The 56,416-nt window shown below is 72.4% G+C and carries 50 protein-coding genes (1 of these 50 cut by a window edge); 26 read left to right on the top strand and 24 right to left on the bottom strand.

The features are described 5' to 3' along the window. Positions 1-304, bottom strand: partial view of a nucleotide sugar dehydrogenase gene (locus ABTY62_RS38060; RefSeq protein WP_311726727.1) — the 5' end (the start) only. The gene continues 968 nt to the left of window position 1, outside the view; only the first 304 of its 1,272 coding nucleotides appear in the window; it begins with the start codon at positions 302-304; its stop codon lies beyond the left edge, outside the window. Between the two features lie 253 nt (positions 305-557). On the opposite strand from ABTY62_RS38060, the gene ABTY62_RS38055 reads away from it, so the two are divergent. Continuing rightward, complete coding sequence (locus ABTY62_RS38055; protein ID WP_352133961.1) at positions 558-2,264, top strand: glycerol-3-phosphate dehydrogenase/oxidase; 1,707 nt, start codon at positions 558-560, stop codon at positions 2,262-2,264. 81 nt (positions 2,265-2,345) lie between these two features. Here ABTY62_RS38055 and ABTY62_RS38050 read toward each other — a convergent pair whose 3' ends face one another. Continuing rightward, positions 2,346-3,569: a serine hydrolase domain-containing protein gene (locus ABTY62_RS38050; protein ID WP_352133960.1), complete on the bottom strand. Its 1,224-nt coding sequence runs from the start codon at positions 3,567-3,569 to the stop codon at positions 2,346-2,348. Between the two features lie 174 nt (positions 3,570-3,743). Between ABTY62_RS38050 and ABTY62_RS38045 the strand changes: the two genes are divergently transcribed. Further along, positions 3,744-5,732, top strand: coding sequence for a serine/threonine-protein kinase (locus ABTY62_RS38045; RefSeq protein ID WP_352133959.1), 1,989 nt, complete (start codon positions 3,744-3,746; stop codon positions 5,730-5,732). 145 nt (positions 5,733-5,877) lie between these two features. Continuing rightward, positions 5,878-8,709, top strand: a complete 2,832-nt coding sequence (locus ABTY62_RS38040) for a serine/threonine kinase C-terminal domain-containing protein (RefSeq protein ID WP_352133958.1) — start codon at positions 5,878-5,880, stop codon at positions 8,707-8,709. Positions 8,710-8,744: 35 nt separating this feature from the next. Here ABTY62_RS38040 and ABTY62_RS38035 read toward each other — a convergent pair whose 3' ends face one another. Continuing rightward, complete coding sequence (locus tag ABTY62_RS38035; RefSeq protein ID WP_352133957.1) at positions 8,745-10,313, bottom strand: AMP-binding protein; 1,569 nt, start codon at positions 10,311-10,313, stop codon at positions 8,745-8,747. A 134-nt stretch (positions 10,314-10,447) separates the two neighbouring features. Here ABTY62_RS38035 and ABTY62_RS38030 point away from each other — a divergent pair, with 134 nt between their 5' ends. The 3 genes from ABTY62_RS38030 to ABTY62_RS38020 all read left to right on the top strand — a co-directional run bounded on the left by ABTY62_RS38030 (position 10,448) and on the right by ABTY62_RS38020 (position 13,674). Beyond that, a complete protein-coding gene (locus ABTY62_RS38030; RefSeq protein ID WP_352133956.1) occupies positions 10,448-11,611 on the top strand; it encodes an acyl-CoA dehydrogenase family protein in 1,164 nt (387 codons plus the stop codon). Positions 11,612-11,619: 8 nt separating this feature from the next. After that, positions 11,620-12,630, top strand: a complete 1,011-nt coding sequence (locus tag ABTY62_RS38025) for an acyl-CoA dehydrogenase family protein (protein ID WP_352134024.1) — start codon at positions 11,620-11,622, stop codon at positions 12,628-12,630. Positions 12,631-13,110: 480 nt separating this feature from the next. Beyond that, positions 13,111-13,674: an ATP-binding protein gene (locus tag ABTY62_RS38020; protein WP_352133955.1), complete on the top strand. Its 564-nt coding sequence runs from the start codon at positions 13,111-13,113 to the stop codon at positions 13,672-13,674. A 243-nt stretch (positions 13,675-13,917) separates the two neighbouring features. Here ABTY62_RS38020 and ABTY62_RS38015 read toward each other — a convergent pair whose 3' ends face one another. Beyond that, positions 13,918-14,844 (bottom strand): cyclase family protein, encoded by a 927-nt coding sequence (locus ABTY62_RS38015; protein ID WP_352133954.1) that lies wholly within the window; start codon positions 14,842-14,844, stop codon positions 13,918-13,920. 122 nt (positions 14,845-14,966) lie between these two features. On the opposite strand from ABTY62_RS38015, the gene ABTY62_RS38010 reads away from it, so the two are divergent. The 4 genes from ABTY62_RS38010 to ABTY62_RS37995 all read left to right on the top strand — a co-directional run bounded on the left by ABTY62_RS38010 (position 14,967) and on the right by ABTY62_RS37995 (position 19,771). Then, positions 14,967-15,878, top strand: a complete 912-nt coding sequence (locus ABTY62_RS38010; RefSeq protein WP_352133953.1) for an SDR family oxidoreductase — start codon at positions 14,967-14,969, stop codon at positions 15,876-15,878. Positions 15,879-15,919: 41 nt separating this feature from the next. Beyond that, complete coding sequence (locus ABTY62_RS38005) at positions 15,920-17,125, top strand: acyl-CoA dehydrogenase family protein (protein WP_352133952.1); 1,206 nt, start codon at positions 15,920-15,922, stop codon at positions 17,123-17,125. Further along, positions 17,122-18,639 carry an aldehyde dehydrogenase family protein gene (locus tag ABTY62_RS38000; RefSeq protein ID WP_352133951.1) on the top strand — a complete coding sequence of 506 codons (1,518 nt, stop codon included), beginning with the start codon at positions 17,122-17,124 and terminating at the stop codon, positions 18,637-18,639. The genes ABTY62_RS38005 and ABTY62_RS38000 overlap by 4 nt, the downstream gene beginning before the upstream one ends. An 82-nt stretch (positions 18,640-18,721) precedes the next feature. Next, a complete protein-coding gene (locus ABTY62_RS37995) occupies positions 18,722-19,771 on the top strand; it encodes a Zn-dependent alcohol dehydrogenase (protein ID WP_352133950.1) in 1,050 nt (349 codons plus the stop codon). Here ABTY62_RS37995 and ABTY62_RS37990 read toward each other — a convergent pair. After that, on the bottom strand, positions 19,693-20,826 hold the full coding sequence (locus tag ABTY62_RS37990) for a GlxA family transcriptional regulator (protein WP_352133949.1): 1,134 nt from the start codon (positions 20,824-20,826) through the stop codon (positions 19,693-19,695). The genes ABTY62_RS37995 and ABTY62_RS37990 overlap by 79 nt on opposite strands. Before the next feature lie 95 nt (positions 20,827-20,921). On the opposite strand from ABTY62_RS37990, the gene ABTY62_RS37985 reads away from it, so the two are divergent. Beyond that, positions 20,922-22,241, top strand: coding sequence for an MFS transporter (locus ABTY62_RS37985; RefSeq protein ID WP_502997599.1), 1,320 nt, complete (start codon positions 20,922-20,924; stop codon positions 22,239-22,241). 119 nt (positions 22,242-22,360) lie between these two features. Here ABTY62_RS37985 and ABTY62_RS37980 read toward each other — a convergent pair whose 3' ends face one another. The 4 genes from ABTY62_RS37980 to ABTY62_RS37965 all read right to left on the bottom strand — a co-directional run bounded on the left by ABTY62_RS37980 (position 22,361) and on the right by ABTY62_RS37965 (position 27,669). Further along, positions 22,361-23,017 (bottom strand): flavin reductase family protein, encoded by a 657-nt coding sequence (locus ABTY62_RS37980; RefSeq protein ID WP_352134023.1) that lies wholly within the window; start codon positions 23,015-23,017, stop codon positions 22,361-22,363. Positions 23,018-23,106: 89 nt separating this feature from the next. Next, a complete protein-coding gene (locus ABTY62_RS37975) occupies positions 23,107-24,003 on the bottom strand; it encodes an enoyl-CoA hydratase/isomerase family protein (RefSeq protein ID WP_352133947.1) in 897 nt (298 codons plus the stop codon). 64 nt (positions 24,004-24,067) lie between these two features. Continuing rightward, positions 24,068-26,299 carry an acetate--CoA ligase family protein gene (locus tag ABTY62_RS37970; protein WP_352133946.1) on the bottom strand — a complete coding sequence of 744 codons (2,232 nt, stop codon included), beginning with the start codon at positions 26,297-26,299 and terminating at the stop codon, positions 24,068-24,070. A gap of 215 nt (positions 26,300-26,514) precedes the next feature. Further along, a complete protein-coding gene (locus tag ABTY62_RS37965) occupies positions 26,515-27,669 on the bottom strand; it encodes a flavin-containing monooxygenase (protein WP_352133945.1) in 1,155 nt (384 codons plus the stop codon). 169 nt (positions 27,670-27,838) lie between these two features. Here ABTY62_RS37965 and ABTY62_RS37960 point away from each other — a divergent pair, with 169 nt between their 5' ends. Beyond that, positions 27,839-28,291 carry a DoxX family protein gene (locus ABTY62_RS37960; RefSeq protein WP_311726747.1) on the top strand — a complete coding sequence of 151 codons (453 nt, stop codon included), beginning with the start codon at positions 27,839-27,841 and terminating at the stop codon, positions 28,289-28,291. Continuing rightward, positions 28,288-28,851, top strand: a complete 564-nt coding sequence (locus ABTY62_RS37955; protein WP_502997598.1) for a Zn-ribbon domain-containing OB-fold protein — start codon at positions 28,288-28,290, stop codon at positions 28,849-28,851. Before ABTY62_RS37960 ends, ABTY62_RS37955 begins: the two co-directional genes overlap by 4 nt. On the opposite strand, the gene ABTY62_RS37950 is transcribed toward ABTY62_RS37955, so the two are convergent. Together ABTY62_RS37950 and ABTY62_RS37945 are read right to left on the bottom strand one after the other, a co-directional pair. Next, positions 28,758-29,489 carry a pyridoxine/pyridoxamine 5'-phosphate oxidase gene (locus tag ABTY62_RS37950; RefSeq protein WP_352133943.1) on the bottom strand — a complete coding sequence of 244 codons (732 nt, stop codon included), beginning with the start codon at positions 29,487-29,489 and terminating at the stop codon, positions 28,758-28,760. The two genes, ABTY62_RS37955 and ABTY62_RS37950, sit on opposite strands and share 94 nt — an antisense overlap. An 85-nt stretch (positions 29,490-29,574) precedes the next feature. After that, positions 29,575-30,756, bottom strand: a complete 1,182-nt coding sequence (locus tag ABTY62_RS37945) for a thiolase C-terminal domain-containing protein (protein WP_352133942.1) — start codon at positions 30,754-30,756, stop codon at positions 29,575-29,577. Between the two features lie 106 nt (positions 30,757-30,862). On the opposite strand from ABTY62_RS37945, the gene ABTY62_RS37940 reads away from it, so the two are divergent. Both ABTY62_RS37940 and ABTY62_RS37935 read left to right on the top strand, forming a co-directional pair. Then, complete coding sequence (locus ABTY62_RS37940; RefSeq protein WP_352133941.1) at positions 30,863-32,227, top strand: acyl-CoA dehydrogenase family protein; 1,365 nt, start codon at positions 30,863-30,865, stop codon at positions 32,225-32,227. Next, a complete protein-coding gene (locus ABTY62_RS37935) occupies positions 32,227-32,745 on the top strand; it encodes a nitroreductase/quinone reductase family protein (protein WP_311726752.1) in 519 nt (172 codons plus the stop codon). Before ABTY62_RS37940 ends, ABTY62_RS37935 begins: the two co-directional genes overlap by 1 nt. A gap of 274 nt (positions 32,746-33,019) precedes the next feature. On the opposite strand, the gene ABTY62_RS37930 is transcribed toward ABTY62_RS37935, so the two are convergent. Continuing rightward, positions 33,020-33,667: a TetR family transcriptional regulator gene (locus ABTY62_RS37930; RefSeq protein WP_311726753.1), complete on the bottom strand. Its 648-nt coding sequence runs from the start codon at positions 33,665-33,667 to the stop codon at positions 33,020-33,022. Between the two features lie 381 nt (positions 33,668-34,048). On the opposite strand from ABTY62_RS37930, the gene ABTY62_RS37925 reads away from it, so the two are divergent. The 4 genes from ABTY62_RS37925 to ABTY62_RS37910 all read left to right on the top strand — a co-directional run bounded on the left by ABTY62_RS37925 (position 34,049) and on the right by ABTY62_RS37910 (position 39,242). Beyond that, positions 34,049-34,975 carry a VOC family protein gene (locus ABTY62_RS37925; protein ID WP_352133940.1) on the top strand — a complete coding sequence of 309 codons (927 nt, stop codon included), beginning with the start codon at positions 34,049-34,051 and terminating at the stop codon, positions 34,973-34,975. A 194-nt stretch (positions 34,976-35,169) separates the two neighbouring features. Further along, positions 35,170-37,848 (top strand): protein serine/threonine kinase AfsK, encoded by a 2,679-nt coding sequence (afsK, locus tag ABTY62_RS37920; RefSeq protein WP_352133939.1) that lies wholly within the window; start codon positions 35,170-35,172, stop codon positions 37,846-37,848. A 137-nt stretch (positions 37,849-37,985) separates the two neighbouring features. After that, positions 37,986-38,558, top strand: a complete 573-nt coding sequence (locus tag ABTY62_RS37915) for a hypothetical protein (RefSeq protein WP_352133938.1) — start codon at positions 37,986-37,988, stop codon at positions 38,556-38,558. 138 nt (positions 38,559-38,696) lie between these two features. Continuing rightward, complete coding sequence (locus ABTY62_RS37910; protein ID WP_352133937.1) at positions 38,697-39,242, top strand: hypothetical protein; 546 nt, start codon at positions 38,697-38,699, stop codon at positions 39,240-39,242. A 247-nt stretch (positions 39,243-39,489) separates the two neighbouring features. Here the strand turns inward: ABTY62_RS37910 and ABTY62_RS37905 are convergent, their stop codons facing one another. From ABTY62_RS37905 to ABTY62_RS37895, 3 genes are read right to left on the bottom strand one after another with little or no spacing between them, the layout of a single operon-like run. Next, complete coding sequence (locus ABTY62_RS37905; RefSeq protein WP_352133936.1) at positions 39,490-40,260, bottom strand: enoyl-CoA hydratase/isomerase family protein; 771 nt, start codon at positions 40,258-40,260, stop codon at positions 39,490-39,492. After that, entirely contained in the window at positions 40,257-40,718 is a 462-nt protein-coding gene (locus tag ABTY62_RS37900; protein ID WP_352133935.1) for a Zn-ribbon domain-containing OB-fold protein, read from the bottom strand. The genes ABTY62_RS37905 and ABTY62_RS37900 overlap by 4 nt, the downstream gene beginning before the upstream one ends. Positions 40,719-40,726: 8 nt before the next feature. Then, on the bottom strand, positions 40,727-41,878 hold the full coding sequence (locus ABTY62_RS37895) for a lipid-transfer protein (RefSeq protein ID WP_352134022.1): 1,152 nt from the start codon (positions 41,876-41,878) through the stop codon (positions 40,727-40,729). 123 nt (positions 41,879-42,001) lie between these two features. Between ABTY62_RS37895 and ABTY62_RS37890 the strand changes: the two genes are divergently transcribed. Further along, the gene (locus ABTY62_RS37890; protein WP_352133934.1) at positions 42,002-43,600 is read left to right on the top strand and encodes a FadD3 family acyl-CoA ligase; all 1,599 of its coding nucleotides are present in this window, start codon (positions 42,002-42,004) and stop codon (positions 43,598-43,600) included. Positions 43,601-43,613: 13 nt separating this feature from the next. Here ABTY62_RS37890 and ABTY62_RS37885 read toward each other — a convergent pair whose 3' ends face one another. Both ABTY62_RS37885 and ABTY62_RS37880 read right to left on the bottom strand, forming a co-directional pair. After that, entirely contained in the window at positions 43,614-43,844 is a 231-nt protein-coding gene (locus ABTY62_RS37885) for a DUF397 domain-containing protein (RefSeq protein WP_352133933.1), read from the bottom strand. A gap of 2 nt (positions 43,845-43,846) precedes the next feature. Further along, positions 43,847-44,815, bottom strand: coding sequence for a helix-turn-helix domain-containing protein (locus ABTY62_RS37880; RefSeq protein ID WP_352133932.1), 969 nt, complete (start codon positions 44,813-44,815; stop codon positions 43,847-43,849). 122 nt (positions 44,816-44,937) lie between these two features. On the opposite strand from ABTY62_RS37880, the gene ABTY62_RS37875 reads away from it, so the two are divergent. From ABTY62_RS37875 to ABTY62_RS37850, 6 genes are all read left to right on the top strand, one after another. Continuing rightward, positions 44,938-45,327 (top strand): hypothetical protein, encoded by a 390-nt coding sequence (locus tag ABTY62_RS37875; RefSeq protein ID WP_352133931.1) that lies wholly within the window; start codon positions 44,938-44,940, stop codon positions 45,325-45,327. 333 nt (positions 45,328-45,660) lie between these two features. Next, complete coding sequence (locus ABTY62_RS37870; RefSeq protein WP_352133930.1) at positions 45,661-45,906, top strand: hypothetical protein; 246 nt, start codon at positions 45,661-45,663, stop codon at positions 45,904-45,906. A 185-nt stretch (positions 45,907-46,091) separates the two neighbouring features. Then, a complete protein-coding gene (locus ABTY62_RS37865; protein WP_352133929.1) occupies positions 46,092-46,373 on the top strand; it encodes a hypothetical protein in 282 nt (93 codons plus the stop codon). A 14-nt stretch (positions 46,374-46,387) separates the two neighbouring features. Then, the gene (locus ABTY62_RS37860) at positions 46,388-47,332 is read left to right on the top strand and encodes an MvdC/MvdD family ATP grasp protein (protein WP_352133928.1); all 945 of its coding nucleotides are present in this window, start codon (positions 46,388-46,390) and stop codon (positions 47,330-47,332) included. Next, entirely contained in the window at positions 47,317-48,468 is a 1,152-nt protein-coding gene (locus ABTY62_RS37855) for a methyltransferase domain-containing protein (protein ID WP_352133927.1), read from the top strand. Before ABTY62_RS37860 ends, ABTY62_RS37855 begins: the two co-directional genes overlap by 16 nt. A gap of 183 nt (positions 48,469-48,651) precedes the next feature. Then, positions 48,652-49,131 carry a hypothetical protein gene (locus tag ABTY62_RS37850; protein WP_502997597.1) on the top strand — a complete coding sequence of 160 codons (480 nt, stop codon included), beginning with the start codon at positions 48,652-48,654 and terminating at the stop codon, positions 49,129-49,131. Positions 49,132-49,158: 27 nt separating this feature from the next. Here the strand turns inward: ABTY62_RS37850 and ABTY62_RS37845 are convergent, their stop codons facing one another. The 7 genes from ABTY62_RS37845 to afsR all read right to left on the bottom strand — a co-directional run bounded on the left by ABTY62_RS37845 (position 49,159) and on the right by afsR (position 56,294). Further along, complete coding sequence (locus ABTY62_RS37845) at positions 49,159-50,001, bottom strand: alpha/beta fold hydrolase (protein WP_352133925.1); 843 nt, start codon at positions 49,999-50,001, stop codon at positions 49,159-49,161. Between the two features lie 54 nt (positions 50,002-50,055). Beyond that, on the bottom strand, positions 50,056-51,357 hold the full coding sequence (locus ABTY62_RS37840; protein ID WP_352133924.1) for an MFS transporter: 1,302 nt from the start codon (positions 51,355-51,357) through the stop codon (positions 50,056-50,058). A gap of 19 nt (positions 51,358-51,376) precedes the next feature. Continuing rightward, on the bottom strand, positions 51,377-51,787 hold the full coding sequence (locus ABTY62_RS37835; RefSeq protein ID WP_352133923.1) for a VOC family protein: 411 nt from the start codon (positions 51,785-51,787) through the stop codon (positions 51,377-51,379). Between the two features lie 5 nt (positions 51,788-51,792). Beyond that, positions 51,793-52,242, bottom strand: a complete 450-nt coding sequence (locus ABTY62_RS37830) for a helix-turn-helix transcriptional regulator (protein WP_352133922.1) — start codon at positions 52,240-52,242, stop codon at positions 51,793-51,795. 146 nt (positions 52,243-52,388) lie between these two features. Continuing rightward, a complete protein-coding gene (locus tag ABTY62_RS37825; RefSeq protein WP_352133921.1) occupies positions 52,389-52,577 on the bottom strand; it encodes a hypothetical protein in 189 nt (62 codons plus the stop codon). 250 nt (positions 52,578-52,827) lie between these two features. After that, positions 52,828-53,145: a hypothetical protein gene (locus ABTY62_RS37820; RefSeq protein WP_352133920.1), complete on the bottom strand. Its 318-nt coding sequence runs from the start codon at positions 53,143-53,145 to the stop codon at positions 52,828-52,830. Between the two features lie 209 nt (positions 53,146-53,354). Then, positions 53,355-56,294 carry an SARP-family global regulator AfsR gene (gene afsR, locus ABTY62_RS37815; protein ID WP_352133919.1) on the bottom strand — a complete coding sequence of 980 codons (2,940 nt, stop codon included), beginning with the start codon at positions 56,292-56,294 and terminating at the stop codon, positions 53,355-53,357. Positions 56,295-56,416: the final 122 nt, after the last annotated feature.

The raw sequence follows: 56,416 nt of genomic DNA, 5'->3' as shown, positions 1-56,416 counted from the left end.
CGGCCGACAGGGTGGCCGTCCGGTCCGTGCCCAGCGGGGTCGGGGCGCAGATCACGGCGGTGTGCACCCGGCCGAGCTCGGCGGGGTCGCTGGTGGTCCGGAAGCCTCCGGCGGTCATCCGGCGCAGCTCGGCGGCCGACAGGGCGCCGTTCCAGGCTCCGGAGGGCAGCCGGCCCGCGCGCAGGTCGGCGGCGGCGCGGGGGTCGGGATCGTAGCCGAGGGTGCGGACGCCGGCGGCGGTGGCGGCCTGGACGAGGGGGATGCCGAGGTGACCGAGTCCGATGACGGCGAGATCTGCGGGCATGACTTCGTGCCGTCCTTCCCGAGGCGATTTTCGGATGGCGCGAAATTGCGTGAATACAGACTAAGCGGAAATATGACTCGTATTCAGTATTGATGCGGGGTGTTGCGGCCGACGGGGTGTCGCGGCCATGGAGACGGCCATGGAGACCCGGAGTGGGCCCCGCACCGGCATGGCGCCCCGGGGAGAAACCCAGGAAAATCGTTCACGAACGTTGTGATCTCGATCACCGTCTCGATCACCACGGGAGGCAGCGGTGAGGACACCGACACTGGGGCCGGCCGAGCGCGGCGAGGCGCTGGCCCGGATGGCGGACCAGGAACTGGACGTGCTGGTGGTGGGCGGCGGGGTGGTCGGGGCCGGCACCGCCCTGGACGCGGTCACCCGGGGCCTGGAGACCGGCCTGGTCGAGGCGCGGGACTGGGCGGCCGGCACCTCCAGCCGGTCCAGCAAGCTGATCCACGGGGGCCTGCGCTATCTGGAGATGCTGGACTTCGCCCTCGTACGGGAGGCGCTGAAGGAGCGCGGTCTGCTGCTTGAGCGGCTCGCCCCGCACCTGGTCAAGCCGGTGCCGTTTCTGTATCCGCTCAAGCACCACGCCTGGGAGCGGCTCTACGCGGGCACCGGCGTGGCGCTGTACGACGGCATGTCGCTCTCCTCCGGGCACGGCCGCGGGCTGCCGGCGCACCGCCATCTGACCCGGCGGCGGGCCCTGCGGGTCGCGCCCTGCCTGCGGAAGGATGCCCTGGTCGGGGCGTTGCAGTACTACGACGCCCAGATGGACGACGCCCGCTTCGTCACCACGCTGGTGCGCACCGCCGCCTCGTACGGCGCCCATGTCGCCAACCGGGCGCGGGTGGTGGGCATCCTGCGGGAGGGAGAGCGCGTTGTCGGTGCCAGGGTGCACGATATGGAGCAGGGGGGAGACTTCGAGGTCCGCGCCCGCCAGGTGGTGAACGCCACGGGGGTGTGGACGGACGAGACACAGGCGCTGATCGGGGAGCGGGGGCAGTTCCACGTACGCGCGTCCAAGGGCATCCACCTGGTCGTGCCCAAGGACCGGATCCACTCCACGACCGGGCTGATCCTGCGCACCGAGAAGAGCGTGCTGTTCGTGATCCCGTGGGGGAGGCACTGGATCATCGGCACCACTGACACCGACTGGGGCCTGGACAAGGCCCATCCGGCCGCCTCCAGCGCCGACATCGACTATCTGCTGGAGCATGTCAACGAGGTGCTGGCGGTGCCGCTCACCCGCGACGACGTCGAGGGCGTGTACGCCGGGCTGCGCCCGCTGCTGGCCGGCGAGTCGGACGCGACCAGCAAGCTCTCGCGCGAGCACACGGTCGCGCATGTGGCGCCGGGCCTGGTGGTGGTCGCGGGCGGCAAGTACACCACGTACCGGGTCATGGCCAAGGACGCGGTGGACGAGGCGGTGCACGGCCTCGACCAGCGGGTCGGCCCCTGCGTCACCGAGGATGTGCCGCTGGCGGGCGCCGTGGGCTACCAGGCGCTGTGGAACGGGCGGGCGCGCATCGCCCAGCGCGCCGGGCTGCATGTGGCCCGCGTCGAGCACCTGCTGAACCGCTACGGCTCGCTCACCGGGGAGGTCCTGGAGCTGATCGCCGAGGACCCCTCCCTGAGCGAACCGCTGGCCGGCGCCGACGACTATCTGCGCGCCGAGGTGGTCTACGCCGTGTCCCACGAGGGCGCCCGTCACCTGGACGACGTCCTGACCCGGCGCACCCGGATCTCGATCGAGACCTTCGACCGGGGCACGCGCTGCGCCCGGGAGGCCGCCGAGCTGATGGCGCCGGTGCTGGGCTGGGGGCAGGAGCAGATCGACAAGGAGGTCCGGCACTACGAGAAGCGGGTCGAGGCTGAGCGCGAGTCGCAGCGTCAGCCGGACGACCTGACGGCGGACGCGGCCCGGCTGGGGGCGCCGGACATCGTCCCGCTCTGAGCCCGGCCCTGAGCCTCGCCCTGAGCCCGGCTCTGAGCCCGGCCTCTGAGCCCCGCTCCGAGGCTCAGGCGGTGTGAGGCGTCACGTCCGGCAGAACTCGGCCTTGAGGAGGGCCCGCTCCGCCGCGGCGGCCGGGCGCGCCTCGGTGTTGAGTCGGTAGGCCAGCACACGGCGGCCGTCGGACGTGGCGACGACCTGGGCGTATGAACCGTTGATCTGGCCGTTGTGGCCCCACAGCGTCACGCCGCAGGACAGCCGTACGGGGAACAGGCCCATGCCGTAGCGCCCGTCGGAGGCGGTCGTGTCGCGCATCCGCCGCAGCGCCGCGGGCGGCAGCAGGCCGCCGCGCAGCAGCGCGCCGAAGAAGCGGGCCAGGTCGTCGAGGGTGGAGATCGCCTCGCCCGCGGCGCCCGCCGCGGACGGGTCGAGGGTGGTGACGTCGCGCAGGGTGTCGGCGTCGGGGGCGTAGCCGCGGCCGTGCGGGGTGGGGAGGGTGTCGCGGGCGCCAGGGAAGGACGTGCCGCGCAGGCCGAGGGGTCGGAGCACGCGGCGCTCGGTCTCGGCGGCGTAGGGGCGGCCGGTGACGCGCTGGACGACCAGGCCCAGCAGGACGTAGTTGGTGTTGGAGTAGTGCCACGCGGCGCCCGGGGCGAACCGCGGGCGGTGGGCGAGGGCGGTGCGTACGAGCTGCCGGGGCGTCAGCGGGGCGGCGGTCGGCGGGCGGGACAGCCGGCGGGCCACGCGCTGGTCGGCGGCGAAGTCGAACAGGCCGCTGGTGTGGGTGAGGAGCTGCCGGAGGGTGATCTTCCGGCCGTCGTTGCCCCGGCCCCGCACCAGCCCGGGAAGATGCTCCTCGACCGTGTCGTCCAGGCCGAGCCTCCGCTCGTCGGCCAGCTGGAGGACGACCGTGGCGATCAAGGTCTTGGTGATGCTGCCCGCACGGAAGCGGTCGTTCCGATGGATGCGCCGCCCGGTGCGCAGATCGGCGAGCCCGGCCGAGGCAAAGCGGGTCCCGTCGCCGTCCCGGGCCAGCGCGGCGGCGCCCGGGGCACTGCCCTCGGCCATCAGCCGCCGTACGGCCGCGCGGAGGGCGGCCTCCGTATGCCGCCCGTCGGCCTGCCGGGTCGCCGCGGCGCCGGTGCCGGGGCCGGTGTCGGGGCCGGCGCCGAGGGTGCGGGCCGCGCCGCGGTCCGCCGGGCCCGGGCCGCCGCAGCCGGGGACGGCGGCGGACAGGACCGCCGCCAGCGCGAGCGCCGCGGCCCGCGTGCGGCCCCGCCTCGCCCGCTCCGGGACACGGATCGGCATGTCGAGAACCCTTTCATCGGGTTTTCATCGGCTGCGAATCCCCAGATGTTCGCAGGTGTGGCCACGGCCACCACGCCGGGCCCCCGACCCCGGACTTCCGTCGGTCCGCGGATGAGAGACAATGGGGGCTCTTCCAGGGTGGGTTCAGGGCGGGTTGATTTGCAGAGGGGACGCATGTCGGAGGCGGAGCGGACGCAGGGCTCGACCGGACGCCTCCTCGCCGGGCGGTACCGGCTCGGGGAAGTACTCGGCCAGGGCGGGATGGGCACGGTCTGGCGGGCGAGTGACGAAACGTTGGGCCGTACCGTCGCGGTCAAGGAACTGCGCTTCCCGTCGAGCGTCGACGAGGACGAGAAGCGACGGCTCATCACCCGGACGCTGCGCGAGGCGAAGGCGATCGCCCGCATCCGCAGCAACGGCGCCGTCACGGTCTACGACGTGGTCGACGAGGACGACCGCCCCTGGATCGTCATGGAGCTGATCGAGGGCCGCTCGCTCGCGGACGTCGTCCGGGACGACGGCGCGCTCACCCCCCGCCGCGCCGCCGAGGTGGGGCTCGCCGTCCTCGACGTGCTGCGCGCCGCGCACCAGGCGGGCATCCTGCACCGCGATGTGAAGCCCTCCAACGTCCTCATCGCCGACGACGGCCGCGTCGTGCTCACCGACTTCGGCATCGCGCAGGTCGAGGGCGACCCCTCGGTCACCTCGACCGGCATGCTCGTGGGCGCGCCCTCCTACATCTCGCCCGAGCGCGCCCGCGGCCACAAGCCCGGGCCGCCGGCCGACCTGTGGTCGCTGGGCGGCCTGCTGTACGCATCGGTGGAGGGAGTGCCTCCGTACGACAAGGCCACCGCCATCGCGACGCTCACCGCCGTGATGACCGAGCCCGTCGACCCGCCGAAGAACGCGGGCGTGCTGGAGGAGGTCATCTACGGCCTGCTCAACAAGGACCCCGAGCGGCGGCTCGACGACGAGGGCGCGCGGGCGCTGCTGAACCAGGCGCTGGACGCCCCCGACGAGGGGCGGTCGAAGGCCGCGGCCGCCAACGCCACCCGCACCATGTCCCTGCCGCCCGCCCCGCCCGAGGACGCCCCGGCGTCCGACGCCGCCTCGGAGCGGGTGCGGGGCGCGCTGCGCTCCGTGCGGAAGGCCTCGGCGGCCTCGGCCGCCGCCGGATCGGGTGACGCGGGGGACTCCGCCGCGTCCACCGCGAAGAAGTCCACGTCCGCGGACGCCAAGCCCGCGAAGCCCGCCAAGGCCGCGAAGCCCGCCAAGGCCGCGAAGGCCAAGCCGGCGGCCGCCGGCGGTCCCGAGGTCCCGCCCGCCCCGCAGCCGCCCCGCGCCCCGCTGACGGACGTGGTGTCCAGGCGCACGCTGGTGATCATCGCGGTGGTCGTGGTGCTCGCGATCGTCGGCACGGTGCTCGCCATCGCGCTGAGCGGCGACGACAGCGACTCCCAGGGCAAGTCCGGTGACCGTACGACGGCTTCGGCCGGCGCGGACGGCGGCGCTACGAAGGACGGGCAGGACGGGAAGAGCGCCGGCAACCAGTCCGACAAGTCGTCCAGCCAGTCCCCGGACGCACAGTCGTCCACGGGCAAGCCCGCGGACGACGACACCAAGGGCGGGTCCGGCGGCTCGGACGACGACGAGGACGGCAACAAGGGCAAGGGCAAGGACGGCGACGGGGGCGGCGGCAAGGGCTCGGCGCCGGACGGATACGAGACGGTCAAGAGCTCCGACTTCCCGTTCACCATGGCGATGCCCAAGGGATGGCAGGTCCACTCGGGGAAGTACGCCGGCAGCCGTATCTACTACGGGGGATCCGACATCCCGCGGATCCAGGTCGACTTCACCGACTCCCCGAAGGCGGACGCTGCGGCGGAGTGGCGCAAGAGCGAACCCAACGTGAGCGGGACCACCCCCGGCTACAAGCTGATCGGCATCGAGTCGGTCAGCTGGCACGGCTACCCCACGGTCGCCGACTGGCAGTTCGAGCGCGACCAGAGCGGGAAGCGGGTCCGGGTGCTCAACCGCGGCTTCAGGGCGGACAGCAGCCATGGCTTCGCCATAATGATCACTTGCGAGAAGAGCAAGTGGGACGAGAAGGAGTGCAAGGCGCTCCGCGAGACCGCGTTCGACACCTTCGACATCACGGACTGAACACTCCGGTCGGCATGGGGCGCCCCCGGCACGTATCGTGAGAGGCCGTGGACCGTGCGCAGCGGCAACGACGGGCAAAACGCCCCTGATTGACGGTTTCGCGCGGTGCGGATGAGGGTGTGGATCGCGCGCTCGGGGAGGCTTCGTGGACGAATACGCGGGTCGGGTTCTCGCCGACCGCTATCGCCTGCCCCTGCCGCCCGCCGATGAGTACGAACTCGTCGAGACCCGCGCCTTCGACACCTACAGCGGACAGGAAGTCCACCTCAGGCAGATACCGCTGCCGGAGACCGTCGACGCGGAGGTCGTCGGCGCCGACGAGCACTACGCGTACGCGGGGGCCCCGGGGCGCTCACACGGCGCGACCGGCATGGGCCGCGGCGCCCGCGGCGGCGTCGCCGACCCGGCGGTGCGCCGCGCCATCGAGGCCGCGACGGCCGCCGCGCAGGTGCCCGACCACCCCCGGCTCGACCAGGTCTTCCATGTCTTCGCGGAGGCCGGGAGCCTGTGGATCGTCAGCGAACTGGTCGCGGGCCGCCCGCTGGCCGCGCTGCTCGCGGAGCGGACGCTGTCCCCGTACCGGGCCGCCGAGCTCGCCCATGACATCCTCACCGCGCTGCGCGCCCTGCACGCCGACGGCTGGATCCACCGCAACATCACCGCCCGGACCGTCCTGGTCTGCGACGACGGGCGCGCCATGCTCACCGGGCTGGCGGCTGGCGCCGCGGAGGAGGCCCTGTGCGGCTACGACCCGGTGCCCCGGCCGCCGGTCGAGGCGGCTTCGGTCGAGGCGGCTTCGGTCGAGGCGGCCTCGGTCGAGGCGGCCGACGCCGACGGCGGTGAGGCAGGGGGCCCGGCCGCCGACGAGCCCGCCGCCCGCCAGCCGCCGCCGCTGTACCGCGACCAGGGCGTGGCGGGAGGCTTCCCGGGGCCGCGTGATCCGGGTGAGCGGGGTGTACCGGGCGCGGCGGGTGCGCCGGGGGCTTCGGGTACGGAGTTTCCCGGGCCGCGCGGCGCGCTCGAACAGCCCCCCGCGGGCTCCGGGTTGCCGCTGCCCCCCGGCTCGGAGTGGCGGCCCGCCGAGCGCGTCGAAGACGGGCGAACGGACGGGCCGAACGGCTCGGACAGCCTGAACAGCACGCATGGTGCGGGGCCGGTTGTGCCAGGAGCGCGACCGGGCGAACCGGCCCCCGGCGGCGGTCCATCCGCCCCGGCGGGCGGCGACCCGCAGGGCGCCGCCGGGCGCGCCGCGCGGGCCGGCGCGATCGCCGCCTACACGGCGGGCGCCCGCGCCGCCGCCCGGGCTCACGTCGAGGGCCCCGCGCCCCGTGGCGCCCACCCCGGCGCGCCCGACAGCGCGAGCGGCCCCGCCGGGGAGCGCGCGGAAGGCGCCCCGCACCCCGCGACCGATGCCAACGGCTCGGCCCCGGGCAGCGCGACGGCCCAGGCCCCGTACGCCGAACGGAACTCGCACGGGGCCCTCGCGCCGCATGCCGGCCCGAGCGGGCAGGTCGAGCGGCGACCGCACCCGACCCGGGCGCTGTATATCGACCCGGGCCGACCCGCCGCCCCTACGGGCGACCAGGCCCCGAACAGGTCTGCCACCCCCGACCTCAACCCCCCTCACGCCAGGCCGGCGGGGCCCGCGGGGGGCGGCACGGGCTCATGGGACGACGAGGCCGCGGGTGCCCACGGGGCGCGGCGCGGACCCGCGAGCGCGCTGGCCGTCGAGCGGGCGCGGCAGGCGCGGATCGTCGTGGTCGGGGCCGTCACCGAGCGGTGGGCCCCCGAACAGGCGGTTCCGGTGCACGAGAACTGGCGGCTGGCGCCCCCCGTCGGCCCGGCCGCCGACCTGTGGGCGGTCGGTGTGCTGCTCTACCGCGCCGTACAGGGACACGCCCCGTACCCGGAGGAGAACGCCGCCGAACTGGTGCAACTGGTGTGCTCCGAGGCGCCCGCGTACGCGGAGGAGTGCGGCCCGCTGCGCCCGGTCGTGGAGTCGCTGCTGCGCCAGGACCCCACCGAGCGACCGGACTTCGAGGAGCTGCGCGGCTGGCTGCGGTCCCTGATCCGCTCGGCGCCGGAGCCGGACGTGGGCAGCAGCACGGTCACGGTGCCGTCGGCAGGGCCGGGCGGGGCGTCCGACCCCCGGCGGCTGCCGATCGTGCGCCGCCGCGGCTGGCTGGTGCGCAGGGGCCGGGCGGGCGCGCCGGTGGCCGCGCACGGGCGGCACAAGCGGGGCAAGCAGGCCGGTGAGCGCCGCCCGCGCAGGCTGGGGCGGGTGCTGCTCATGCTGGTACTGCTGGCTCTGGCGGCCGCGGTGCTCTACGCGATGATGTTTATGCCGAAGGCCGACGAGAAGAACGGCCAGGGCCGTACGGGTACGGCGGGCTCGCAGAGCGATGTGCCCAGCGCCTCGCGGGAGCCGTCCCCGGACCAGTCGGGCGGGGCGGGGGACGGGGCCGGTTCGGGCACCTCCTCGCCGGACGATCAGGCGCAGTCGACGCCGCCCGCGGGCCTTGCGAAGGGCTTCGCCGTCCGCAAGGACCCGAAGGGCTTCAAGGTCGCGGTGTACGAGACCTGGACCCGGCGCGGCGAGAACCCCCGCGGCCAGATCCGCTATGTCGGCGGCGACTTCGAGCTGGTGGTGGTGGCCGGGCGGGACAGGGAGTCCGAGTTCGGCGCCGACCCCATGGCGTACCAGCAGAACAGGGAGCCCGAGCTGGCCGCCTTCCGTTCCTCCTCCTGGTCCTCGTCCTCCGGGCTGCGCCGGATCGACGTGGGGCAGACGGCGATGGCCGAGGGGGAGTTCAGCTGGCGGGACAGCAGCGGCCGGGATGTGTACGCGCGCAACCTGGTGATGCTCATCGGCGGCCGGTACCACGTCGTCCTGGTCATCGGCCCGGCCGATGAACGCCGCGAGGTCGCCCGCTACTACGAGCAGGCGACGGCGACGTACAGCACCACGACCGGCTGACCCAGGCCTCAGCGTTCTGCCACCGGGCCGGCCTTCTAGCCGAACCGCTCCCGCAGCTTGTACTTGAGCACCTTGCGGAGCGTGTCGTTGCGCGGCAGCGCGTCGACCACTTCGAGGCGCTCGGGCAGCTTGTGCAGGGACAGCCCTTGGGCGCGCAGATACGAGACCGTGCCCTCAAGGGTGAGCGGTTCCGCGTCGGCGGGCTGTTCGACGACCGCGCACACCAGCTCGCCGCGGACCGCGTCCGGCAGCCCGATCACCGCCACGTCGCCGACCCCGGGGTGCTGGTAGAGCAGTTGCTCGACCTCTTTGGCGGAGATGTTCTCGCCCTTGCGGATGATGACGTCCTTGGCGCGGCCGGTGAGGACGAGATGTCCCTCCTCGGTGAGGTGCCCGAGGTCTCCGGTGATGAGGAAGCCGTCGGCGTCGAACGCCTCACGGGTCTGGGCCTCGTCCAGATATCCGGCGCAGACGGCCTCGCCGCGCAGCCGGACTTCGCCGTCCGCCCCTATGGGCAGCGTTTTTCCGTCCCCGTCCACGATGCGGATCTCCATGTCCGCGGGCGGCCGCCCTTCGGTGGTCGCGAGGTGGTGCGGGGTGTCGTCCGGCGCGCCCATGGTGATCATCGGGACTTCGGTCATGCCGTAGCCGTGGGTGAGCTGGCAGCCCAGCTCGCGGACCACCTCGTGGTACAGCTCGGGCGGCTTGGGGGCGCCGCCGCCGGCCAGCAACCGCAGGGTGGGGATGAGCTTGTGGGCGGGGTCCTTGCGCTGTTCGGCCAGGAACATCGAGTAGAAGGCGGTGCTGCCGCCCGCGACCGTGACCTTGTGCCGCCGGTAGGCGGCGAGCGAGCCGGGCAGCGCGAAGTGCTCGAACAGCACGGCCGGGAAGCCGTACAGCAGCAGCATCACGGTGTAGTCGGGCCCGGCCACATGGGCGTACGGAAAGGCCATGGAGCCGATGTCGTCCGGGCGCAGCCGCAGCGCGTGGGCCAGGCAGGCGCCGGCGGCGATGAGGCTGCGGTCGGTGTGCAGCACGCCCTTGGGCTCGGAGGTGGTGCCGGAGGTCCAGTAGATCCAGCGGACGGCGGTCCCGTCGGCGGGCGGCGGGGGCAGCGGCACGGCGTGCGGGTCGGCCTCGGGGAGGGTGTCGTACGTCTCGAAGACCCGGGGTGGTTCGGGCAGCCGCGCGGCGAGGCGGTGGGCCATCGCGGTGTGGTCGAAGCCGCGCCAGTGGCCGGGGACGGCGAGGAAGCGGGCGCCGGAGGCGCGCAGCGCGAAGCCGACCTCCCGGTCGCGGTAGAAGGGGATGAGCGGGGTCTGTACGGCGCCGAGCCGGGCCAGGGCGAGGGCCAGGACGACCGTTTCGATGCGGGTGGGCAGCTGCCAGGCGACGCGGTCGCCGGGGCGCACGCCCATGTCGTACAGCCCGGCCGCGGTGCGTTCCGCGCGGGTGCGCAGCGCGCGGAAGGTCATCCGCCGGTCGTCGCGGGCGGAGGCGGCGGCCTGGAGCAGCGCGGGGGCGTCGGGGGTGAGCGCGGCGCGCCGCTCGACCAGCTCCCACAGCGTCGCCGATGTGCCGAGTGCCTGTGCGGTGTCGGTCATAGGGACCTCCAACTGACGGCTAGTCAGATTGTGCGGGAAGCGTAGAGCCCGGCGCCTTGTCGGTCCAGAGTTCGCGGGGCTAGCCTTGTGATTTATCTGACGTAGCGTCAGATCTGCGGCGCGAGGGGACGGGGATGGACCTCGACTACACGGAGGCGGAGGAGGAGTTCCGGCGGCGGCTGCGCGCTTGGCTGGCGGACGTCCTGCCGAAGCTGCCGGACCCGCCGGACCCGGCCGACTGGCCCGGCCGCCGCGCCTACGACTGCGGCTGGCAGCGCATGCTGTACGACGCGGGCTACGCCGGGCTGCACTGGCCCGAGGACGCCGGCGGCCAGGGGGCGACCCCGACTCAGCATCTGATCTTCCTGGAGGAGACCGAACGGGCCGGAGCGCCCTATGTGGGCGCCAACTTCGTCGGGCTGCTGCACGCGGGCCCCACCATCGCCGCCGAGGGCAACGCGGGGCAGCGGGCGCGCTGGCTGCCGCCGATCCTGCGCGGGGACGAGGTCTGGTGCCAGGGCTTCTCGGAGCCGGAGGCCGGATCCGACCTGGCCTCGCTGCGCACCAGGGCGGTGCGGGACGGCGACTCCTATGTCGTCACCGGCAGCAAGATCTGGACCTCGCACGCCGAGGTCGCCGACTGGTGCGAGCTGCTGGTCCGCACCGCACCTGTCAGCGACGAGGCGCCCAAGCACCGCGGGATCTCCTGGCTGGCGATGCCGATGGACGCGCCGGGGGTCACCGTGCGGCCGCTGCGCACGCTCGCCGGGACGGCGGAGTTCGCCGAGGTGTTCCTGGACGAGGTGCGGGTGCCGGTCGCCCACCGGATCGGGGCGGAGAACGACGGCTGGCGCGTGACGATGGTGACCCTCTCCTTCGAGCGCGGCACGGCGTTCGTGGGGGAGGTGGTCGCCTGCCGCCGGGTGCTGGAGGCCCTGGCGCGCGAGGCGAGGGCCAACGGACGGTGGGACGACCCGGTGCTGCGGCGCAGGCTGGGGCGGCTGGCGGCCGAGTTCGCCGCACTGTGGCGGCTCACCCAGTGGAACGTGAGCGAGGCGCAGCGCACCGGCGGGGTGCCCGGGACCGGCGGCTCCGTCTTCAAACTGCGCTACTCGCAGGTGCGGCAGGAGCTTTACGAAGCGGCCGCCGAGGTGCTGGGTGCCGGGGCGCTGGACGCCGGGCACGCGTGGGTGGCGGACCGGCTGTCGTCGCTCTCATACACCATCGCGGCGGGAACCTCCCAGATCCAGCACAACATCGTCGCCGAGCGCATCCTCGGCCTGCCGAAGGGACGGTGAGTTCGCCCGTGGACTTCCGGCTCACGGACGACCAGCGGGCGCTGCGGGCGGGCGTCCGCGAGCTGTTGGAGGGGCGGTTTCCGCGGGAGCGGCTGCGGGCGGTGGTGGACGCCGGCGCGCCCGCGGTGGACCGGGCGCTGTGGCGGGAGCTGGGCGGGGCCGGGTTCTTCGCGCTGCGGTTGGCGGAGGCGGACGGCGGGGTGGGGCTCGGCCTGCCGGAGGCGGCGCTGGTCTTCGAGGAGGCGGGTCGGGCGCTGCTGCCGGGGCCGCTGGTCGCCACGCATCTGGCGGCCGGGGTGGCGGAGGGAGCGGCCGAGGGCCGGGCCGTGGTCACGGCGCTGGACGCGGCGCGGGGCGCTGAGCCTGGCGCGGCGGGGCCCCTGGTCGAGCACTTGGCGTCGGCGGATGCCGTGTTGGTGATCGGCGACGACGAGGGCGACCGGCGCGTCGGCGTTCTGCCCGCGGCCGGACTCGCGCGCTCCGCGCGGCCGATACGGTCCGTGGACCCGGCGACGCCGCTGCACCGCCTGGACCGCCTGGACCGCCTGGATCCGGGAGGCTGTTCCGGGGGCGGGCCGCCGGCCGCGGCCGCCCGGCTCAGGCGTGAGGCGGTGCTGCTGACCGCCGCCCTCCAGCTCGGCAGCGCGGCCCGTACGGTCGAGATGGCCGTACGCCACGCCGGGGAGCGCTTCCAGTTCGGCCGGGCGATCGGCACCTTCCAGGCCGTACAGCATCTGTGCGCCGGGATGCTGGTGCGCGCGGAAACAGCCAGAAGCGTGGTTTACGCCGCAGCTGTCACAGAAGACGCGGATGATGTGGCCGCCGCCAAGCTGCTGGCCGACGAGGCCGCCGTCCGTAACGCGCGGGACTGTCTCCAGGTCCACGGCGGGATGGGCTTCACCTGGGAGGCCGATGTGCATCTGCATCTCAAGCGGGCCTGGGTCAGGGCCGGGCAGTGGCAGACGGCGGCCGAGGCCGAGGAGGGGCTCGCGGCCGGGCTGTTGCGCCCCGGTGTATGAGGTTTGTGACCCGACTTCGTGGAAACGCCTGAATTGTTCAGGTGTCGTGATTGCTGGGGAAAGCCCCAGAGTCTTCGAGGTGACCGAGCGTTGATACCGGGTTGTTTCCTAGGTGTGACTCGTCACAGGGCGGAGTCGGGCCCGCGCTCGGGTACTCTCCGTTGCGTGCGAGCGGATTTGGGGTGCAGCGATCCCGGCGTGGCCCGTGGGGCGACTCCGGGCACGCCAATGTGTCCCGCTCGCGCGGGGTGCGCCCAATCGGCGCCCCGGTGTTCGACTCCCCGCGGCGCGCGTCGCACAGTATGCCGCACGCATACTCCTTGGCGCTGGAATATGACCGAAGCGCTTGTTGGGGTGACTGTACGTCAACCATGCTGTCTCGCAAGGGGGTACCTCCCGGCGGTAGCTGGGGGAGAGTCACGTTCCGTGACCTCTTGGAGGTACGAGGCGATGTGTCCGCCAGTTCGGATGGTGTGAGCGGTGCAGGTGCTTCAGATGCAGATGGAGGTCCGGCCCGACCCCGCGGAGGTGAGCCGGGCCCGTAGGTGGGCGCGCTCACGGCTCGCCGGGTCCGGGATAGGGGTGGACGAGCCGCTCGCCGAGACGCTGATCCTGCTGATTTCGGAACTCGTGACCAACGCCGTGGTGCACACGGGCTGTCCGGCGGTGCTGCGCATGCTCTTCCCCGTACAGGGCGACGGCGGCGGGCCCGGCGCGGGCGGCCTCGGCGGGCCGGGGCCGGGCTCCGGCACGGTCCGGGTCGAGGTCGCCGACTCCAGCGGCCGGGGGCCGCGGCGGCGGTGCGCGGACGAGGGCGCCACCAACGGGCGCGGTCTGGAGCTGGTCGACGGTCTGGCGGACCGGTGGGGCTGGCATCCGGAGGGCGCGGGCAAGCGCATCTGGTGCGAGGTGGACCGGGGCGTCCGCGGGGGCCATGGGGTGCCCGGAACTCATGAGGAGCCGGTCCTGATGGGGCGTGCGAGTCCTCATGCGCCATCACAAATCGGGCGTAGTCGGCAAAGTCCAGACCAGGTGTTGACGTGATGTGGCGGTGTGATCACTCTAGGATCGGCGATTCGTTGCGAGGGGACGTCGAGGGCTCTGAGTTCCCTGTGGGCCGTGTGCTCATGGGGTGGTTCCTTGGCGAGTGCGGGTCGCTGCCCGGCGCGTGACAGGGCATCTGCGCCGGAGCCGGGCGGCGGTGCGCGATGCCGTGCTCGGGGTGCGCATGAGCGCGCCGCCGCCCGACAGACCCGCCCTCGCCTCGCGGGGCCGCGCCTCGCGGGGCTATAGGACCGCCACGGGCGCGACGGGGCTGCCTGCCCCGCCGACGAACGGCTCGGGCATGGCCGACAGCAGAAATGTGTAGCGCCCCTCCTCGGCGCAGGCATCCGACAGCTCCTCCAGATTCCAGTTCTGGCCCTGCTGCATGCCCATTTCGACGAGATCGAGCGCGTGGACCGGCATCCACAGGTTCTCTATCTCCGGGGGGAAGATCTCGAAGGTGAGGGTGTCGTTGGCGACCGCGGCCACGTCCCGGGCGTGGAACCACTCGGGGGCGCGCAGGGACAGGCCGGGTGACGGAAAGGCGTACGCCTCCTTCTCGCCCGCGAGATAGCGCTGGATCTGGCCGGTGCGCACCAGGGCGATATCGCCGGGCCGGACCGTGGTCTTCGCCAACTCCTCCGCGGCCTCCAGGTCCTCGGGGGTGACGGCGTGCCCCTCGGGCAGCCGGTCGAGCCCTCGGGCGCGGGCGACATCGAGGAGCACCCCGCGCGAGACGATGTGGCGCGCCTTCTCGATGCCGCTGAAGGCGGCGCGGCCATGGGCGGTGACGGAGGCGGCGGGGCGGCCGTTGTAGATCCGGCCCGAGTGCGAGACATGGGTCAGTCCGTCCCAGTGGGTGCCCGCCTGTAGGCCCATCGTCACGGCGTCGTCGCTGGTGGCCACGGTGTCCGGGCCGAAGATCTCCAGGTTGACGGCGACCATGGTGTGCAGGGGGTTGACCCGGCCCGGGATCACTCCGGTCTGCACCCCGTCCTGCTGGAGCGGCAGGGCGAGCGGGACGCGGCGGCCGCTGCGTATGTCCGCCGCGGCGCCCCTGACCACCTCGTCGGTGATCAGGTTGAGCGTGCCGATCTCGTCCGCCTCGCCCCAGCGGCCCCAGTTGTTGACGCGCTTGGCGATGTCGTGGAATTCGGGCGGCAGGGCCATGGAACCTCCTCGGTTCGGCTTCCTGGCGGCTTCCCGGCGGGTTTCCGCTCGGGGGCTTGTACTCGCGCCGCGTCTGCTCAAAAATCTAACGGACCGTCAGATACTGCGGGAGGGGACGCGACGTGGGCAACTTCTTGGGCGGCAAGGTGGTCGCCGTCACCGGGGCCGGGCGGGGCATCGGCCGGGCCGTGGCACTGGCCTGCGCGGCCGAGGGAGCCCAGGTCGTCGTCAACGACTACGGGGTGTCGATCGAGGGCGGCGAACCCAGCAGCGAGGTCGCCGAGGCCGCGGTCAAGGAGATCGAGGCGGCGGGCGGAACGGCGGTAGCCGTCGCCGACGACGTCTCGACCATGGCGGGCGGGCAGCGGATCGTGGACACCGCGCTCGAACGCTACGGGCGCATCGACGGCGTGGTGTGCGTCGCCGGGATCCTGCGCGAGCGGATGCTCTTCAACATGACCGAGGAGGAGTGGGACCCGGTCGTCGCCACCCACCTCAAGGGCACCTTCACGCTCTTCCGCGCGGCCTCCGCGGTGATGCGCAAACAGGGCTCCGGGACCCTGATCGGCTTCACCAGCGGCAACCACCAGGGCAGCGTCGCCCAGGCCAACTACGCCTCCGCCAAGGGCGGGATCATCTCCCTGGTGCGCAGCGCCGCGCTCGGCCTCCACAAGTACGGGGTGACCGCCAACTGCGTGGCCCCGGTCGCCCGGACGCGCATGTCCGCCAATGTGCCCATGGAGCTCAAGGAGATCGGCGAGCCGGAGGACGTGGCGGCCCTGGTGGTCTATCTGCTGAGCGACCGGGCCAGGGAAGAGAAGATCACCGGGCAGGTCTACACGATCGCCGGACCCAAGATCGCGGTCTGGGCCCAGCCACGGGAGTTGCGCGCGGGATACGCCGAAGGCGCCTGGACCCCGGAGAAGATCGCCGACTTCCTCCCGGGCACGGTTGGCACCGACCCCATGCCGATGCTCGCGCGGCTCGACGCCATGGCCAAGGCGGCGGCCGCGGGACAACGCCCCAACGCGTGACCCGGCCCCGCGGCGACGCGGGACGGGAGACGGGAGGAGCCGTGGACTTCGCTTTCGGACCGGAGGACGAACGCTTTCGCACCCGGGCCCGCGACTGGCTGGACGAGCACTTCACCGGCGCGCACACCGGTCTCGGCGCACAGCCGCGGCCCGGCGTCGGCCACGGCGGGGAGGGAGCGCACCGCGCCTGGGAGCGGGAGCTCGGGGCCGGCGGCTGGATCGGGCTCGGCTGGGACCGGACCCACGGCACCTACGGCAACCGGCCCGCCACCCTCACCCAGCAGGTCGTCTGGGCCGAGGAGTACGCCCGCGCCGGGGCCCCCGCCCGGCTCGGCCACATCGGCGAGAACCTCCTCGCCCCCACCCTGCTCGCCTACGGCGACGACGCCCAGCGCGCCCGCTTTCTGCCGCCCGTCGCACGCGGCGAGGAGCTGTGGTGCCAGGGCTACAGCGAGCCCGACGCGGGATCGGACCTCGCCGGGGTGCGGACCCGCGCCGTCCGCGACCCGGGCGACGGAACCTATCGCGTCACCGGGCAGAAGATCTGGACCTCCCTCGCCCGCGAAGCCGACTGGTGCTTCGTCCTGGCGCGCACCGAGGAAGGCTCACGGCGCCACCACGGTCTCTCCTTTCTTCTGGTGCCGATGGACCAGCCCGGCCGGGTCGAGGTACGCCCGATCCGGCAGCTGACCGGCGACGCCGAGTTCAACGAGGTCTTCTTCGAGGGCGCGGTGGCGCGCGCCGAACACCTCGTCGGCGGCGCCGGCCAGGGCTGGCGCGTGGCCATGGGACTGCTCGCCCTGGAGCGCGGCGTCTCCACCCTCGCCCAGCAGATCGGCTTCGCCCAGGAGCTCGACCGGGTGGTGCGGATGGGCTTACGCACCTGCGCCGCCGCCGACCCCGTGCTGCGCGACCGTCTCATCGCGCAGTGGGCCGAGCTGAAGACCATGCGCTGGAACGCGCTGCGGACCCTGGGCTCGGCACAGGGCCCCGGCGCGCCCAGCGTCGCCAAGCTGCTGTGGGGCGGCTGGCACCAGCGGCTGGGCGAGCTGGCCGTCCGGGTGCGGGGCGCCGCGGCCGCGCTCGGCCCCGAGCCATGGAGCGCCGAGCGGCCGTATGAACTCGACGACGCACAGCACCTCTTTCTCTTCTCCCGGGCCGACACGATCTACGGCGGCTCGGACGAGATCCAGCGGAACATCATCGCCGAGCGCGTTCTCAACCTCCCTAAGGACTCACGCGGATGAAGACGGACGGGCCGAACACGGACGGGTTGACGACGGACGGGGCGGACGGGCGTGCGGTGTACGGGCACTGGATCGGCGGCGGCTCACGGCGGCCCGGGCAGGGGCACTACCCGGTCATCAACCCCGCCACCGAGCGGACCGTCGGCCATGCACCGGAGGCCGACGCGGCCGACGTCGACGCCGCCGTGAGCGCGGCACGGGACGCCTACGAGGGGTGGGCGCGCACCGCCCCCCGTGAGCGTGCCGCCGTGCTCGACCGCGCCGCCGACCTGATCGCCGAGCACGCCCGGGGCCTGGCCCCGCTCGCCCAGGCGGAGACGGGCGCGACGATGCGCGTCGCCAAGGCGATGCAGGTGCCCCCGGCGGCCGACCGCTTCCGCCGGTATGCGCGGGGCGCCCTCGAACCGGACACGGTCCCGCTCGCGCCCGTGCCCGTGGCCGCCACGCCCCTCGCCCCCGGCGGGCTCATCGGCGCGGCCGCGGTCCGCCGCCCCGTGGGTGTCGTGTGCTGTATCACCTCCTACAACTTCCCTCTCGCCAACCTCGCGGGCAAGGTCGCCCCCGCCCTGGCGATGGGGAATACGGTCGTGGCCAAACCGGCCCCGCAGGATCCTCTGTGCTGTCTGGAACTCGGCCCCTTGCTGAAGGAGGCCGGGCTCCCGGACGGTGTCTTCAATGTCGTCACCGGATCGGGCGCGGCCGCGGGCGAGGCACTCGTGGCTCACCCCGGCGTCGACATGGTCAGCTTCACCGGCTCCACCGCCGTGGGAAAGAAGATCGCCGAGTCCGCAGGCCACTCGATGAAGCGCACCCTGATGGAGCTGGGGGGCAAGGGCGCGGCCATCGTCCTTGGGGACGCCGACGAGTCCGTGATCAAGTCGGCGGTCGGGGCGGTCGGTTCGACCTGGTCTTTCCACAGCGGGCAGATCTGCACGGCGCCGACCCGCGTGCTCGTCCATCGATCGCTGTACGAGCAGGTCGTCGTCGCACTCACACGGTATGCGAGTTCGCTGATCGTCGGGGACCCTGTGGATAACTCCACGATCGTCGGCCCGCTGATCTCCGCGGCCCAGCGCGACCGCGTCGAGGCGTACCTCGCCGGCGCCCGTGACCAGGGCGCCCGGATCGCGGTGGGCGGCGAACGCCCCGCCGTCAAGCCCGGCTTCTACGTCGCCCCGACCCTGATCACCGACGCGACCCCCGACATGACCGTGGCGCAGGAGGAGATCTTCGGCCCGGTCGTCGTCGCCCTCCCCTTCGACGACGAGGACGAGGCGGTCCGCATCGCCAACTCCACCCCGTACGGCCTGTACGACTACGTCTTCAGCGCCGACGCGGGCCGCGCCTGGGCCCTCGCCGCCCGCCTGCGCAGCGGCAACGTCGGCGTCAACACCGCCCAGCGCCACCCCGAGACGCCGTTCGGCGGCTTCAAGCACAGCGGGGTCGGCCGCGACGGCGGCTCGTTCGGCCTGCACGCGTACAGCGAACTCCAGTCGGTGGTCTGGGCCTCGTGAGGAGAGGGACAGACGTGGCACGGAAAAGACGGAAAAGACGGGGAATGCAGGAAATACAGAAAAGGGGAGTGGCGAAGTGGTGATGAGAGGCGTCATCTTCGACGGCACCGAACCGCGGGTGGTCGACGACCTGGAGATCCGGGCGCCCGGCCCCGGCGAGGTGCTGGTCGCCATCGCCGCCGCCGGCCTGTGCCACAGCGATCTGTCGGTCGTCGACGGCACCATCCCCTTCCCCGTCCCGGTCGTGCTCGGCCACGAGGGCGCGGGCACGGTGGCGGCGATCGGTGCCGGGGTCACGCATGTCGCCCCCGGCGACCATGTGGCCCTGTCCACCGTCGCCAACTGTGGGACCTGCGCCGACTGCGGCCGTGGCCGCCCCACCATGTGCCGCAGGGCCATCGGCAGGCCCGACCGGCCGTTCAGCCGCGGCGGGGAGCCGCTGTTCAACTTCGCCTCGAACTCCGCCTTCGCGGAGCGCACCCTGGTCAAGGCGGTGCAGGCCGTCAAGATCCCCGAGGACATCCCGCTCACCTCGGCCGCCCTCATCGGCTGCGGCGTGCTCACCGGCGTCGGCGCCGTGCTCAACCGCGCCCGGGTCGACCGCGGCGAGTCGGTCGTGGTCATCGGCACCGGCGGGATCGGGCTCAATGTGCTTCAGGGCGCCCGGATCGCCGGGGCCGCGCCGATCGTCGCCGTCGACTCCAACCCCGCCAAGGAGCCGCTGGCCAGGCAGTTCGGTGCCACGCACTTCGTGGCCTCGGCGGCCGAGGCCCGGGAGGTCCTGCCGTCCGGCGCCGACCACGCCTTCGAGTGCGTCGGCAGCACCCGGCTCATCCGGGAGGCCGTCGACCTGCTCGACCGGCACGGCCAGGCGGTGCTGCTCGGCGTGCCGCCCTCCGACGCCGAGGCGTCCTTCCTCGTCTCCTCCATGTATCTGGACAAGGCCATCCTGGGCTGCCGCTACGGCTCAGCCCGGCCGCAGCGCGACATCGCCCTGTACGCGGACCTCTACCGCCAGGGCCGGCTGCTGCTGGACGAACTGGTCACGCACACCTACCCCGTCGAGGACTTCCCGAAGGCCGCCGACGACGCGCGGGCGGGCCGGGTGGCCCGGGGCGTGCTCACGTTCTGAGGGACGGCGTCTCGCCGACGCGGGGTGACGACCTCCCACCGCGGGGCGACGGCCTCCTGCCGGAGCCGGTCGCGGGCGCGGAAGGTGCGCCGGTAGGCCGTGGGGGAGACGCCGAGCGCCGCCTGAAGGTGCTGTCGCATCGACGCGGCCGTGCCGAAGCCCGCGTCCCGCGCCACCTGGTCCACCGACAGGTCGGTGTCCTCCAGCAGGTGCCTGGCCCGCTCCACGCGCTGCTGGACGAGCCACTGCCCGGGGCTGATCCCGACCTCCTCACGGAAGCGGCGGGTGAACGTCCGTACGCTCATCGCCTCCCGGTCGGCCAGCTCGCGCAGCGAGATCGGGCGTTCCAGGCGGCCCAGGGCCCAGGCGCGCGCCGCCGTCGTGGTCGCCTGCTGCGGCTCGGGGAGCGGGCGCTCGATGTACTGCGCCTGGCCGCCGTCGCGGTACGGCGGCACCAGGCTGCGCCGCGCGACCTCGTTGGCGACGGCCGCGCCGAAGTCGCGCCGTACGACGTGCAGGCACAGGTCGATGCCCGAGGCGACGCCCGCGGAGGTGAGCACGTCGCCGTCGTCGACGAACAGCACGTCCGGGTCGACCGCGATGGAGGGGAAGAGGGCCTGGAAGTGGGCGACGCTGCGCCAGTGGGTGGTGGCGGGGCGGCCGTCGAGCAGCCCGGCGGCCGCGAGCACATAGCCGCCGGTGCAGATGGACATCCAGCGGACGCCGGGCCGGGCGTGGACCAGCGCGGCGGCGAGCGCCGGCGGAAGCGTGCCCTCCGTATAGGCCTGTCCCAGCTCGTAGCTGCTGGGCACGACGATGGTGTCGGCTTCGGCCAGCGCCTCGGGGCCGCGCTCGACGACGACCCGGAAGTCGGCGTCCGTCGGCACCTCGCCGGGCTCCGGCGTACAGCTGAACACCTCGTAGAGGCGGCGGCCCTCGGCGGAGCGGGCCTTGCCGAAGATCCTGAACGGGATGCCCAGCTCGAAGGGGATCACCCCGGGCAGGACCAGCACGGCGACGCGGTGCGGCCTCGCGGCGTCCATGGTCTCGGGCATACGGGCCTCCAGCGCGCATCTCGATGGCCCGATCCTAACGAATGCTGTCCGTCGGGCCACTCGTAAGGACCGACCGAGGCATTGATGCTGATCCGGTGACACAGACAACCGAACTGCCAGGCACTCCGGGACAGGACGAGCGGCCCGCCGCACCCCGGCGGCGGCCGAGGATCCACCGGGCGTGGTGGGTCGCCGCCGTCACCTTTGTGACGATCATCGGCGCGGCCGGTTTCGCCTCGCTGCCCGGTCTGCTGATCGAGCCCCTGCACGAGGAGTTCGGCTGGTCGCGCGGGCTCATCGGGTTCGCGGTGTCCGTGAATCTCGCCCTCTATGGGCTCACCGCGCCCTTCGCCGCCGCCCTTATGGACCGCTTCGGCATCCGCAAGGTCGTCGCCTGTGCGCTGATGGTGATCGCCACGGGCGCCGTACTCACGGTCTTCATGACCGCCGCCTGGCAGCTCGTCCTGTGCTGGGGCGTCCTGGTGGGGCTCGGCAGCGGCTCCATGGCGCTGGCCTTCGCCGCGACGGTCACCAACCGCTGGTTCGTCCAGCGGCGCGGCCTGGTCACCGGCATTCTCACGGCCGGAGGCGCGTCCGGGCAGCTGGTGTTCCTGCCCGCCCTGTCGTGGATCGTGGAGCACCACCACTGGCGCCCGGCCGCGGTCACGGTGGCGGTCGCCGCGTTCGCCGTGGTGCCCTTGGTCTGGCTGCTGCTGCGCGACCATCCGGCGGATGTGGGCCTGGCCGCGTACGGGGCGGAGGGGCCGCCCGCCCCGAAGCCCGCCCCGCAGCGCGGCGCGGCCCGCCGGGCGGTCACCGCGCTGCTCTCGGCCGCGCGCACCGGCCCGTTCTGGCTGCTGGCCGGGACCTTCGCGATCTGCGGTGCCTCCACCAACGGCCTGGTCAAGACGCACTTCGTGCCCGCCGCGCACGACCACGGCATGCCCGTCACGGCCGCCGCGAGCCTGCTCGCGGTCATCGGGATCTTCGACATCGTGGGCACGGTGGCCTCCGGCTGGTTCACCGACCGGTTCGACGCGCGGCGGCTGCTCGCCGTCTACTACGCGCTGCGCGGGCTGTCGCTGATGTTCCTGCCGATGCTCCTGGCGGACTCCGTGCACCCGCCGATGATCTTCTTCATCGTCTTCTACGGGCTCGACTGGGTCGCGACCGTGCCGCCCACCATCGCGCTGTGCCGCGAGCACTACGGCGAGGACAGCGCGATCGTCTTCGGGTGGGTGCTGGCCTCGCACCAGGTGGGCGCGGGGGTGGTGGCCTTCCTCGGCGGAATGGCGCGGGACACCTTCGGGTCGTACGACGTGGTCTGGTACGGGGCGGGCGCGCTGTGCGCGATGGCCGCGCTGATGGCCCTCGTCATCCGGCGCGAGCGGGAGGAGCTCCCGCTCGCCGCCTAGGCGGCCCTGTCCGGCGGATCTTCCCGAAACGGGGGCTCCGCCCCAGACGCCGGGGTCCGGGGGCGAAGCCCCTGGTTACGGGAAGGGGCGGGGCGGGGAAAGGATCCGCTGGACGCCTCCTAGGCGTCCGGGTCGAGCGGGGCCAGTGAGGCGAACGCGCCGCGGTGGAAGAGGAGGGGGCCGGAACGGGCGGCGGCGTCGTCCGTGCCGAGGGCGCGGACGCGGCCCACGACCACCAGGTGATCGCCACCGGTGTGCACGGCGTGGACCGTGCAGTCGATCCAGGCAGGGACGTCCGCGAGCCGGGGCGAGCCGGTCACCGGGGCCGGCCGGTGCTCGACGCCCGCGAACTTGTCCGGCCGCCGGGAGCCGCTGACCGCGAAGCCGCGGCACAGCTCGCCCTGGCCCGCCCCCAGGATGTTGACGCAGAAGACCCCGGCGCGGGCGATGCGCGGCCAGGTCGTTGAGGTACGCGCGACCATGAAGGCGATCAGCGGCGGGTCGAGGGAGAGGGAAGAGAAGGACTGGCAGGCGAACCCGGCCGGGCCCTCCTCGTCGACCGCCGCGACGACCGTGACGCCGCTCGCGAAGTGGCCCAGGACCCGCCGGAACTCCGCCGGGTCCAGCGGAAGGCGTTCGTCCGCGCGGACGGCGCGCAGTGCGGGGCGTCCGGGGCGGGGCGGCGCCGGGGCGGCCCGCGACAGGGGGGCGTCGGGGCGCGCGGCGGTGGTCGGTGAGCCGACCGAGCGCAGATAGCGGACCGCGGTGGCTGCCATCCCGGCGTGTCCCATCATGATTCCATTGAATCTGATGCGGCGTCAGATGTGAAGCCCCGGGGGGAGCCTTCGGCGCGCTTCGGCGCCCCTCAGCGGCCCCGGTATTCGGGAGCGCGGCGCTCGGCGAAGGCGCGGACGCCTTCCCTCGCGTCCGCCGTTGTCATGTTGATCTCCTGGGCCGCCGCCTCGGCGGCGAACGCGGCCGTACGATCGGCCTCCAGCGAGCCGTTCACCAACTGCTTGGTGAGGGCGATGGCGCGGGTGGGGCCGCCGGCCAGCCGCTCGGCCCACTCGCGGGCGGTCTTGGTCAGATCGCCGTCCGGGACGACCCGGTTGACCAGGCCGATCCGCTCGGCCTCGGCGGCCGACAGCGCGTCACCGAAGAACAGCAGCTCCTTCGCCCGCTGCGGGCCGATGAGGCGGGGGAGGAGATAGGCGCCGCCGCCGTCGGGGACCAGACCGCGGCGCACGAAGACCTCGATGAACCGGGCCGACTCGGCGGCGAGCACCAGGTCGCAGGCGAAGGCGAGATGGGCGCCGAGGCCGGCCGCGGTCCCGTTCACGGCGGCGATGACCGGCTTCTCGCAGTCGAGTACGGCGGTGATCAGCCGCTGCGCCCCGCGCCGGATCAGCCGGGCCACATCGCCGGCGACCCGCTCGTCCCCGCCCGACCTCGACCCCGACCCCGACCCTGGCCCGGACTCCGGCCCGGACCCGGACCCGGCGCCGGTTCCGGTCCCGGCGGCCGGCCGTGGGCCGCCGCGCAGGTCGGCGCCCGCGCAGAAGCCCTTGCCGGTGGCGGTGAGCACGACCGCCCCGATCGCCGGGTCGGCGGAGGCGCCATCGAGCAGCGAGATCAGGCGTTCGCGCTGGTCAGGAGTGATGGCATTCAGTGCGGCCGGGCGGTTCAGAGTGATCCAGACCACGCCGTTGTCAGTGGCGTGCCGTACAACGGATTCAGGTGATTCTTCGGGGGAGGAAGTCATGGGGGAATTCCCTTGCGCTGAGGCAGAGGCAGAGGTCGAGGGCCGGGCGCGTGGGCCGGGGGCCTCAGCGGCACACGGCCAGGGCGTCGAGGGCCACCGCGCCCTGGCCGCGGGGCAGCACCATCAGCGGGTTGACGTCGAGTTCGGCCAGGTCGTCGCCGAGTTCCAGGGCCATGCGCTGGACGCGGAGGACGACCTCGACCAGGGCGTCCACATCGCAGGGGGGCAGGCCGCGCACGCCGTCGAGCAGGGCGTGGCCGCGCAGCTCGGTGAGCATCGCGCGCGCCTGGTCCTCGCCGAAGGGCGGCACACGCACGGCCGTGTCCCGCAGCACCTCGACGAGCACACCGCCGATGCCCACCGTGACGGTCGGCCCGAAGAGGCTGTCGTGGGTGACGCCGACGACCATCTCCACACCGCGCTCGACCATCTGGCAGACCAGCACACCGTCCAGCTCGACGCCTTCGTAGCGGGCGATGTCGGTGAGGTCGCGATAGGTGTCGCGGACCTGGCTCGCGGAGGTGAGCCCGAGCCTGACCAGGCCCAGTTCGGTCTTGTGGGCGAGCTGCGGCGCGGAGGCCTTCATGGCGACCGGATAGCCGACCAGACCGGCGGCGCGCACGGCCGCCGCCGCGCTGGTCACCAGCTGCTCGCGCGGCACCCGGATGCCGTACGCCCGCAGCAGCTGCTTCGCCGCGTGCTCGCTCAGCTGCTCTCCCGGGCGCAGCAGCGCCTGGGCCTTGCGGGCCGAGGGGGAGGGGGTGCGCGGGGCGTCGTCGAAGGGGGAGCGGTAGCCCGCCGTGAAGCGATGGTGCTCCAGATAGGCGCGGACAGCGGTGATGCAGTTGGCGAAGGTCCGGAAGGTGGCGACGCGGGAGGAGCCGAGCAGGGTGGTGCGGTAGGCGGGCTCGGTGCCGACCGGAGAGCCCCACACCACGCACACCAGCTTGTCCGTGTGTTCCGCCGCGTCCACCAGATCCTGCGCCAGCTTGTCGCTCATCGGCGGGAACGGCCCGGTGATCGGGCAGATCAGCACGCCGACGGACGGGTCGGCGAGGATGGCGTCGATGATCTTCCGGCCGCGCCAGTCGCCGACGGGGTGCCCGCCGTTGTCGACGGGGTTGGCGACGCTGAGCTCGCCGGGTATCCACTGGTGGAGTTCGGCCTGCTTCTCCGCGCCGAGTGTGGGCAGCGGGAGCCCGGCGGCCGTCGCGAGGTCGGCGAAGTGGGCGCCGGTGCCCCCGGAGATCGAATAGACCACGACGCCCTCGGCGAGCGGAGGCCGGGCGCGGGCGAGCAGCGCGGCCGTGTCCTGGAGCTCGTCGAGGCCGTCGACCCGGATCACGCCGAACTGCCGCATGGCCGCGTCCACGACCGCGTCCGAGCCGGTGAGCTTGCCGGTGTGGGAGGCGGCCGTGCGGGCCCCGGTCTCGGTCCGGCCGACCTTGACGGCCACGACGGGCACCCCGGCGCGGGCGGCGTGGTCGGCGGCCAGCAGAAAGCTGCGCCCGTCCTTGAGCCCTTCCACATACATCGCGATGGCGCCGACCTCGGGCCGTGAGGCGAAGTAGGAGATGAAGTCGGCGGTCTCCAGGTCGGCCTCGTTGCCGGTGGGCGCCCAGTGGCTGAGCCGGATGCCCAGTTCCTGGAGGGTGAAGACGGGGCGGCCCTGGTGGCCGGACTGGGTGATGAGGGCGATCGCGGGGCCTTCCAGGTCCTCGCGGAACTCCTCGAAGGCGTTGAGGTTGGTGTTGGGGCCCAGCAGGCGCAGCCCGCCGCGCCGCGCGGCGGCGGACAGCCGGGCCTGGGCGGCGGCGCCCTCGGCGCCGGTCTCGGCGAAGCCGGAGGCGAAGGCGACGGCGAACTTGACCTTGGCCGAGGCGAGTTCCTCCATGAGCGGGAGCGGATCGCGGACGAGGAGGACGGCGAGGTCGACCGGTTCGGGCAGGTCGGCCACGGACGGAACGCAGGGCAGGCCGAAGACGGCGGGACGGGAGGGGTGTACGGGGTGCAGCCGGGCGCCGACGCGCTCTGCCCAGGCGATCAGCTGGCGGGTGATGCCGGTGTTGGGGCGGCCCTCGGCGTCGGAGGCGCCGACGACGGCCACCGACTCGGGGCGGAAGAACCGGTCCAGGTCGGGGACGGCGGAGTGCAGCGGGCGGCCGCTGACGTCCACGTCCTCGTCGGCCGCTGTTCTGCCGTGGACATGGACGGTGGGGCCGGGAGGCCGGCCGCAGGCGGCGACGCGGGCGTGACGGGAGTTGGTGGTGAGGGTGCCGTGAGTCGAACCAAGCATCGGTATCCGCCACTCCTGCTCGTTGGCGACAAGCGACAAGCCAGATGAATAGCTGACGTCCAGTCAGATTACTCGGCGGTTCAGATTAACGGAACTGACGCCTAGTCAGGAATGGGGGTGCAGGGACAACACGCAGGGTGACGAGGGTCGCCCGAGGCGCGGTGAGGTGATGGTGCCCGGTGGGTCAGGAGGTCACGCCGGGGAAAGCGGCGATATCACGCCGATGTGCGGTCGATGGCCCTGGCGATTTTGCGCGCGTCGAGGGCGAGTTCGCGGAACATGCCGCTGATCGGGTTCGTATAGCCCGTGAAGTGCAGGCCCGGGGCCGAGGGGGCGGTGCGCGGGCCGTGGGTCAGCGGTCGGCCGCGCTCGTCGAGCACGCCCAGGTGTCCGACGAGGTCGTCCAGGCCGCGTCGGTAGCCGGTCGCCGCGACCACGGTGTCCGGGCCGATCCGGGAGCCGTCGGCCAGTATCACCTTGTCCTCCTCGAAGGACTCGACCGCCGCCACCACCTCCACCTTCCCCGCCTGGACCGCGTCGATGAGACCGACGTCCTGCACCGGGATCGCGCCCTGCCGGACCCGTGTGTAGAGGCCGGTCTCCGGCCATGGCAGCCCCTGCGCGCTCAGGTCGGGCATGGTGAGTCGGCTCATCGTCCGCGCCGCCCGGTCCACCAGCCTGGTCGGCACCCGCCGCACCAGGATGCCGGTGGCCTGCGCGGGCCAGCCCGCCGTGGAGCGGCGCAGGATGTGCGGCACGGTGCGCACCGCCAGCCGCACCCGGGCCGCGCCGCCCTCGACGAGGTCGACCGCGATCTCGGCGCCCGTGTTGCCGATGCCGACGACCAGGACGTCCCGGCCCTGGTACGGGCGGGCGTTGCGGTAGCGGCTCGCATGCAGCAGCTCGCCGGAGAAGGTCTTCCGGCCCGGCCAGTCGGGCACCCGGGGGGTGTGGTTGTAGCCGGTGGCCACGACCACGACGGGCGAGGAGGGCTCGCGCCCGCCGGTGGCCCGCAGCACCCAGCCCTCGCCGTCCCGCGCCCGGTCGATCCGTGAGACCTCCACGCCCGTGACGATCTCCAGCCGGTGGTGCTCGACGTACTGCTCCAGGTAGCGCACCACATCGCCCCGGGCGACCCAGCGCCCGTACGCACGCGGGATCGCGAGCCCGGGGAGGGCGGACAGCCGGCGCGTGGTGTGCAGATGCAGCCGGTCGTAGTGGGCGCGCCAGGAAGCGGCGACCGCGTCCGACTTCTCCAGGATCACCGCGCGGATGCCGCGTTCGCGCAGGGCGGCCGCGACGGCGAGCCCGCCCGGTCCGCCGCCGATCACGTACACGGGTGAGGAGTGCTCGGGGAAGGTGTCGGCCATGAGCGTGAGCGTAGCCATGTAATTGACAGGTTTCCGACAAATTTATTCCGAATCGGTTGCGGATCGATCACGGCCCGCCGCACGACCTCTTGCGCGGCCGTGTCCGTCTCCGCTGAACTGACGTACCGTCAGATACACGCCCCGGCGGGACGGACGGAGAGGGGGAGCGATGCGTACGATCTGGCTCAGCGGGCCCGAATGGCTCGCCGTGCTGCGCATCGGGCTCGGCCTGTGGTGGCTGGAGAGCTGGCGGCACAAGGACAAGAAGGCCTGGTGCGAGCGCGGCACCGGCATCGCCTGGGCGGCCGACATGGCGGCCAAGCACCGCTGGGCGTTCGTACGCGGCGGCTTCGCCGCGGTCGTCGGGCCCCGCCCCAAGCTCATGGCGTATGTCGTCCTCTACGCCGAACTGGCCATCGGCCTCGGCCTGGTCCTGGGCTTCCTTACCCCGATCGCGCTGATCGGCGGCGCCCTGCTGAACCTGCTCTACTTCGTGCTCATGATCCACGACTGGGCCGAGCAGGGGCAGAACTCCATGATGGTGCTCATCTCCCTGGTCGCCCTCCTCGGCATGAGCTGGCAGACCTGGGCGCTGGACGGGACGTGGGGGCTGTTCCTGTGAGCGCGCCCCCCGTGCCCCCCGTGCCCCCCGCGGGCGCGCCCCGCTTCGACCTGCCGGAGATCGACGCCTTCACCCGCCCCTACTGGGACGCGGCCGCGCGGGGGCACCTGCTGATCCGCCGCTGCGCGGACTGCGGGCAAGCCCATCACTACCCGCGCGAGTTCTGCCCCCGGTGCTGGAGCGAGAACGTCATCTGGGAGCGGGCGAGCGGCCGCGCGACCCTCTACACCTGGTCCGTGGTGCACCGCAACGACCTCCCGCCGTTCGGCGCCCGTGTCCCCTATACCGCCGCCGTGGTCGAACTCGCCGAGGGCCCGCGCATGATGACCGAGCTGGTCGGGTGCGCCGGTTCCGAGCTGCGCGTGGACATGGAGCTGTGCGTCGACTTCCGCGCCCCGGACGGGGACGCCTCACCCGAGGGCGCCCCGGCGATCCCCGTCTTCCGCCCCGCCCCCGCCCCCGCGCCTCAGGGCCACAGCAGCTCGCGCAGCCAGCCCCCGCCCTCGTCTCTCCCGCCCTCGTCTCTCCCGCCCTCGTCTCCCCCGGCCGCGCGGCGGTAGCGCAGCCGTACGTGCCGACGGTGCTCCTCCTCCTGGTAGAACTCCACCTCGTCCGCGGTCAGTACATACAGCGTCCAGCTCGGCGCCGTGGCGTCCGGCTCCCGCTCGACCCGCTCCCGCGCCGCCTCGAAGGCCCGCTCCAGCTCGCCGTACGAGCCCAGGACCTCGCTCTGCCGCCCGCCCCCGGCCAGCGCGGCCGTCAGCGCCGCCGGTGAGCGCCCGCGCAGATCCGCCGCGCTCTCCTCGGGGCCGGCCGCCGTGACCCGCCCGCCGATCCGCACCTGCCGACCCAGCGCCGTCCAGTGGAACCCGAGAGCCGCGTACGGGCGGGCGGCCAGCTCCAGGCCCTTGCGGCTGGTGCGATGGGTGCCGAAGTGCCAGCCGTGCGCGTCGGCGTCGTGCAGCATCACCGTGCGCAGGGAGGGGCGGCCGTCCGCGTCGGCGGTGGCCAGCGTCATGGTGTGCGGGCCCGGCACGCCCGCCTCGGCGGCCTCGCGCAGCCACTGCCGGAACAGCGGAAGCGGCTCGTCCGGCGCCGTCGCCGGGTCGAAGGCGGGCAGCTCGCCGCCGTCCCGCACCCGCAGTCCGCGCAGCAGCGCGCGGAATTCCTCGGCGGCCTCGTCGTCGACTCCACCCATCGGGTTCTGTGCCTCCTCGCTCGTTCCCGATGAGCAGGGTGACATGGGAGCGGCGACGACGAGCGCACGGCGCAGCTCGCGCGCCTCAGTCGCGCCCCAGCACCACCGTCCCCGACGAGCAGAACCAACCACCCGTCCCCGATGCCACGGCCAGCTCCGGCAGCCGCCCGTTCGCCTTGCGGACCTGCCGCCCACCCGCCTCGCCGCGCAGCTGCCGCACGGCCTCCACCAGCAGGAACAGCCCGCGCATACCGGGGTGGCAGGCGGAGAGCCCGCCGCCGTCCGTGTTCGTCGGCAGATCGCCCGTAAGCGTCAGCCGCCCCTTGCCCACGAACGCCCCGCCCTCGCCCTTGGCGCAGAAGCCCAGATCCTCCAGGGTCACCAGCGTCATATAGGTGAACGCGTCGTAGAGCTCGGCCACATCGATCTCCGAGGGCCGCACCCCGGCCCGCTCGAAGGCCTGCCGTCCGGAGGCCGCCGCGGGGGAGACGGTGAAGTCGTCCCACTCCGACATCGTGGTGTGCGAGATCGCGGTGCCCGCGCCCAGCACCCACACCGGGGGCTTCGCGGTGTCCCGTACGTACTCCTCGCCCGCCAGCAGTACGGCGCAGCCGCCGTTGGAGCGGATGCAGCAGTGCAGCTTGGTGAAGGGATCGGCGATCATCGGGCCGCTCAGCACCTCGTCCACGGTGATCGGGGTGCGGAACATCGCGTCCGGGTTGTGCGCGGCGTTGGCGCGCGCCTGTACGGCGATGTCCGCGAGCTGTTCGAGGGTCGTGCCGTACTGGTGCATATGGCGGCGCGCGGCCATCGCGTACTTGGCGACCAGCGTGTGCCCGTACGGGACCTCGAACTGGAGCGGTCCGCGCGCCCCGAAGGACAGGTTGGAGGTGCGGCGGCCCGCGCGGATGTCGGCGCGGGCGGTGGAGCCGTAGACGAGGAGGACGGCGCGCGCGTGGCCCGTGGCGATGGCGTCCGCCGCGTGGGCCGCCATGACCTCCCAGGTGGAGCCGCCGACGGACGTCGAGTCGGTCCAGGTGGGGCGCAGGCCCAGGTACTCGGCCACTTCGACGGGTGCCAGCGTGCCGAGGCCGGCCGACGCGAGGCCGTCGACGGCCGACCGGTCGAGGCCGGAGTCGGCGAGGGCGCGGCGGGCGGCCTGGGCGTGGAGGGCGTAGGGGGTCGCGTCGTCGACGCGGCCGCAGTCGGAGAGGGCGACACCGACGACGGCGACCTTGCGGGCGCGCTCGCGCTTCGCTGAGGACATGAATCTGACGGTACATCAGATTCGATGGGGGGTGGGGCACGAGGGCTGGGAAAGTGTTCACCCGGTCCCTAATATGACGGTCCGTCAGTAGCGGAGGTGTGTGCCGATGGACACCGCGTTCACCGAGGAACAGGCCGAGATCCGCCGTACGCTGCGCAGACTGCTGCGGGAGCGGTGCGGCCCCGACGAGGTCAAGGCGGCGGTGCGCACCCCGCCCGGCCACGACGAGTCGCTGTGGCGGCTGCTCGCGCGGCGGCTCGGGCTGCCCGGCCTGGCCCTTCCCCGGGACGTCGGGGGTGTCGGCTGCGGGCCCGCCGAGCTGGCCCTCGCCTGCGAGGAGGCGGGGCGGGCGCTGCTCCCGTCGCCGCTGACGGCCACCGCGGTGCTCGCCGCGCCCCTCGTCGACCGGCTCGGGACGGGCGCGCAGCGCGCCGAACTGCTGCCGCTCATCGCGGACGGCGAGCTCACGGCCGCGCTCGCCGTGCCCGGCGGAGAGCTGACCAGGGCGCTCGGCCTGACGGGCGGGGACGACGGCGAAGGCGGGGGCGGCGGGGACGGCGGAGGCTGGGCGGGCGGGGGGCGCGCGGGGGGCGTCCAGGCGCGGGAATGCGGGGGTGGGGGCGGGGGCCCAGGTGGAGGCGGGGCCTGGCGGCTTTACGGGCAGGTGGACCAGGTCCTCGACGGGCACGGCGCGGGCCTGCTGCTCGTCGCCGCGCGCACGGGCGGCTATACGCGCGGCCGGACGCTGCTGTTCCTCGTCCGGGCCGGGGCGCCCGGACTGGCCCGGACGAGGCTGACCGCACTCGACGAGACGCGGCCGCAGGGCCGGATCGAGCTGCGGGACGTGCCCGCCGAGCGGCTGGGCGCGCAGGGCGCGGACGGCGCGGCCGTGGCGGGTGCCCTGGCGCGGCTGGGCACCACGGCGGCGGCCGCGCTCGCCGCCGAGGCGGTGGGCGCGGCGGACGCCGCGCTGGAGCGGACGGTCGAGTATGTACGGGTGCGGGAGCAGTTCGGCCGGCCGGTCGGGTCCTTCCAGGCGGTCAAACACCGACTGGCGGAGGTGTACGTGAAGGTCGAGACGGCGCGGTCGGCGGCGTATTACGCGGCGTGGGCGGCCGACGGGGTGAACGGGACGGAAGCGGCCGTCGCGAGCGGCCTCGCGCTCGCGACGGCGATGGAGGCGCAGCGCGCGGCCGCGGGCGAGGCGGTGCAGCTGCACGGCGGCACCGGCTTCACCTGGGAACACGACGTGCACCTCTACGTCAAGCGGGCCGCCTCGGACGAGCTGCTCTTCGGGCCGGCGCACCGGCTGCGGGCGCGCGCGGCCGAGCGGGAGGGGCTGTTCGCAGCACCGGACGCGGCGACGGACGCGGCGGCGGACGCGGCGGCGGGCGCGGCGGGCGCGGCGGGCAGGCCGGGCACGGGGGCGGGCGCCGACGGGCGCCGGGCCCGGAAGGCGGTGAGGGCGTGATGGCGGCGGCCACCCGTACGGGCTATGGGGCCCGGCTGGTCCAGAAGGTCTCGTCGGGGCGGGCCTTCGCGAAGGTCGCGCCGCACATCATCCCGGCGCTCGACCGCGCCGTGCACCGGCTGACGCGCGGCAAGGTGCTGCTCAGCGCCCAGATGCTGCCGGGCGTGGTCCTGACGACGACGGGCGCGCGAAGCGGCCTGTCCCGCCGCACCCCGCTGGCCTGCATGCCGGAGGACGGCGGCACCTGGCTTCTGGTCGGCAGCAACTTCGGCCGGCCGGGGCACCCGGCGTGGACCGCGAACCTGCTGGCCCACCCGGACGCCGAGATCAGCTGGAAGGGCCGCGACATCGCGGTGCGGGCGCGGCTGCTGACGGGAGAGGAGCGGGCGGCGGCGTGGGCGGCGGCGCTCCGCTTCTGGCCGCCGTACGCGAAGTATCAGGCGCGGGTGGAGCGCGAGATCCGGCTGTTCCGGGTGGTGGAGCGGGCCCCGGACCGCGATTCGCGCGGCCGGGCCTGACGGCACGCGCGCGACGGGGCGTCGCGCGCCCCCCGAAGAAGCGACGCGCGGGCCGTCCGGAGACGGCCCGCGCGTCGGCGTGGGGCACAGGGGCAGGGTGCCCAGGAGTGGTCGGGGTGCGGTCCGCCGTGGGGGGTGACAGGACGTGCGGGACCGCGGGCCGACCGACCCGCGCTGGTGGACGAGCGGCGTGGGCCCCCAGGGTCGGGGTGGCCCGCAGGGCCGGGGGCCCGGGACGCTCGCGAAGCCGGCGCGTGTGGTGAGTGCTATGTGGCTACTTGGGCGGCTTCCTGCCGGTGATGCCGAGGTGGACCAGCAGCGTCAGGGCCGGCTTGAGCTCGGCCTGTTTGACGCCCCAGCTCTGGAACCCCTTCTGGTGTGCGGCGACCGCGGCCAGCATCGCGACGATCGAGCCCGCGACGGCCGCCGGACTGACGTCCTTCTCGACCCGGCCCTTCGTCTGGAGTTCCTTGACGGCGTCGGTCAGGGAGTTGGTCACGGCGTTGAGGATCTTCATGCGGATCTTGTAGAACCGCTTGTCCCCCTCCGCCGCACCAAGATCGACTACGCGCAGGATGGCGTCATGTTTGCGCCAGAAGGAGAGGAAGCCCTCGACGAGGTCCTCCGCGGCCTGCGCCCCGGACTTCCCGGCCCACGAGCGCTCGGCGACCAGCTCGGTCAGCCCCGCGCCCTCCTTCGCCATCTCCTCCGCGATCTCGAGGACAGCGCCCTCGACATCGGGGAAGTACTGGTAGAACGTCGCGGGCGAGGTGCCGGCCTTGCGGGCGACGTCGATGACCTTGACGTCTCGGTACGGGGATGTGCTGAGCATCTCGCCGAGGCAGTCGAGCAGCTTCTGCCGCGTCGCCTGTCCGCGGCGACCGGCGACCCGCCCGTCGACGGTGCGTACTTGTCCTGTCATGACGTCAGCTTACCGAGGGGTGATCGAAGCGCGATTCGGCTGCGTGCAAATGGGGTCCACACCCGGCTCGGGGTGTCGGGGGCCGCGCTGAGCAGCGATAACGGGCGATCAAGGCCGGATCGGGCGGCCTCTCGCCCGCCGGTCCACGGCTCATCCGTTCGGGTGAATCATATTATCAACAGCCTGTGGATAACTTCGGTGGACAACCGTGCGACGGCGCGGCCCGGGGGATCGGCGAGCGGCCGGAAATAGACCTGAAATGGGCCTCGCGCACCCGCGTATCGAATCGGTCTTTCCCGGCGATGACCCATTAGCGTGGTGAATGGCGCAAAGGGCGTTGTGCGCGGCGAAGAGGGGCATTCGCACGGGAGGATCTGGACCATGGCCGCATTTGCGGAAGGTGTGCCCTGCTGGGTGGACGCGATGCTCCCCGATCTGGCGGCGGGCAAGCGCTTCTACGGGGAGCTGTTCGGCTGGACCTTCGGGGCGGGCGAGCCGCGCTACGGCCACTACACCCAGGCTTTCCACAACGGGCGGAACGTCGCCGCCCTCGTCCCCAAGCCGGACGGCCGGCTGCCGACCGTCTGGAACATCTACTTCGCCGTCCAGGACGCCGCCGCCACCGCCGCGCGCATCCGCGCCGCGGGCGGCCGGCTGATCTCCGAGCCCACGCGGATCGGGGACTTCGGCGTCATGGTGACGGCCGTGGACCCCGGGGGCGCGGTCTTCGGCCTCTGGCAGGCGGGCAGCCACCCCGGCTTCGAGGAGCACGGCGCGCCCGGTTCGTACGGCTGGACGGAGCTGCGCACCCGGGACCCGGAGCGCGTGGACGCTTTCTACCGGGCGGTTTTCGGGTACGGGACGGTGCGGCTGGGGAAAGGATCCGTCGGGCGGTCGGACGGGCGGTCGGACGGGCGGTCGGGTGAGGGGCCGGGCGAGGGGCCGGGCGAGGCATCGGGTGAGGAGTCGGAAGGGCGGGCGGGTGGGGCGGATGTGGTGCTCTGGGTGGATCGCGGGGTGCCCGCCGAGCCCGGGCGCGCGATCGGCGCCCCTGCCGCGATCGGCGTCCGTGCCGCGATGGGGGACAGGTTTCCGGCCGAAATGCCCGCGCACTTCCTTACCTGCTTCGTGGTCGCGGACTGTGACGAAGCGGCACGGGCGGCGCCTGAGCTCGGCGGGCGTCTGCTCAATGGCCCCGAAGCTACGCCGTACGGGCGTTTCGCGGTTCTTGCGGACAATCAGGGCGCGCTCTTCGCCGTTGTCGACCCTTCGGCGGCGGGCGCTTTGCCTGCGGAAAGCGGAGCGTAGCGAGGCGGGCGCCCGGCTTTCGGCAAGATGGGGGGCGACCGGGTGCCGCTTGGTGACACGACGAAATCGCCCCCGGGTTCGCAACCGCCGCCTTCGCCAGAGAGAATGCAGGTTGCGTGCCGCCGGTTGGTTTGTCGGTGAGACGTTGCAGCGGGGCGGTATTTTTTGAAGCCCCACGGGGAGGTGGCAGGCAAGTGGTGGAGCAGCTGACGCAGCACGATCCGAGGCGAATCGGCCCGTTCGAGGTGCTCGGCCGGCTCGGCGCGGGCGGCATGGGGCTGGTCTATCTGGCCCGCTCGGCGTCCGGCCGGCGGGTCGCGATCAAGACGGTGCGCACCGAGCTCGCCGAGGACCAGCTGTTCCGTGTCCGCTTCACCCGTGAGGTGGAGGCGGCGCGCGCGGTCAGCGGCTTCTACACGGCGGCCGTCGTGGACGCCGATCCGCGTGCTCCGGTGCCGTGGCTGGCCACCGCGTATGTACCGGCTCCCTCCCTCGAGGAGATAGTCAATGAGTGCGGGCCGATGCCGGCCCAGGCGGTGCGCTGGCTGGCGGCCGGGGTCGCCGAGGCGCTTCAGTCCATCCACGGCGCGGGCCTGGTCCACCGGGATCTGAAGCCGTCGAATGTGCTGGTCGTCGAGGACGGCCCGCGAGTGATCGACTTCGGTATCGCGTCGGGCGTCTCGAACACCCGGCTGACGATGACCAACGTGGCGGTGGGCACCCCGGCCTATATGTCGCCCGAGCAGGCGCGGGACTCGCGCAGTGTGACGGGCGCGAGCGACATCTTCTCGCTCGGCTCGACGCTGACCTTCGCGGCGACCGGACATGCCCCGTTCCACGGCGCGAACCCGGTCGAGACCGTGTTCATGCTGTTGCGGGAGGGCCCGGACCTGACCGGCCTGCCGGACGAGCTGCGGCCGCTCATCGAGTCCTGCATGCAGATGGACCCCGAGCGCAGGCCCACCCCGGCCGATTTGCAGTCGCAGCTGGCCCCCCATCTCTTCGCGTCCAACGCCGAGGACAGCGGTACGGCCTCGGCCTGGCTGCCCGGCGGCGCGGTGGCGCTGATCGAGCGCAAGCGCAACGGGCGGAACCAGATCGCGCGCGGCGCGCGGGGCTCGGACGGCCGCCACGGCGGCGACGGCGCGAGCGGTGGGGGCCCGGGCCGGTCGCCGCTGCCCCCCGAGCGCCCGGCGCCCGGGCCGGGACCGGGGCCGGGGCGTGGCCGGCACAGCGCGCCCGCCGGCGCCTCCGGCTGGGAGCCGGTGGCCACCGGCGACCCGCGCGGCGGCCTGCGCACCGACCCGTCGTCCCAGCCGGGCCCGCTGAGCGCCATCGGCCCCGGCCGGCACGCCGCGGCCGGGCCGCCCGCCGCCCAGGGACCTGCCGGGGCTGCCGGAGCCACGGGCCCCACCGGGCTCGCCGGTCCCGCCCCGGCCGCCGGCCCGACGGGCCCCGGGGCGCCCGCCGGAGCCGACGGGTCGGTCCGGCTGCCCGGCGCCAAGGTGCCCATCGGCCCCGGCCCCCGGGTCACCGACGGGCGCGGCGTACCGCCGCAGCACGAGACGGGGCCCGCCACCGGCTGGGTGCGGCCGCCCAGCGGCCTGCCCGGCGGGGCGAACGGACCCGACGGCGGCCTCGCGACGGGCGCCGTACCGCCGCCCTCGTCGCCGTCCACCTCGGCCCCCTCCCCGGACGCCTCCGAGCCCCCGGGCGGGGGCGGCGCGCCCGGCCGCTGGCGCCCCTGGCGGTTCCGGATGTCCAACGACGTATGGGGCACCCCGGCGGTCGCGGGCAATCTGCTGTACGTGACCTCCTTCGAGGTGCACGCGCTGGACGTGGCCACGGGGCGGCGGCAGTTCAAGACGCGCGACGTGGCCTGGGCCATGGCCGTCTCGAACGGCCGGATCCACGCCTCCGACGGCCCCACGCTGTACGCGCTGGACGCGGAGGACGGCGCCGAGCGGTGGCGGCTGTCCATGGACGGCTGGGTCTACTGCCTCAAGGTCGACCGCGGCACGGTGGTGACCGGCACGCGCGGCGGCGGCGTCCAGGCCTGGGAGGCCGCGAACGGCGAGCTGCTGTGGGAGATGCAGGGCGCCCAGACCGACTTCGAGACCCCCGAGTCCGGGCCGGTCGTCCACGACGGCACGGTCTTCGTCTGGGCCGACGCGCGGCTGCGCGCCCTGGAGGCGCGCACGGGCGTGGAGCGCTGGTCGTACCCGGTCGGTGACGCGGCGTCCTGCGGCGGGGTCCCGGTCCGGCTGCTGCCGGCCCCCGACGGGGTCGTGTACGTGGCGGCGGGCACGCGTGTGCTGGCGATCGACATCGCGCGCGGGGAGGTGCGGTGGCGCTTCGAGGCGCCCGCCGTCTTCCTGTGCGCCCCCGCGTACGCGCCGGGGCCCGCGGTGACGGGCGGCGGCGTGTACATCGCCGACTACCTCGGCACGGTCTACGCCCTGGACGCGGCCAACGGCCGCGACCGCTGGCGGATCGCGACCGAGGCGCGCCAGTCGATCGAGCCGGTGCTGGTGGCCGACGGGTCGGTGCATCTGGGCAGCGGCAGCGCGCTGTACACGCTGGACGCGGTCACGGGCACGCCGAAGTGGCGCTTCGCTGCGGGCGGCGAGGTCATCGGCTCCCCGGTGGTCGCGGACGGCCGGGTCCACTTCGGCTCGGCCGACCACTGCCTCTACACGGTGGACGCGGCGGGCGGCCAGCTGCGGTGGAAGCTCGCGACGGGTGGCGAGATCACCGGCTCCCCGGTGGCCGCGGGCGGCGTGGTGTACGCGTGCAGCAAGGACCGTTGCGTCTACGCGCTGGACGCGGTCAAGGGCACCGGCCAGTCGCGGACTTCGGGCCGTCAGGGCTAGCCTCCGGCCGGGGCGGGCACGGCGGGAACCGGCGCGGGGGTTAGCGCCGTGTACCTGACAGTGCCTGCTACGGTGGCGGGCGCTGCCCGGACCCGATGGGGCCGGGCAGGCGGACGTGAATCGGGGGACGAACAGAGATGATGCGGCGAGGGCTGCGGCTGACGGCTGTGATCGCGGTGGTGCTGGTGTCACTGACCGGATTCAAGAGCCGTGGGCACGGGCGGCACGGCTCGGGCGGCGGGGGCGGCTGCTCCAACTCCAGCTCGAGCCACTCCAGCTCGAACTCCGATTCCAGTTCGAGTTCCGGTTCCAGCTCCGGCGGCTACTCCGACTCCTCCGATTCTGGTTCTGGTTCCGGCGGCTACCGCTACCACGACCGCTATGACGACAACGACTCCTCGTCGAGCAGCGGTTCGTCGTCCGGCTCCACCACCAAGCCGGGGGAGCTCGCGCCGCGCGTGGCCCTCGTCAAGTGCGCCGGCGAGGACAAGAACGGTGAGCCGGCCGCGATCGTGAAGGTGACCAACCAGACCGACCGGTCCCAGACGTACATCGTCACCATGGACTTCCGCGACAAGGACTCGAAGGTGACCTCGGGCAGCGCGCACGCGCGCTTCGCCGCGAAGCAGACGAAGACCGTGAAAGTTCCGCTGGATGATCCCGGGGTTGCGGGAACCGTGGTGACGTGTGAGGTCGTCTCCGTCGACTGAACGGGCCTGGTCGGCACCGTCTCTGAAGTGACTTTGGGGTAGGACGCCCCACTGCGTAGGGTGCCGTGCACTCGTCAGCCGTCGAGGTTGGCCTGAAAGTGTCTTTTTCAACGGGGGTAATTCATGCGTCGCCGTTCCATGCGTCTTGTCGCTGTCGCCGCGATCGGCCTGTTGGCCCTGACCGGCTGTGGAAAGAAGGGCCGGCACAGCGACGGCGGCGGGCTCGGGTCCGGCGGCTTCGTCTCCGGGGGCGGTGGCGGCGGCGACACACCGCTGTCCACCCCCAGCGGCGTCCCCACCGATCTCCCCACCGATCTGCCCACGGACCTGCCGTCGGGCCTCCCCTCGTACACCCCCTCGCCCTCGTACAGCTACTCCGCGCCGCCCACCTACAACTCGGACGGCACGAACGACGTCTCCGCCACCGGCTGCGACTACGACGAGACCACCCACTCGTTCCAGTACTCCCTCACCATCCGGAACCCCGAGTCGCAGTCCATGCGCTACGGGATCAGCGTCAAGTGGACCGACCAGTCCACCGCCAGCCTGCTCGGCAGCGACTACGAGTCCGTCACCGTCATGGCCGGCAGCAGCCAGACGGTCAAGGCCACCTCCTACCGCTACCTCACCGAGCAGACGTCCTTCACCTGCAAGGTCGACTCGGTGCTCAAGTTCCCGTCCTGACGCCCGGGGCGGCTTTGGGGGCGAGCCCCGTTGCGTAGGGTCGCCGTGGGTCCGGCGGCTTCGTCTCCGGGGGTGGCGGCGGCGGTGACACGCCGCTGTCCACCCCCAGCGGCGTCCCCACCGATCTGCCCACGGACCTGCCGTCCGGCCTGCCCTCGGGCGCCCCGACACCACCAGCTACACCCGGCGGAAGTCGATCACCTGCCAGATCACCCAGGCGAGCAAGACCCCGGCGTCCTGAGGGCTTTCACCGCACCCGGTAGTCCCTGGCGCGGCCCGCGAAGAGTCCGGCCTGGCGCTCCGGCGGCAGATTCCCGAGCGCGATCAGCTGCGGGGCGTGCGCCAGGGCCTGGGCCAGCGCCGCCTCCTTGGCCGCCCACACCGCACGCACCGTCCCCTGCACGGCCGCCGTCGGATACGACGCGATGACCGCGGCGGCGCGCAGGGCGGCGGCGACCGGGTCGGCGCCGGCCGGGGTCACCTCGCTGACCAGGCCGATCTCATACGCCCGCCGGGCCGAGAGGCGCTCCGCGGTGCCCATCAGCGCCATCCGCGCGACCTCCCCCAGGGGCATGCGCTGCGCCATGTAGACCGCCTCGTAGGCGCTCACCATCCCGTAGCTGGTGTGCGGGTCGAAGAACGTGGCGTGTTCGGCGGCGACGATGAACTCGGCCTCGCCCAGCAGATAGAACGCCCCGCCGCAGGCCATGCCGCCCACCGCGGCGACGACCGGCTTCCACAGGTCGTTGGCCTTGGGTCCGATGGTCAGCAGCGGGTCGTCGACCGAGTACGGGGACGGGGGCTGGGCCACCCGCACGGCGCGGTCGATGCCGGTGCAGAAGGCCCGGTCGCCCGCCCCGGTGAGCACCACGGCCCGCACCGACTCGTCCATCCGGAAGCCGCGCCAGACGGCCGCCAGTTCCGCGGCCGTCTCCAGGTCGATGGCGTTGTGCCGCTCGGGCCGGTCGAGGGTGACGACCGCGACGCCGCCGTCCTCGATCCGCGTACGCACCGTCATGGCCGCTCCAGCACCCAGCGCACCACCGTGATTTCGTCCGCCGGGCGGTGGAAGACGGCCCGCACGGGGGCGTTGATCCGGATCCGCGCCGGGTCGACCGAGTCGAGGGCGGCGTCGGCGGCGGTGACCAGATTGCCCACCAGCCGGATGCGCGGGGCGTCCACGAGCTCGACGAGGATCACGTTGTACGGGGCCTGCGCGGCATACGCGGGCAACAGCGGCGGGTGCGGCACGACATACGACCAGATCCGGCCACGGCCGCCGGTCCGTATCCACTCGCTCTCGAAGGACTGGCAGTGCGGACAGCAGGGGCGGGGCGGGAAGCGCGGCTCGCCGCAGCCGGAGCAGGTCTGGACGCGCAGCTCGCCGCGCGCCGCGTAGGCGAAGAACGGCGCCCCGTCCTCGTCGGGCACGGGCGCGAGCAGCCCCTCGGACCGCTGGGCACCGGACTGTGTCATCTCCTCGATCAACTCCTCAGCAGCAGGGCCGAGGTGGGTACCCCCTCGCCCGCGGTGACCAGGCAGGTGGCGGCGTTCGGCACCTGCGCGGTGCTGGTGCCGCGCAGCTGTCTGACCCCCTCGGTGATGAGGTTGAAACCGTGTACGTACGCCTCGCTGAGGCCGCCCCCGCCGGTGTTGAGCGGCAGTCGCCCGCCGATCTCCAGTGCGCCGCCCTCGGTGAAGGCGGCCCCCTCGCCGCGTCCGCAGAAGCCGTAGCCCTCCAGCGACAGCGGGATCAGGGGGGTGAAGGCGTCGTAGATCTGCGCCACGTCCACGTCCTGTGGCCCGAAGTCGGCCGACTTCCACAGCCGGCGGGCGGCGGTCCAGGCGGGCCCGGTGAGCGGGTCGTCGTTCCAGTAGTTGACCATCCCGTGGTGCTGGGCGGGCAGCCCCTGGGCCACGGAGTGGACGTACACGGGCGGGCGCCGGCAGTCGCGCGCCCGCTCCGCGGAGACGAGTACGCAGGCCAGCGCGCCGTCGGTCTCCAGGCAGTTGTCGAAGAGGCACAGCGGCTCGCTGATCCAGCGGGCCGTCATATACATCTCGCGGGTCAGCGGCCGCTCGTACATCATCGCGGCCGGGTTCTGGTTGGCTCGGTTGCGGCAGGCCAGCGCCACATTGAAGAAGTGGTCGCGGGTGGCGCCGTACTCGTGCATATAGCGGCGGGCCAGCAATCCGATCTCGTCGGCCGGCCGCAGCAGCCCGTACGGCCGGGTCCACTGCGCGGGGGTGGGCAGCTGTACGCGGGTGTTGGTCCACGGGCGCGGGCCACTGCCGCGCTTGCGGGAGCGCCAGGCCACCCCGACGCTCGCCTGGCCCGTCGCGATCGCGGCGGCCAGATGGGCGACGGTCGCGCAGGAGCCGCCCCCGCCGTAGCCGACCTTGCTGAAGAAGGTCACGTCCCCGGCGCCGATGGCCTTGGCGACCTCGACCTCGTCGGTCTCCTCCATGGTGTACGAGGCGAAGGCGTCCACCTCGGACGGGGCCAGCCCCGCGTCGTCGAGCGCGGCGAGAATCGCCCGACAGGCCAGGGCCTTCTCGGACTCGGGGAGACGTTTGGCGAAGGGGGTCTGGCCGATGCCGGCTATCGCGGTCGTGTCTTTCAGGGTCGCCCCCATCGTCACCTCCGTGGTCGCGTTCATCGGCGCGTGCATCGGTTCATCGGTGCTGACAGCGGGGAAGGCTACCGCTAATCTGACGGACAGTCAGCTATGCGTGGCGCGGCTACGGGAGGTGACCCGATGCGCGAGACCATCCCGGCGCTGGTGCAAGCGGCGGCCGAGCGGTACGGCGAGGCCGAGGCGGTGGTCGACGGCCGCACCCGGATCTCCTACGCGGAGCTCGGCGAGCGCGTCGAGCGGGCCGCGGCGGCCTGCCTCGCCTCGGGCGTCGAGGCGGGCGACCGCGTCGCGATCTGGGCGCCCAACTCGCTCGACTGGATCGTCGCCGCGCTGGGCGCGGTCACGGCGGGCGGGGTGCTGGTCCCCGTCAACACCCGTTTCAAGGGCGCGGAGGCGGCGTACGTACTGCGCCGCACCCGCGCCACGCACCTGTTCATCACCGGCACCTTCCTCGGCACCTCGTATGTGGCCTCGCTGCGCCGCGCGGCGGGGGAGGGGTCGGGCCGGGACCCGCTCCCCGGTCTGCCCTACCTCCGCGAAGTGATCGTCCTGGCCGACGACGCCCCCGCCGACTTCCGCACCTGGAAGGACTTCCTGGCCGCGGGCGAGCCCCTGTCGGCCGGGACGATACGCGCCCGAGCCGCCGCCATACGCCCCGCAGACCCCTCGGACATCACCTTCACCTCGGGCACCACCGGCCGGCCCAAGGGCGTGGTGATCACCCACGCCCAGACGCTGCGCGTCTACACCACCTGGAGCGAGGTCACGGGCCTGACGGAGGGCGACCGCTACCTCATCGTCAACCCGTTCTTCCACACCTTCGGCTACAAGGCGGGCATCATCGCCTGTCTGACGCGCGGCGCCACGATGGTCCCGCAGTCCGTCTTCAACGTGGACACCGCGCTCGCCAACATCGCGGCCGAGCGCATCAGCGTCCTCCCCGGCCCGCCCACCCTCCACCAGTCCCTGCTCGACCACCCGGCCCGCGCCGCGCACGACCTGTCGACCCTGCGCCTGGTCGTCACGGGCGCCGCCGTCGTCCCCCTGGAACTGGTCGAACGGCTCCGCTCCGAACTCCGCGTCGCCACCGTCCTGACCGCCTACGGCCTCAGCGAGGCCTCCGGCACCGTCACCATGTGCCGCCGCGGCGACCCGCCCGAGGTGATCGCCGCCACCTCCGGCCGCGCCATCCCCGGCACCGAGGTCAAGGTCGTCCGCCCCGGCGGCGCGGAGCTCCCGCCGGGACAGCCGGGCGAGATCTGGGTCCGCGGCTACCACGTCACCCGCGGCTACTTCGAGGACCCGGTCGCCACGGCCCGGGCCATCACCCCGGACGGCTGGCTGCGCACGGGCGATGTCGGCGTCATGGACGAGGGCGGCAATCTGCGGATCACCGACCGCATCAAGGACATGTTCATCGTGGGCGGCTTCAACGCGTATCCGGCGGAGATCGAGCAGCTGATCGCCCGCCACCCCGACGTCGCCGATGTCGCGGTCATCGGCATCCCGGACCCGCGGCTGGGGGAGGTGGCGAAGGCGTACGCGGTGCGGCGCGCGGGGGCGACGCTGACGGCGGACGACCTGATCGCCTGGTCGCGGCGGGAGATGGCCAACTACAAGGTGCCGCGGAAGGTGGAGTTCCTGGCGGAGCTGCCGCGGAACGCGAGCGGCAAGGTCCTCAAGACCCTGCTGCGCTCGCGCGGCCCGCAGCTCGACTGATCGCCCCCCTGGCCTACTCGGCCGGGTGGCCGATCCGCCCCGTACGAACGCCGCCCACGAACGCGGCCCACGCGGCGGCGGGTATGAGGAGGGCGGGGCCGGACTTGTCCTTCGAGTCGCGGACGCCGACGGCGGTGGTCAGGTCTGCGATCTCCACGCAGGTGCCGCCTTGTTGGCCGCTGTAGGACGATTTGAACCAGGTGTCTTCCGGTGCTGCGTCGATGGCGCGTTCGCGTGATGGCATGGCTAGCCCAACTCCCTTGCTAGTTGTTCGAGGAAGCGAACGGTCTCTGCCGGCGCCAGCGCTCTCTCCCGCATGGCGTCGAAGCGTCGATTGTGCTGCCAGACTTCCCGTTCTTTGTCGGTGACACTGATGGTCGTCGGCAGATCCATTTGAACGACTGATCCCACATGACCATCGAAGTCGAGAACGATGAAGTTGCCTTCGGCCCGGTAGGTCGCCAGAGACTGCGGCAGGATCTGCACCGTTACGTTGTCGCGTCTGCTCAGCTCGGCAATCGCCTCATACTGCTCCCGCATCACCTCCGGACTGCCGATGACGTGGCGGAGGGCTGACTCGTCGAGGATGACACGAAGCTCCACTGGGCTGTCCTCGCGGGTGATGATCTGCTGGCGCTCCATCCGCACCCGCACGTTGTATTCAACGAACTCCGTGGTCGTCTCCTCAACGGCTTTTGCCGTTAGGAACATCGCTCGCGCGTAACTTTCGGTTTGCAGCAGCCCGAAGACAAGCTGCGAATGCCAGGCGCGCATCGCTCGGGCGTCTGCCTCAAGGCCAACCCACATGGGCATACCCGACGGCATAACCGCTCGATAGGGTGTCCACCAGTCACTGCTGAGAGACTCCCGGTGGAGCGTGAGCAGGGACTCCCGGTCGTCGATGTCGGCGACGCCGTAGCGGTCGAGCAGCGCCTCCATGTCCTTGACCCGAGGGAGAGCGTTGTGTCCTGTCTCCACCCGGCCGAGCTTGGTTTCCGAGAAGCCAAGTCCATCGGCGGCCTCATCGATGGTGAGGTCGCACTTCTCTCGTAGGCGTCGGAGTTCTTTCCCGAGTTCCCTGCGCCGGAACGTCGCACCTCGTCGTGCAGCCACCTGTGTGCCCTCCGCGTCCCTCTGCTGGCCCTCGGCGCGCTCGTGTGCCGAGTCTGCCATTCCCTGTTCCCCCTCGGACGACCCCTGCTCGCGCAGTGGCATGTACCAATTCTAAGACCCACCGCGGATCGCTTGCACCTTAATTCGCAGATGCGCCAACGTGGTTACGTCAGACACAACGCGGATGGCCTTTGCGCCACCTCGCTGCGGTCAGAGGGAGTTACATGGTCACCGCCATCTCGGAAGAACGGCGTATGAGCGTTTCTGCTGCCGCCAATCCGAAAAGCGTTCGAAAGCTACTCCGTGCAGGCGTACGCACCCTCGTGGAGTGGGGCCTGAAAAGGCTTATGAGCACGACCGGCCGGGGGCGGCATAGCGCGGAGTACCTGGCGGCTCACCCCGCCCGCACTCCCGTACCGCTGCCTCCGATGCCCGTCGCCACGGAGTCCTCCGAGCCCTCCGCCACGTCCTCTGTCCGCTTCGAGGACCCGCCGACGCTCGTCCTCCCGCGCGTTCCCGCTGCTGAGCGGTTCCCGATTCTCTGGGACTTCGACCCTGTGGGGCCGTACGTCCTCCGGTACGAGCAGGGGCGGGCGTTGGGGGTGGCGAGGTGAGCGCGGACACACCTCCACCGGAGACGCCGGGGGGTTCCGGCCCGCGCCCCACTCTCAAGGAGTTGGAGAAGCGTGCGGAGGATCTGGGCAAGGTGATCCGCAAGCACTTGGAGCGGGGGAGGCGGCGGCGGTGGGGTCGTTGATGGTGCGGGGCATGACCGCTGGAACTCAAGGCTGCGCAAAGTGCGAGGAGTACACCGCCTTGCGCGAGAAGGCCAAGCGGGACGGGGATTTCGACAGGGCGACCGCGTGCGAGATCTTGCGCCGCCGTCACCCGTCCCACGAGATGCCGAGCCGTGCGGCCCGTTGGGGGTTGCCCGCATGAGCTGGCCGATGCCGTACAGGGGCCCGGAAGTGGGCCAGGAAGCGTACGACGCTGCTACGGGGCGCGTCGGCGTCCTCCAGGCGGTCTGTCACGTTGACGATCTCATCTTCGACCACAGGATGCCGGGGCCCCGCGTCGCCTTCCTGCGCCCGGCCGAAGGTGGACGGGAGTGGATGACCGACGCCGGAAACGTCAAGTTCCCGGAGGAGGCGAAGGAGTACCCCGATGTCCGCGACGAGTCATGGTGGGAGTGACATTCTCACCCGCACCCCGCCGCGCCAGGAAGTACCGTCCATCTCGCCTCGAGATGGGACCAAGGCCATCATCCCCAGAGGATCAGGGAGGAAATAGCAGAACTCGCGCTGAAAACCTACTCACACCCGGCCCAGCAGCGGGGGCATCATCGGGCACACCCACCAACGAGACCCATGGAGATACCGTGCAACTCGCATCCCCGATCCCCCTCCAATCGCGTATCCCGGTGGCAGCCAGGCCCGGCGTCATCCGGCCCTATGCTGTCTTCGGTGCGCACGTCCAGCAGCCGCTCCCCGGCGCGGCAATCGGGCCACGACCGGTCTACAACCCAGTCACGCAGACGTCCGCGTATCCCGACGGAACCCCGTTGGCGACGATGGCGACATCGCAGAAAACCAGTCCGGACGGAGACATCAAGAACCCGCCTCCAGCGGATGAGGGCGGCGACCCCGGCGTGATCGAGTGAGCAGTGTCCTGATCGTGGACGGGCTGCACGACGCCGCAACCGACTTGGTGGTTGAGGCACTGCACGCTGCACGCGTGCCCGTCTTCCGCATGGATACCGCGCAGTTCCCTCGCGAGGTGGAACTGCGCGGCCGCCACGATGGAACCGGAGCTTGGTCCGGGACACTCGCCACGTCTCACCGCAGCGTCGAACTGACAGACATCAGGGCGGTGTACTGGAACCGACCGAATCAAGTCGTGTTCCCCGACCTGTCGGAGTCGGACGCGCATTGGGCACGAGGTGCAGCCCGTATCGGGCTCGGCGGTATCCTGACAGGGCTGGCCGCAGGTTGGTCCCGATGGATGAACCACCCGAGCCGCGCCGCCGCAGCTGAGTTCAAGCCCGAGCAGCTTCGCGTCGCCTCGAATGTCGGCTTCGACACTCCACGAACACTGATCACGAACAGTTCGGGCGCGGTCATCGAATTCGCCAAAGGTACCGGCCGTCCCATTGTCACCAAACCTATGGGGATCCCCTATGTCGCTCATGAGTCCATCGGCGTGGAGACGGTGTTCACCCGCGTCGTGGACCTGGGCGACTTGAACGGGATCGAGACGACCGCGCATCTGTTCCAAGAGTGGATCGAGGGTGCTTTCGAGATCCGTCTCTTCTCGATCGGCGGAACCTGCCACAGCGTCAGGATCGATGCACACAGCGAGGCCGCCTGCCTCGACTGGCGCACCGACTACGACGCCTTGTCGTACTCCGCCATAGCGACCCCCAAGGCCATCAGCGACGCTGTCGGCACGTACATGACGGCAATGAGGCTGACCTACGCCGCCTTCGACTTCATCGCCCGCCCCGATGGCACGTGGACTTTCCTGGAAGCCAACCCGTCTGGCCAATGGGCGTGGCCGAACGATCAATACCCGCTGGCCAATGCCATCGCTGACACCCTGAACGGATGGTGCACGTTTTGAACTGGCGACCCCGGGCCCGCGATTTGGCCGATGCCCTCGAAGAGTCCGGAGACCTTCACTCCCTGCATTGGCGCGCGGCGATCGAAGAAACCCCACGACATGAATTCGTGCCCCGCTACTACCAGAACCAAGGCGGCGCCCCCACCGTATGGCGTCAAGTCGAATCGAACGATGGTCCCGCATGGTTTGATCCGATCTACGCAAACGCCACGTTGGTCACCCAGCTTGACCCGGTGACGGTCCACGCCACCGCAGACGGCTGGACCGGGGTCCCCAGCTCATCCAGCACCGCGCCGAGTCTCATGGTCCGCATGCTCGAAGCGCTCGACATCGCAGCCGATCACACAGTCTTGGAAATCGGTACCGGAACCGGCTACAACGCTGCCCTTATCGCTCATCGGCTCCAGAGCACGGAACAACTCACCACAGCGGATATCGACCCGGAGCTGACCAGCGCTGCTGGGAGCCGTCTTCAGGCTTGCGACCACAACCCGACGGTGCTGACGTGCGACGCGAGCGAGTATCCATGGCCACGCGCCTATGACCGCGTCATAGCCACCTGTGGCCTGCCCCGTATCGGCGAATCACTGCGCGTGGCCGTCGCGACCGGGGGACGACTGATCGCCAACCTCATGCCACCGCTGAGCGCCGGGCTCGCCGTCCTTACCGCCGCCGACGACGGGACCCTTCGAGGACGCTTCCACCCGGACGGCGGCATGTTCATGCCCGCACGCCACGACCCCACCACCTACGCCCGGACCGGACCCGCTGACCTGGGCGGCCTCCGGAAAGGCGAGGCGGGTATCCCCCTGGAAGCCTTCGATGACTACCGGTTCAAGTTCCTGCTGGCCGCCTACCTTCCCGGGGTCGATCTGCAATACGGCATAGAGGATGAGCGGGTGATGCGGCGATTGGTCCTGCCGGACGGATCCTCGTCCGAGGCCTGGTACGAGGACGGGCGCCCTCTCTCTTACCGCGAGCGTGGGGAACAGGAGGTCTGGGCAGTCGCCGCGCGATGCTGGGAATGGTACGAACGGAACGACCGCCCGTCGTGGGAACGCTTCGGGCTCACCGTCACGCCGCAGGGTCATCACTTCTGGTTCGAGCACCCGGACCAGGTCCTCACCTCGTTCTGACCTTTGTTCGACGCGTACTCGGCCCCTGCCCGAGCTTTGCAGGGATTCGCCGGACCTCGATCTCATCGTTGGGTTACCGTACGGACACGCCGCGCTACCCGCCGTGGTCACCCGAGGAGGAGTCCTTTGTCATCGCCCTGCGACCCCAAATACGCTCCCGCCGGCGACGTGGGCGCGGCGCTCATGATGATCGACTCTCGGCTCAAGAGCATCTACGACGGTCAGGCCGAGACCGACCCCGAACAGCGGGCGCTGACAGACCAGTTGACCGAGTCCCTGGGGCCCGGCGGAGCCGATGCCGTGCTGGACGGCACGTGCACGCTCATCTTCATGTTCATGAAGTGGCTGCGGATGGCCTACGAGGACCACGGCAAGGATGTCATCGAGTACGTGGTGCCCAACCTCGTGGCCACGATGCGCGTGATGCCCAGGAGCGTCCGCCCCGAGGCCATCCCCACCATGGCCGGCCTGCTCGTCGCCGCGGGCATCGGCCTGAGTCCCAGCCTGTGGCGGAAGCAGTACGGATACTGGACCGAGGACGAGATGACTCCGCTGGAAGCCACCGCCTTCCTGCTCGCGGAGCACATCAACCGCCTCACCGACGACCGTGACTTCGCCACCCGCATGATCGCCGAAGCTCTGACCGAAGCGGACGAAGGCTGACCTGCCGCATCCGTCGCGAATCAGCGGTCACTCCTCGACGGGGTCCAGGAACAGCTCCAGCAGCTGCTCGGCGAACTCCTTCGGGTGCTGGGTGACTCCCACATGCCCGCCCGGGAACTCCACGACCTCTCCGCCGAGCAGCTCCGCCAGCCGCCGGGCCGGCCCGTACAGCGGCTCCTGTTCGCGCGAGTCCCTGCCCGCCGCGAGCACCAGCCGGTCCCCGGCGCGGCGCAGGGCGGCGACGTCGGGGACGGTCGAGCTGAACGGGCACAGCATGTGCTCCAGGAAGACCGGGAGGTTGGCGTGCATACGCGGGGCCATCTCCTGGATCTCGGGCGGCAGTTCGGTCGCCCGCTCGGCCTGCCGCTCGCCCCCCAGCCCCTCGCTGAACCGTGCCATCGCGGGGCCGGCCCCGTCCCTGCGGAACGTCTCGCGGACCTCGGCGAAGAGGCGCCGGTGGGGTGCGGGGTCCGCCAGGACTTCCAGCAGGGGCGGCTCGTGGGCGACCACGCGGCGCAGCCGCCCGGGGTGGCGGGCCAGCAGGTCGAGCGCGACGATCGCGCCCGAGCTGGAGCCGAGCACGTACGCGCTCTCGTGCGGTGAGAGCAGTTCGAGCAGCCGGTGGGCGTCGTCGCTCCATACGTCCACGCGCTGGTCGGTGAGCGGGCCGTCGAGGGTGCTGCGGGAGAGGCCGCGCGGGTCGTAGGAGACGACGGTGTAGTGGGCGGCGAGGTCGGCCGCGATCCCCGCGTACAGCCCGGCGTCGGCCGCGCCGCCGGGGATCAGCAGCAGGACGGGGCCGCTGCCGCGCGTCTCGTAGTGGAGGGTGGCGCCGGGCACCTTCAGGGTGCCGGTTGTGGATTTGGGCATGGGCATGGCTACCCACCTCGCTTTCCTAGGGGTCCTAGGTTTAACCTAGCACCCCTAGGTTTCGGAGGTGGTGGAATTGTCGGCCGGGTGACTACCGCCGCGCCGGGCCGGCAGCAGGACGCATGCGACGGCACCGAGCGCCACGGTGGCGAGCCCCGAGCCGCCGAGCGTCGCCCGCGGGCCCAGCGCCGCGACGAGCGGTCCGCCGAGCGCCGTGCCGAGCGGCGACGCGGTGAGCAGCGCCGCGCTGCGGGCCGCGAGCATCGCGGACAGGTGCCGCGGCGGTGACTTCGCCTGCATCAACGTCACCGAGAGCGCCACGAACGGTCCGTATATCGCGCCGCCGAGCGCGAAGCACGCGACGGTGACGGCCGTCGGCACGCCGAAGCCGAACGGCAGCAGCGCGAGCCCCCAGCCGATCACGGTGCCCACCGTCACGGGCCACAGCGGCAGCCGCCGCAATGCGCCGGTCGCGAGCCCGCCGACCAGCGCGCCGGCGCCGAACAGCATCCAGTAGAGGCCGAGCAGCGCGCCCGGCGCGTGCAGATCGTCGGTCACATGGAGCGGCAGGGCGACCTCGACCGGGCCGTACAGCAGGTTGAAGAACCAGGTGAGCGTCAGCAGCCCGAGCAGCTCGGGATGGGACCGCAGCAGTGCGAGCCCGCCGCGGGCGGCCGCCCGGTCGACGGCGGAGACCTGACCCGACTCCGGCAGCCGGGTGCGTACGACGAGCACGGCGAGGAACAGATAGGTGAGCGCGTCCAGCCCGAGCACCAGCGCGGAGCCGACGTAGGTCACCAGCACCCCGGCGATCGCGGGCCCGGCGATCGTGGCGGCGAAGTTGAGCGAGCTGACCAGGGTGTTCGCGGCGAGCCGCTGCTCGTCGGGCAGCAACTCGGCCAGCAGGGTGTACTTGCCCGCGCTGCCCCACGCGTGCAGCAGCGACGAGACCGCCAGCAGCGCGAGGTACAGCGGCGGCGTCAGCAGCCCCCCGAGCCAGGCGAGCGGTACGGCGCCGAGGAACACGGCACGCACCGCGTTGTCGGCGAGCAGCAGGCGTCTGGGCGGCACCCGGCGCAGCCGGCGCCGCAGCACCAGCGCGCCGACGACGCCCGGTAACGTGTAGGCGGCCACCGCGCCGCCGACCCACAGCCCCGCGGTTGTTTCCGGCGCGAGCTCGATCGCCAGCCACGCCACCGCGACGAAGCTCATCCCGTCGCCGAGATACGAGACCGCGAAGCCGAGGATCAGCCGCCGGAAGACCCGGTTGGCGAGCACCGGCCGATAGGCGGCGGGGACCAGGCGCCGGAGCGCCGGGCGGACCTTATGAACGGGACGAACGGGTAACCGGGTCATGGTCGCGACCGCGGATGGCTCAGCGCAGTTCCTGGATGCGGACCATGTTGCCCGCGGGGTCGCGGAAGGCGCAGTCGCGGATGCCGTACGGCTGCTCGGTCGGCTCCTGGACCACCTCGGCGTCGCCGGCCTGGACGTTCTCGAAGGTCGCGTCGAGGTTCTTGGTGGCCAGGAGGATCCAGCCGTAGGTGCCCTTGGCCATCATCTCGGAGATGGTGCGGCGCTCGTCCTCGGTGATGCCGGGGTCGGCGGCCGGGGGCGCCAGGAGGATGGAGGTGTCGGGCTGGCCCGCGGGGCCGACCGTGATCCAGCGCATCGTGCCCTGCCCGACGTCGCTGCGGACCTCGAAGCCGAGGATGTCGCGGTAGAAGGCCACGGACGCGTCCGGATCGACATGCGGAAGAACGCTCGTGTGAATGGTGATGTCCATGGGATTCACGCTAGCCCCGCCCCGGTGACCGGCGCTTCTTGATTCCTGACCGGTCTGGTCACCTGCTTCGCCACGCACGGCGGCATCTCCGCCGTCCCGCTCGCCATCTGGCGCCGGTAGGCGCCGGGCGGCATGCCGACCAGCTCGGTGAAGCGGGTGCTGAAGGTGCCCAGCGACGCGCAGCCGACCTCGAAACAGACCTCGGTGACGCTGAGGTCCCCGCGGCGCAGCAGGGCCATCGCACGCTCGATGCGCCGCGTCATGAGGTAGGAGTAGGGCGACTCTCCGTAGGCGAGCCGGAACTGGCGGCTGAGGTGTCCGGCCGACATGTTCACGCCGCGGGCGAGCGCTTCGACGTCCAGTGGCTGCGCGTACTCCCGGTCGATCCGGTCGCGGACGCGGCGCAGCAGCGCGAGGTCGCTCAGGCGCTGCTCCGCGGCGGGTCTGCTGCTCATCTGCCCGATGGTGCCACGGCCGCCTTGGTGCTGCCCAGCGCTGCCGGCGTCCCGGCCCGCTCGCGGCAGCGGTGGTCGGGCGAAGTCGTGGGCAAAGGAATGGGCCGAGCCTTCTGGCTCGGCCCCCCGTGTGGAGCGGTGATGTCCTAGTTGGGCACAGGCACCGGAAGCGCCTCGTCGAACGGCAGGGCCTGGGGAGTGGTGTCCTTCGACTGGGTCGAGGCGCCTCTGTCCGAACCCGCGTGGCCGGAAGTCGCCAGGGCGGTGCCGGCGGTGCCGAGTGCTGCTATCCCTGCGATCGCCAACGTGACAACGGCCTTCTTTGTGCGAATCATTGCAGCTCCTCAGGGTGGGGAGATAATAGACATTTTGTATTGCAAACGCGCCGGTCAGGGTACGGATGTTCGGCCATATGGCTTGAACTGGCGGAACGTTGGCGTGAAGGCCCCCTGTTTTCCATATGCACAGGGGGCCGATGCCGACAGCTTCCCCTCCCTGCCGCCGACATCGGCCCCCTGTGGTTCTCCCCGTGCGGATCGAGGATGTCCCCCCCTCCCGGGATCCCCCTTCCCGGGAACCCCCCTCTTACCGGGAGCCCTCCGCTGCGGGCTCCTTGGCGCCGGCCGCGAGCGGCTTCGGCGCCGGCATGACCTCATCCGTGGTGCTGATCTGGCTGGGGTCGACTCCCTGCCCCTCGTCCGCCTTCGCGGCGAGCGGCTTCGGCGCGGGCATCACCTCGTCCTTGGTGGTGAGTGCCGGCGGAGCGGGCATGGCCTCGTCCCGGGTGGTGATTCCCGGTGGCGCGGGCATGACCTCGTCCTTGGTGGTGATGGGCGAAGGTGCGGGCATCGCCTCATCCATGGGGCGGTAGGCATCGGACTTCGGCTTCTTGTCGTTGCTCATTGCCATCAACTTCCTTGAGCTGTGGTTGGCGGAGTGCGCAATGCCCGCCCGGCGACTCCCCCGTGGGTCGCCGGACGGGCATCTCAGGGCCGCTCACACTAGTTGGAGGACCTGACAACCGACCCGCCTGCCCCCCGCGGGGGCGGATCGACTAAGTACAGAGTGGCGGAACTCGATAAACGAAAAATAAACGGACGAACCGGGCCGCGTTATGCGGTCGCCGCGGTCGCCGAAGCGGTCAGCAGATGCCGGACCTCGTCCGCCTCGGCCGCCCCCAGCCGTTCGTGGATGGACAGGGCCTCCTGCCAGCAGGCCTCGGCCCGGCCGCTCTGCCTGAGCTGCGACAGCGCCTTGCCGAGCACCGTCAGCACGATGGCGCGCCGCCATTCGCCGCCGTGGCCGCGCAGGGCGAGGGCCTGCTCGGCGTGGGCGGCGGCCTGCGCCGCCTGGTGCATGGTGAGGTGGACCTCCGCCAGGCGCTGGTGGGCCATCCCCTCCCACAGGGGCTGGCGGCACTCCTGGAGAAGCGTGAGAGCCTCCGTCAACTCGGTGAGCGCCTCCGCGTGTTTACCCGAACCGGACAGCGCTATTCCCAGCTGGTACTTCCCCGTGGCCAGGCGCATGACATGGCCGAGGCTCCCCAGGATCTGCACCCCCTGCCGGGCCGTGTCGACGGCGCTGTGCGCGCGATCCGTCTCGAGGAGCACACGCGACAGATTGCCCAACGCGCTGGCCTCGCCCGGGCGGTTGCCGTCCTTACGAAAGGCTTCGATCGCCTGGAGGAGATACTTCTCCGCCTGCTCGGGGCTCCTGCGGGAGAGGGCGAAGATGATGCCGAGCTGGTTCGGCACCCGGCTGGTCGGCACCGGGTCCTGCGCCGCCCGGCCCAGCTCCCACGCCGTCTTGGCCTGCTCCTCGGCGTCGTCGTACCGGCCCGCCAGGCTGAGGGCATGGGCCAGCAGCGTCCTGGCGCGGCCTTCCGCCTGTAGGTCTCCGGCCTTGCGCGCGGCGTCCCCGACCGCGGCCGCGACGGCCTCGTAACGGCGCGAGTTCACACCGGACTCGGCGATGTCGGGCGCGGCGGCCACCAGATCCGCGGCCCTGCGCACCATGGCGGCGGACGACGCCGTCTGCTGGGCGCATGCCAGCAGGCAGTCGGCCTCGGTGAACAGCCAGTCCAGCGCGGCGCTCTGGTCGGGGAAGTCGAGCCCGGGGCGGTCGGTCGGCGCCAGGTGGTCGACCAGCCGGTCGCCCGGCCGCTCCAGGGCGTATACGCGGGCGGCCGTGGCGAGGTAGAAGTCCAGCAGCCGCGACATCGCCGCCTCACGGTCCGCCATCGACTGGTCCCGTTCCGCACAGTCACGCGCGTAGAGGCGTACGAGATCGTGATAGCGGTAGCGCCCGGGCGCGGCGGACTCCAGCAGCGAGGCGTCGACCAGGGACTCGATGAGCTCCTCGGCGTCGAAGGTGTCCATGTCGAGGATGACGGCGGCCGCCGCGAGCGAGATGTCGGGGCCGTCCGCGAGGCCCAGCAGGCGGAAGGCCCGGGCCTGCTGGGGCTCCAGCTGCCCGTAGCCCAGTTCGAACGTGGCCCGCACGGCGAGGTCGCCGGCCCGGAGCTCGTCCAGGCGCCTGCGCCCGTCGGCCAGTTTGCGCGCCAGGAAGGACACGGTCCAGGTCCGGCGGGAGGCGAGCCGGGACGCCGCGATGCGGATGGCCAGCGGCAGGAAGCCGCACGCCGCCACCACGTCCATGGCCGCGTCCCGCTCCGAGCTGACCCGCTCCTCGCCGACGATGCGGGTGAAGAGGACGAGGGCCTCCTCGGGGCTCATCACATCCAGGTCGACCAGATGCGCGCTCTCCAGGTCGACCATGCGGGCGCGGCTGGTGATCAGCGCCGCGCACCCCTCGGTGCCGGGCAGCAGCGGCCGCACCTGCGCCGCGTCGCGCGCGTTGTCGAGCAGCGCCAGCACGCGGCGGCCGTCCAGCGTGGAGCGGTAGAGGGCGGCGCGTTCCTCCACGCCCTTGGGGATCGCGGAGTCGGGGATGCCCAGGGCGCGCAGAAACGCGCCGAGGACCGCCTGGGGCTCGGTCGGCACCGGGCCCGCGCCCTGGAGATCGACGTAAAGCTGACCGTCCGGGAAGTGGTGCCGGGCGGCGTGTGCCACATGGACGGCCAGGGTGGTCTTGCCGACGCCGCCTATGCCCGCCACCGCTGACACGGCCATGACACGCCCCTCCGCCGTGGCGAGCTGGTTGCTCAGCTCGCCGACGAAGGCGTCGCGGCCGGTGAAGTCGGACACGGTCGCGGGCAGCTGGGCGGGGCGCACGAACGTCGGGCCGGTGCCGGAGGTACGGGCGTCGGCGGGGGCGGCCAGGCCGGCGTCCGCCTGGAGGATGCGCTGCTGAAGCTCGGACAGCTCCGCGCACGGATCGGCGCCCAGCTCCTCGGCCAGCAGCCGCCGGGTGTCGTTGTACACGGCCAGCGCCTCGGCCTGCCGCCCGCTGCGGTACAGCGCGAGCATCAGCAGCTCGCGCAGCCGCTCGCGGAACGGGTGCTGGGCGGTGAGCGCGGTCAGCTCGGAGACCGCCTCCGCGTGGAAGCCGACGTTCAGGTCGAGGTCGAGCCGGGTCTCGACGAGGACGAGGTGCCACTCCTCGAGCCGCATGCGCTGCGTCTCCGCGTACGGTCCTGGCAGCCCGGCCAGCGGCTCACCGGCCCACAGGTCCAGCGCCTTGTTGATGAGCTCACGCGCTCGCGACCGGTCGCCGGAGTGCTGGGCCTTCTCCGCCTCCGCGGCCAGCTGCTCGGCCACCTCGGCGTCCAGGGCCCCGATCCCGATCCGGATGGCGTAGCCCCCGGACTCGCTCACCAGCACGTCGGAGTCCGGCCCGAAGGCCTTGCGCAGTCGCGAGGCATAGGTGCGCAGCGCGGCGACGGCCGCGTCCGGGGGCTCCTCGCCCCACAGGCCGTCGATCAGCTCCGGTGCGGTCGCGGTGCGCCCGCCGCGCAGCAGCAGGGCGGCCAGCAGCGCCTTCTGCTGCGGTGAGCCGCTGTGGATCTGTTCGTCGCCCCGCCAGGCCCGGACCGGTCCGAGCACGGTGAAGCGCAGCTGCTGCCCTTGCACCGGCTCCCTCTCGGCCGTCATGGTCTCCCCCTGCCTGAGCTTTCTAGTCGCACGGGTAAGTTTGCCTTGCCTCAGCCCCCTACGTCAGTAGGGGCCTGGTCTCTCCACAAGCCCGCCATACTTGCCCGGCCGCCGCGTTCGCC

Origin of the sequence: Streptomyces sp. NPDC097640 (assembly GCF_040302705.1) — a bacterium.
In the GTDB taxonomy this organism is placed as follows: domain Bacteria; phylum Actinomycetota; class Actinomycetes; order Streptomycetales; family Streptomycetaceae; genus Streptomyces.
This window is presented reverse-complemented; position numbering and strand designations above follow the sequence as displayed.

Coding starts and splice junctions, on each gene's coding strand:
- ABTY62_RS38035 (WP_352133957.1), bottom strand. CDS start 10,313: ATGACCGACACCGCACAGGCACTCGGCACATCGGCGACGCTGTGGGAG.
- ABTY62_RS37840 (WP_352133924.1), bottom strand. CDS start 51,357: ATGACCCGGTTACCCGTTCGTCCCGTTCATAAGGTCCGCCCGGCGCTC.
- ABTY62_RS37950 (WP_352133943.1), bottom strand. CDS start 29,489: ATGGGTGGAGTCGACGACGAGGCCGCCGAGGAATTCCGCGCGCTGCTG.
- ABTY62_RS37820 (WP_352133920.1), bottom strand. CDS start 53,145: ATGAGCAACGACAAGAAGCCGAAGTCCGATGCCTACCGCCCCATGGAT.
- ABTY62_RS37885 (WP_352133933.1), bottom strand. CDS start 43,844: ATGCCATCACGCGAACGCGCCATCGACGCAGCACCGGAAGACACCTGG.
- ABTY62_RS37970 (WP_352133946.1), bottom strand. CDS start 26,299: ATGCTTGGTTCGACTCACGGCACCCTCACCACCAACTCCCGTCACGCC.
- ABTY62_RS37835 (WP_352133923.1), bottom strand. CDS start 51,787: ATGGACATCACCATTCACACGAGCGTTCTTCCGCATGTCGATCCGGAC.
- ABTY62_RS38000 (WP_352133951.1), top strand. CDS start 17,122: ATGAAGACGGACGGGCCGAACACGGACGGGTTGACGACGGACGGGGCG.
- ABTY62_RS37945 (WP_352133942.1), bottom strand. CDS start 30,756: ATGTCCTCAGCGAAGCGCGAGCGCGCCCGCAAGGTCGCCGTCGTCGGT.
- ABTY62_RS37930 (WP_311726753.1), bottom strand. CDS start 33,667: ATGACAGGACAAGTACGCACCGTCGACGGGCGGGTCGCCGGTCGCCGC.
- ABTY62_RS37855 (WP_352133927.1), top strand. CDS start 47,317: ATGGTGCACGTTTTGAACTGGCGACCCCGGGCCCGCGATTTGGCCGAT.
- ABTY62_RS38050 (WP_352133960.1), bottom strand. CDS start 3,569: ATGCCGATCCGTGTCCCGGAGCGGGCGAGGCGGGGCCGCACGCGGGCC.
- ABTY62_RS37870 (WP_352133930.1), top strand. CDS start 45,661: ATGCCGTACAGGGGCCCGGAAGTGGGCCAGGAAGCGTACGACGCTGCT.
- ABTY62_RS37845 (WP_352133925.1), bottom strand. CDS start 50,001: ATGCCCAAATCCACAACCGGCACCCTGAAGGTGCCCGGCGCCACCCTC.
- ABTY62_RS37935 (WP_311726752.1), top strand. CDS start 32,227: ATGGCGGCGGCCACCCGTACGGGCTATGGGGCCCGGCTGGTCCAGAAG.
- ABTY62_RS38015 (WP_352133954.1), bottom strand. CDS start 14,844: ATGGCCCTGCCGCCCGAATTCCACGACATCGCCAAGCGCGTCAACAAC.
- ABTY62_RS37915 (WP_352133938.1), top strand. CDS start 37,986: ATGATGCGGCGAGGGCTGCGGCTGACGGCTGTGATCGCGGTGGTGCTG.
- ABTY62_RS37995 (WP_352133950.1), top strand. CDS start 18,722: ATGAGAGGCGTCATCTTCGACGGCACCGAACCGCGGGTGGTCGACGAC.
- ABTY62_RS37850 (WP_502997597.1), top strand. CDS start 48,652: ATGATGATCGACTCTCGGCTCAAGAGCATCTACGACGGTCAGGCCGAG.
- ABTY62_RS37905 (WP_352133936.1), bottom strand. CDS start 40,260: ATGACGGTGCGTACGCGGATCGAGGACGGCGGCGTCGCGGTCGTCACC.
- ABTY62_RS37900 (WP_352133935.1), bottom strand. CDS start 40,718: ATGACACAGTCCGGTGCCCAGCGGTCCGAGGGGCTGCTCGCGCCCGTG.
- ABTY62_RS37910 (WP_352133937.1), top strand. CDS start 38,697: ATGCGTCTTGTCGCTGTCGCCGCGATCGGCCTGTTGGCCCTGACCGGC.
- ABTY62_RS37960 (WP_311726747.1), top strand. CDS start 27,839: ATGCGTACGATCTGGCTCAGCGGGCCCGAATGGCTCGCCGTGCTGCGC.
- ABTY62_RS37890 (WP_352133934.1), top strand. CDS start 42,002: ATGCGCGAGACCATCCCGGCGCTGGTGCAAGCGGCGGCCGAGCGGTAC.
- ABTY62_RS37880 (WP_352133932.1), bottom strand. CDS start 44,815: ATGCCACTGCGCGAGCAGGGGTCGTCCGAGGGGGAACAGGGAATGGCA.
- ABTY62_RS37875 (WP_352133931.1), top strand. CDS start 44,938: ATGGTCACCGCCATCTCGGAAGAACGGCGTATGAGCGTTTCTGCTGCC.
- ABTY62_RS37895 (WP_352134022.1), bottom strand. CDS start 41,878: ATGGGGGCGACCCTGAAAGACACGACCGCGATAGCCGGCATCGGCCAG.
- ABTY62_RS37990 (WP_352133949.1), bottom strand. CDS start 20,826: ATGCCCGAGACCATGGACGCCGCGAGGCCGCACCGCGTCGCCGTGCTG.
- ABTY62_RS37980 (WP_352134023.1), bottom strand. CDS start 23,017: ATGGCAGCCACCGCGGTCCGCTATCTGCGCTCGGTCGGCTCACCGACC.
- ABTY62_RS37965 (WP_352133945.1), bottom strand. CDS start 27,669: ATGGCCGACACCTTCCCCGAGCACTCCTCACCCGTGTACGTGATCGGC.
- ABTY62_RS37830 (WP_352133922.1), bottom strand. CDS start 52,242: ATGAGCAGCAGACCCGCCGCGGAGCAGCGCCTGAGCGACCTCGCGCTG.
- ABTY62_RS37825 (WP_352133921.1), bottom strand. CDS start 52,577: ATGATTCGCACAAAGAAGGCCGTTGTCACGTTGGCGATCGCAGGGATA.
- ABTY62_RS38030 (WP_352133956.1), top strand. CDS start 10,448: ATGGACCTCGACTACACGGAGGCGGAGGAGGAGTTCCGGCGGCGGCTG.
- ABTY62_RS38045 (WP_352133959.1), top strand. CDS start 3,744: ATGTCGGAGGCGGAGCGGACGCAGGGCTCGACCGGACGCCTCCTCGCC.
- ABTY62_RS37925 (WP_352133940.1), top strand. CDS start 34,049: ATGGCCGCATTTGCGGAAGGTGTGCCCTGCTGGGTGGACGCGATGCTC.
- ABTY62_RS37975 (WP_352133947.1), bottom strand. CDS start 24,003: ATGACTTCCTCCCCCGAAGAATCACCTGAATCCGTTGTACGGCACGCC.
- afsR (WP_352133919.1), bottom strand. CDS start 56,294: ATGACGGCCGAGAGGGAGCCGGTGCAAGGGCAGCAGCTGCGCTTCACC.
- ABTY62_RS37940 (WP_352133941.1), top strand. CDS start 30,863: ATGGACACCGCGTTCACCGAGGAACAGGCCGAGATCCGCCGTACGCTG.